Annotated in this window: 57 protein-coding genes (2 of these 57 cut by a window edge); 34 read left to right on the top strand and 23 right to left on the bottom strand. The window is 63.2% G+C overall.

Annotated elements, in window-relative coordinates; translation table 11 throughout:
- On the bottom strand, window positions 1-163 hold the beginning of the coding sequence (locus ACGYLY_RS10810; RefSeq protein WP_395281620.1) for a YihY/virulence factor BrkB family protein. 626 nt of this gene lie to the left of the window's left edge; 163 of the gene's 789 nt are visible here — the first part of the coding sequence; it begins with the start codon at window positions 161-163; the stop codon falls past the left edge of the window.
- Window positions 164-293: 130 nt separating this feature from the next.
- Between ACGYLY_RS10810 and ACGYLY_RS10805 the strand changes: the two genes are divergently transcribed.
- Both ACGYLY_RS10805 and ACGYLY_RS10800 read left to right on the top strand, forming a co-directional pair.
- Window positions 294-878: a flavin reductase family protein gene (locus tag ACGYLY_RS10805; protein ID WP_395281622.1), complete on the top strand. Its 585-nt coding sequence runs from the start codon at window positions 294-296 to the stop codon at window positions 876-878.
- Window positions 875-1,675 carry an aminoglycoside N(3)-acetyltransferase gene (locus ACGYLY_RS10800; protein ID WP_395281623.1) on the top strand — a complete coding sequence of 267 codons (801 nt, stop codon included), beginning with the start codon at window positions 875-877 and terminating at the stop codon, window positions 1,673-1,675. Before ACGYLY_RS10805 ends, ACGYLY_RS10800 begins: the two co-directional genes overlap by 4 nt.
- A gap of 1 nt (window position 1,676) precedes the next feature.
- Here ACGYLY_RS10800 and ACGYLY_RS10795 read toward each other — a convergent pair whose 3' ends face one another.
- Window positions 1,677-2,009, bottom strand: coding sequence for a 2Fe-2S iron-sulfur cluster-binding protein (locus ACGYLY_RS10795; protein WP_395281625.1), 333 nt, complete (start codon window positions 2,007-2,009; stop codon window positions 1,677-1,679).
- Window positions 2,010-2,132: 123 nt separating this feature from the next.
- Between ACGYLY_RS10795 and ACGYLY_RS10790 the strand changes: the two genes are divergently transcribed.
- Entirely contained in the window at window positions 2,133-3,500 is a 1,368-nt protein-coding gene (locus ACGYLY_RS10790; RefSeq protein ID WP_395281626.1) for a geranylgeranyl reductase family protein, read from the top strand.
- A gap of 173 nt (window positions 3,501-3,673) precedes the next feature.
- Here ACGYLY_RS10790 and ACGYLY_RS10785 read toward each other — a convergent pair whose 3' ends face one another.
- Both ACGYLY_RS10785 and ACGYLY_RS10780 read right to left on the bottom strand, forming a co-directional pair.
- Entirely contained in the window at window positions 3,674-3,991 is a 318-nt protein-coding gene (locus tag ACGYLY_RS10785; protein WP_231184530.1) for a HalOD1 output domain-containing protein, read from the bottom strand.
- Window positions 3,992-4,164: 173 nt separating this feature from the next.
- Complete coding sequence (locus ACGYLY_RS10780) at window positions 4,165-5,448, bottom strand: amidohydrolase (protein WP_395281628.1); 1,284 nt, start codon at window positions 5,446-5,448, stop codon at window positions 4,165-4,167.
- A 222-nt stretch (window positions 5,449-5,670) separates the two neighbouring features.
- Between ACGYLY_RS10780 and ACGYLY_RS10775 the strand changes: the two genes are divergently transcribed.
- From ACGYLY_RS10775 to ACGYLY_RS10765, 3 genes are all read left to right on the top strand, one after another.
- Window positions 5,671-7,242, top strand: coding sequence for a Na+/H+ antiporter NhaC family protein (locus ACGYLY_RS10775; protein ID WP_395281630.1), 1,572 nt, complete (start codon window positions 5,671-5,673; stop codon window positions 7,240-7,242).
- Window positions 7,239-7,499, top strand: coding sequence for a hypothetical protein (locus tag ACGYLY_RS10770; protein ID WP_395281631.1), 261 nt, complete (start codon window positions 7,239-7,241; stop codon window positions 7,497-7,499). Before ACGYLY_RS10775 ends, ACGYLY_RS10770 begins: the two co-directional genes overlap by 4 nt.
- Before the next feature lie 102 nt (window positions 7,500-7,601).
- Window positions 7,602-8,048 carry a hypothetical protein gene (locus tag ACGYLY_RS10765; protein WP_395281632.1) on the top strand — a complete coding sequence of 149 codons (447 nt, stop codon included), beginning with the start codon at window positions 7,602-7,604 and terminating at the stop codon, window positions 8,046-8,048.
- A 76-nt stretch (window positions 8,049-8,124) separates the two neighbouring features.
- Here ACGYLY_RS10765 and ACGYLY_RS10760 read toward each other — a convergent pair whose 3' ends face one another.
- Window positions 8,125-8,457: a 30S ribosomal protein S10 gene (locus tag ACGYLY_RS10760; RefSeq protein WP_395281633.1), complete on the bottom strand. Its 333-nt coding sequence runs from the start codon at window positions 8,455-8,457 to the stop codon at window positions 8,125-8,127.
- A gap of 191 nt (window positions 8,458-8,648) precedes the next feature.
- Here ACGYLY_RS10760 and ACGYLY_RS10755 point away from each other — a divergent pair, with 191 nt between their 5' ends.
- Both ACGYLY_RS10755 and ACGYLY_RS10750 read left to right on the top strand, forming a co-directional pair.
- Window positions 8,649-9,077 (top strand): bis(5'-nucleosyl)-tetraphosphatase, encoded by a 429-nt coding sequence (locus tag ACGYLY_RS10755; RefSeq protein ID WP_395281634.1) that lies wholly within the window; start codon window positions 8,649-8,651, stop codon window positions 9,075-9,077.
- A gap of 125 nt (window positions 9,078-9,202) precedes the next feature.
- A complete protein-coding gene (locus tag ACGYLY_RS10750; protein WP_395281635.1) occupies window positions 9,203-9,631 on the top strand; it encodes a hypothetical protein in 429 nt (142 codons plus the stop codon).
- Between the two features lie 78 nt (window positions 9,632-9,709).
- Here the strand turns inward: ACGYLY_RS10750 and ACGYLY_RS10745 are convergent, their stop codons facing one another.
- Complete coding sequence (locus ACGYLY_RS10745) at window positions 9,710-10,411, bottom strand: PGF-CTERM sorting domain-containing protein (protein WP_395281636.1); 702 nt, start codon at window positions 10,409-10,411, stop codon at window positions 9,710-9,712.
- Window positions 10,412-10,548: 137 nt separating this feature from the next.
- Between ACGYLY_RS10745 and ACGYLY_RS10740 the strand changes: the two genes are divergently transcribed.
- Window positions 10,549-11,589: a DUF5787 family protein gene (locus ACGYLY_RS10740; protein WP_395281637.1), complete on the top strand. Its 1,041-nt coding sequence runs from the start codon at window positions 10,549-10,551 to the stop codon at window positions 11,587-11,589.
- A gap of 1 nt (window position 11,590) precedes the next feature.
- Here the strand turns inward: ACGYLY_RS10740 and ACGYLY_RS10735 are convergent, their stop codons facing one another.
- Window positions 11,591-12,091 (bottom strand): DUF5797 family protein, encoded by a 501-nt coding sequence (locus ACGYLY_RS10735; RefSeq protein ID WP_395281638.1) that lies wholly within the window; start codon window positions 12,089-12,091, stop codon window positions 11,591-11,593.
- Between the two features lie 143 nt (window positions 12,092-12,234).
- On the opposite strand from ACGYLY_RS10735, the gene ACGYLY_RS10730 reads away from it, so the two are divergent.
- Entirely contained in the window at window positions 12,235-13,011 is a 777-nt protein-coding gene (locus ACGYLY_RS10730) for an enoyl-CoA hydratase/isomerase family protein (RefSeq protein ID WP_395281639.1), read from the top strand.
- 52 nt (window positions 13,012-13,063) lie between these two features.
- Here the strand turns inward: ACGYLY_RS10730 and ACGYLY_RS10725 are convergent, their stop codons facing one another.
- Window positions 13,064-14,314, bottom strand: a complete 1,251-nt coding sequence (locus ACGYLY_RS10725) for an MFS transporter (RefSeq protein WP_395281640.1) — start codon at window positions 14,312-14,314, stop codon at window positions 13,064-13,066.
- Window positions 14,315-14,468: 154 nt separating this feature from the next.
- On the opposite strand from ACGYLY_RS10725, the gene ACGYLY_RS10720 reads away from it, so the two are divergent.
- From ACGYLY_RS10720 to ACGYLY_RS10710, 3 genes are all read left to right on the top strand, one after another.
- Complete coding sequence (locus ACGYLY_RS10720; protein ID WP_395281641.1) at window positions 14,469-14,726, top strand: hypothetical protein; 258 nt, start codon at window positions 14,469-14,471, stop codon at window positions 14,724-14,726.
- Window positions 14,727-14,784: 58 nt separating this feature from the next.
- A complete protein-coding gene (locus tag ACGYLY_RS10715) occupies window positions 14,785-15,096 on the top strand; it encodes a transcription factor S (protein ID WP_231184495.1) in 312 nt (103 codons plus the stop codon).
- Window positions 15,097-15,777: 681 nt separating this feature from the next.
- Window positions 15,778-17,460, top strand: a complete 1,683-nt coding sequence (locus tag ACGYLY_RS10710; RefSeq protein ID WP_395281642.1) for a methylmalonyl-CoA mutase — start codon at window positions 15,778-15,780, stop codon at window positions 17,458-17,460.
- A gap of 79 nt (window positions 17,461-17,539) precedes the next feature.
- Here the strand turns inward: ACGYLY_RS10710 and ACGYLY_RS10705 are convergent, their stop codons facing one another.
- Window positions 17,540-18,640 carry a hypothetical protein gene (locus tag ACGYLY_RS10705; protein WP_395281643.1) on the bottom strand — a complete coding sequence of 367 codons (1,101 nt, stop codon included), beginning with the start codon at window positions 18,638-18,640 and terminating at the stop codon, window positions 17,540-17,542.
- Between the two features lie 147 nt (window positions 18,641-18,787).
- The gene (locus tag ACGYLY_RS10700; protein ID WP_395281644.1) at window positions 18,788-19,903 is read right to left on the bottom strand and encodes an aminotransferase class V-fold PLP-dependent enzyme; all 1,116 of its coding nucleotides are present in this window, start codon (window positions 19,901-19,903) and stop codon (window positions 18,788-18,790) included.
- Window positions 19,904-19,999: 96 nt separating this feature from the next.
- Here ACGYLY_RS10700 and mce point away from each other — a divergent pair, with 96 nt between their 5' ends.
- On the top strand, window positions 20,000-20,383 hold the full coding sequence (mce, locus tag ACGYLY_RS10695) for a methylmalonyl-CoA epimerase (protein ID WP_395281645.1): 384 nt from the start codon (window positions 20,000-20,002) through the stop codon (window positions 20,381-20,383).
- Window positions 20,384-20,392: 9 nt separating this feature from the next.
- Here mce and ACGYLY_RS10690 read toward each other — a convergent pair whose 3' ends face one another.
- Complete coding sequence (locus ACGYLY_RS10690) at window positions 20,393-20,974, bottom strand: NUDIX domain-containing protein (protein ID WP_395281646.1); 582 nt, start codon at window positions 20,972-20,974, stop codon at window positions 20,393-20,395.
- A gap of 129 nt (window positions 20,975-21,103) precedes the next feature.
- Complete coding sequence (locus tag ACGYLY_RS10685) at window positions 21,104-23,020, bottom strand: beta-CASP ribonuclease aCPSF1 (RefSeq protein ID WP_395281648.1); 1,917 nt, start codon at window positions 23,018-23,020, stop codon at window positions 21,104-21,106.
- Between the two features lie 299 nt (window positions 23,021-23,319).
- On the opposite strand from ACGYLY_RS10685, the gene ACGYLY_RS10680 reads away from it, so the two are divergent.
- The gene (locus ACGYLY_RS10680; RefSeq protein WP_395281649.1) at window positions 23,320-23,796 is read left to right on the top strand and encodes a hypothetical protein; all 477 of its coding nucleotides are present in this window, start codon (window positions 23,320-23,322) and stop codon (window positions 23,794-23,796) included.
- A gap of 14 nt (window positions 23,797-23,810) precedes the next feature.
- Here the strand turns inward: ACGYLY_RS10680 and ACGYLY_RS10675 are convergent, their stop codons facing one another.
- The 3 genes from ACGYLY_RS10675 to ACGYLY_RS10665 are packed head-to-tail and all read right to left on the bottom strand — an operon-like array spanning window position 23,811 to window position 25,242.
- Window positions 23,811-24,215, bottom strand: coding sequence for a hypothetical protein (locus ACGYLY_RS10675; RefSeq protein WP_395281650.1), 405 nt, complete (start codon window positions 24,213-24,215; stop codon window positions 23,811-23,813).
- A gap of 54 nt (window positions 24,216-24,269) precedes the next feature.
- Window positions 24,270-24,566, bottom strand: coding sequence for a hypothetical protein (locus tag ACGYLY_RS10670; RefSeq protein ID WP_395281651.1), 297 nt, complete (start codon window positions 24,564-24,566; stop codon window positions 24,270-24,272).
- A 37-nt stretch (window positions 24,567-24,603) separates the two neighbouring features.
- A complete protein-coding gene (locus ACGYLY_RS10665; RefSeq protein ID WP_395281652.1) occupies window positions 24,604-25,242 on the bottom strand; it encodes a hypothetical protein in 639 nt (212 codons plus the stop codon).
- A 111-nt stretch (window positions 25,243-25,353) separates the two neighbouring features.
- Here ACGYLY_RS10665 and ACGYLY_RS10660 point away from each other — a divergent pair, with 111 nt between their 5' ends.
- The 7 genes from ACGYLY_RS10660 to gltB all read left to right on the top strand — a co-directional run bounded on the left by ACGYLY_RS10660 (window position 25,354) and on the right by gltB (window position 38,229).
- On the top strand, window positions 25,354-25,815 hold the full coding sequence (locus tag ACGYLY_RS10660) for an 8-oxo-dGTP diphosphatase (protein ID WP_395281653.1): 462 nt from the start codon (window positions 25,354-25,356) through the stop codon (window positions 25,813-25,815).
- Between the two features lie 811 nt (window positions 25,816-26,626).
- Window positions 26,627-28,084, top strand: a complete 1,458-nt coding sequence (proS, locus tag ACGYLY_RS10655) for a proline--tRNA ligase (protein ID WP_395281654.1) — start codon at window positions 26,627-26,629, stop codon at window positions 28,082-28,084.
- An 88-nt stretch (window positions 28,085-28,172) separates the two neighbouring features.
- Window positions 28,173-29,825 carry an AMP-binding protein gene (locus tag ACGYLY_RS10650; protein WP_395281655.1) on the top strand — a complete coding sequence of 551 codons (1,653 nt, stop codon included), beginning with the start codon at window positions 28,173-28,175 and terminating at the stop codon, window positions 29,823-29,825.
- A 133-nt stretch (window positions 29,826-29,958) separates the two neighbouring features.
- The gene (locus tag ACGYLY_RS10645) at window positions 29,959-30,648 is read left to right on the top strand and encodes a metallophosphoesterase family protein (protein WP_395281656.1); all 690 of its coding nucleotides are present in this window, start codon (window positions 29,959-29,961) and stop codon (window positions 30,646-30,648) included.
- Window positions 30,649-30,689: 41 nt separating this feature from the next.
- Complete coding sequence (gene ppk1, locus ACGYLY_RS10640; RefSeq protein ID WP_395281657.1) at window positions 30,690-32,813, top strand: polyphosphate kinase 1; 2,124 nt, start codon at window positions 30,690-30,692, stop codon at window positions 32,811-32,813.
- Between the two features lie 234 nt (window positions 32,814-33,047).
- A complete protein-coding gene (locus ACGYLY_RS10635; protein ID WP_395281658.1) occupies window positions 33,048-33,548 on the top strand; it encodes an Lrp/AsnC family transcriptional regulator in 501 nt (166 codons plus the stop codon).
- A gap of 199 nt (window positions 33,549-33,747) precedes the next feature.
- Entirely contained in the window at window positions 33,748-38,229 is a 4,482-nt protein-coding gene (gltB, locus tag ACGYLY_RS10630) for a glutamate synthase large subunit (protein ID WP_395281659.1), read from the top strand.
- A gap of 22 nt (window positions 38,230-38,251) precedes the next feature.
- Here the strand turns inward: gltB and ACGYLY_RS10625 are convergent, their stop codons facing one another.
- A complete protein-coding gene (locus ACGYLY_RS10625) occupies window positions 38,252-38,986 on the bottom strand; it encodes a GNAT family N-acetyltransferase (protein WP_395281660.1) in 735 nt (244 codons plus the stop codon).
- Window positions 38,987-39,019: 33 nt separating this feature from the next.
- Window positions 39,020-39,241, bottom strand: a complete 222-nt coding sequence (locus tag ACGYLY_RS10620) for a hypothetical protein (RefSeq protein ID WP_395281661.1) — start codon at window positions 39,239-39,241, stop codon at window positions 39,020-39,022.
- On the opposite strand from ACGYLY_RS10620, the gene ACGYLY_RS10615 reads away from it, so the two are divergent.
- A complete protein-coding gene (locus tag ACGYLY_RS10615; RefSeq protein WP_395281662.1) occupies window positions 39,240-40,229 on the top strand; it encodes an NAD-dependent epimerase/dehydratase family protein in 990 nt (329 codons plus the stop codon). The genes ACGYLY_RS10620 and ACGYLY_RS10615 overlap by 2 nt on opposite strands.
- Window positions 40,230-40,276: 47 nt before the next feature.
- On the opposite strand, the gene thsA is transcribed toward ACGYLY_RS10615, so the two are convergent.
- Window positions 40,277-41,905: a thermosome subunit alpha gene (thsA, locus tag ACGYLY_RS10610; protein ID WP_395284120.1), complete on the bottom strand. Its 1,629-nt coding sequence runs from the start codon at window positions 41,903-41,905 to the stop codon at window positions 40,277-40,279.
- A 187-nt stretch (window positions 41,906-42,092) separates the two neighbouring features.
- Between thsA and ACGYLY_RS10605 the strand changes: the two genes are divergently transcribed.
- Complete coding sequence (locus ACGYLY_RS10605) at window positions 42,093-43,040, top strand: AIR synthase family protein (RefSeq protein ID WP_395281664.1); 948 nt, start codon at window positions 42,093-42,095, stop codon at window positions 43,038-43,040.
- 8 nt (window positions 43,041-43,048) lie between these two features.
- Here the strand turns inward: ACGYLY_RS10605 and ACGYLY_RS10600 are convergent, their stop codons facing one another.
- The gene (locus ACGYLY_RS10600; RefSeq protein WP_395291142.1) at window positions 43,049-43,180 is read right to left on the bottom strand and encodes a hypothetical protein; all 132 of its coding nucleotides are present in this window, start codon (window positions 43,178-43,180) and stop codon (window positions 43,049-43,051) included.
- Between the two features lie 81 nt (window positions 43,181-43,261).
- On the opposite strand from ACGYLY_RS10600, the gene ACGYLY_RS10595 reads away from it, so the two are divergent.
- From ACGYLY_RS10595 to ACGYLY_RS10555, 9 genes are all read left to right on the top strand, one after another.
- The gene (locus ACGYLY_RS10595) at window positions 43,262-43,843 is read left to right on the top strand and encodes an NADPH-dependent FMN reductase (protein WP_231184463.1); all 582 of its coding nucleotides are present in this window, start codon (window positions 43,262-43,264) and stop codon (window positions 43,841-43,843) included.
- Window positions 43,844-43,849: 6 nt separating this feature from the next.
- Window positions 43,850-44,638, top strand: coding sequence for an arylamine N-acetyltransferase (locus tag ACGYLY_RS10590; RefSeq protein WP_395281666.1), 789 nt, complete (start codon window positions 43,850-43,852; stop codon window positions 44,636-44,638).
- 121 nt (window positions 44,639-44,759) lie between these two features.
- Complete coding sequence (gene gfo6 / locus ACGYLY_RS10585; protein WP_395281667.1) at window positions 44,760-45,836, top strand: D-xylose 1-dehydrogenase Gfo6; 1,077 nt, start codon at window positions 44,760-44,762, stop codon at window positions 45,834-45,836.
- 217 nt (window positions 45,837-46,053) lie between these two features.
- Window positions 46,054-47,127: a glucose 1-dehydrogenase gene (locus ACGYLY_RS10580; RefSeq protein ID WP_395281668.1), complete on the top strand. Its 1,074-nt coding sequence runs from the start codon at window positions 46,054-46,056 to the stop codon at window positions 47,125-47,127.
- On the top strand, window positions 47,114-47,740 hold the full coding sequence (gene gfcR / locus ACGYLY_RS10575; protein WP_395281669.1) for a transcriptional regulator GfcR: 627 nt from the start codon (window positions 47,114-47,116) through the stop codon (window positions 47,738-47,740). The genes ACGYLY_RS10580 and gfcR overlap by 14 nt, the downstream gene beginning before the upstream one ends.
- 110 nt (window positions 47,741-47,850) lie before the next feature.
- Entirely contained in the window at window positions 47,851-48,198 is a 348-nt protein-coding gene (locus tag ACGYLY_RS10570; RefSeq protein ID WP_395281670.1) for a glutaredoxin family protein, read from the top strand.
- 105 nt (window positions 48,199-48,303) lie between these two features.
- Window positions 48,304-48,879, top strand: a complete 576-nt coding sequence (locus ACGYLY_RS10565) for a hypothetical protein (protein ID WP_231184455.1) — start codon at window positions 48,304-48,306, stop codon at window positions 48,877-48,879.
- A 206-nt stretch (window positions 48,880-49,085) separates the two neighbouring features.
- Window positions 49,086-50,057: a phosphoadenosine phosphosulfate reductase family protein gene (locus ACGYLY_RS10560; protein WP_231184453.1), complete on the top strand. Its 972-nt coding sequence runs from the start codon at window positions 49,086-49,088 to the stop codon at window positions 50,055-50,057.
- A 363-nt stretch (window positions 50,058-50,420) separates the two neighbouring features.
- Window positions 50,421-51,269, top strand: coding sequence for a class I SAM-dependent methyltransferase (locus ACGYLY_RS10555; RefSeq protein WP_395281671.1), 849 nt, complete (start codon window positions 50,421-50,423; stop codon window positions 51,267-51,269).
- Window positions 51,270-51,284: 15 nt separating this feature from the next.
- Here the strand turns inward: ACGYLY_RS10555 and ACGYLY_RS10550 are convergent, their stop codons facing one another.
- The 3 genes from ACGYLY_RS10550 to ACGYLY_RS10540 form a co-directional block, all read right to left on the bottom strand.
- Complete coding sequence (locus ACGYLY_RS10550) at window positions 51,285-51,470, bottom strand: hypothetical protein (protein ID WP_395281672.1); 186 nt, start codon at window positions 51,468-51,470, stop codon at window positions 51,285-51,287.
- Between the two features lie 31 nt (window positions 51,471-51,501).
- Window positions 51,502-52,245 (bottom strand): hypothetical protein, encoded by a 744-nt coding sequence (locus ACGYLY_RS10545; RefSeq protein WP_395281673.1) that lies wholly within the window; start codon window positions 52,243-52,245, stop codon window positions 51,502-51,504.
- A gap of 83 nt (window positions 52,246-52,328) precedes the next feature.
- Window positions 52,329-52,976: a helix-turn-helix domain-containing protein gene (locus tag ACGYLY_RS10540; RefSeq protein ID WP_395281674.1), complete on the bottom strand. Its 648-nt coding sequence runs from the start codon at window positions 52,974-52,976 to the stop codon at window positions 52,329-52,331.
- Window positions 52,977-53,068: 92 nt separating this feature from the next.
- On the opposite strand from ACGYLY_RS10540, the gene ACGYLY_RS10535 reads away from it, so the two are divergent.
- Entirely contained in the window at window positions 53,069-53,836 is a 768-nt protein-coding gene (locus ACGYLY_RS10535) for a type II CAAX prenyl endopeptidase Rce1 family protein (RefSeq protein WP_395281675.1), read from the top strand.
- A 4-nt stretch (window positions 53,837-53,840) separates the two neighbouring features.
- Here the strand turns inward: ACGYLY_RS10535 and mutL are convergent, their stop codons facing one another.
- On the bottom strand, window positions 53,841-55,312 hold the 3' portion of the coding sequence (gene mutL, locus ACGYLY_RS10530; protein WP_395281676.1) for a DNA mismatch repair endonuclease MutL. 676 nt of this gene lie beyond the right edge of the window; the window shows 1,472 of its 2,148 coding nt (coding positions 677-2,148); its start codon lies off the right edge, out of view — the gene reads right to left on this strand; its stop codon occupies window positions 53,841-53,843.

Genomic DNA, 55,312 nt, shown 5'->3' with positions numbered 1-55,312 from the left:
TCGCGAACTCGGGTCCGCCGATGAGGGTGCCGACGGTGAGGGCGAGCAACGCGAGCGGAAATATCGAGACGAACGCGTAGTATGCGAAACTGGCCGCGAGAAACGTGATGTTTCTCTCCTGGACGACTGCGACGACTGACCGCACCGGCTCGGGGACGTTCATATGAGGAGATAGGATCCTTACGTAATGGATGATTCGGCTGTATAAATGATGGGTCGGGGTCTTCGAACCGTCTCCCGGCAGAGTCGACCGGACCCGAAATCCGTTTGGTACCGCACGCCAGTTTTCCCGTATGGAAATCGACCCGGAGACAGTCGGTTCGCTGTACCGGACGTTGGCTGGTGCCGTCGTTCCGCGGCCCATCGCGTGGGTGAGTACGCGGAGTCCCGACGGTGTGGACAACCTCGCGCCGTACAGCTTTTTCAACGTCGTGAGTTCCAAGCCGCCGGTCGTGATGTTCTCGCCGGTTGACGTGGAGGACGGCTTGAAGGACACGCCGAAAAACGTGCGCGACACCGAGGAGTTCGTCGTCAACGTCGTCACCGAACCGCTCGCCGAGGCGATGAACGAGACGAGCGCGACGCTTCCGCACGGCGAAAGCGAGTTCGACCGCGCCGGACTGGAGCGCGCGGAATCGACCGTGGTGGACGCGCCACGCGTCGCCGACACGCCGGTCGCCTTCGAGTGTTCGCTGTACGAGATGGTAGATATCGGCGCGTCCACGATGGTGCTCGGCGAAGTCGAGTGGGTTCACGTGGACGACGACGTGACCACGGACGGAAAGCTCGACGTGAACAAAATCGACGCCGTGGGCCGCCTCTCTGGCAGCCTCTACGCCCACACGGACGACCGGTTCTCGATGGAACGACCGCCATGAGCGAAGGGGACGCGGTCGAACGAACGTCGGACCCGATAACGACCGAGCGACTGGTTACCGACCTTCGAGACCTCGGACTCGCGGCGGGCGACACCGTCCTCGTTCACTCGTCGCTCTCCGCGCTCGGATGGGTTTCCGGCGGCGCGCCGGCGGCCGTGGACGCGCTCATGTCCGTCGTCACCGAGGAGGGGACGCTCGCGATGCCGACCCACTCCTCGCAACTATCGGATCCGACGCACTGGGAGAACCCGCCCGTCCCCGACGAGTGGGTGGAGCAAATCAAGGAGACGTCGCCGCCGTTCCGCCCGGAACTCACGCCGACGCGGGGCATGGGCGCAATCGCGGACTGCTTTCGGGACTATCCCGGCGTCATCAGGAGCAAGCACCCGACGTCGTCGTTCGCGGCGTGGGGAGCGGACGCGGAGTTCGTGGTTTCCGACCACGCGTACGATTCGTCGCTCGGCGAGCGGTCCCCGCTCGCGCGCCTCGATGACCTCGATGCGCTGGTGCTTCGCCTCGGCGTGGACGCGAACACGTCGCTTCACTTGGCGGAGTATCGTGCGCAGTACGACGGTAAATCGTTCGACGTGAACGGCGGGCCGATACTGGCGGACGGCGAACGCCGCTGGGTGACGTTCGAGGAACCGGAGAGCGAGGACGACTTCCGGGACATCGAGGCGGCGTTCGAGGAGAATCACGAGGTTCGTCGCGGGCAGGTCGGCGAGGCGGACGCGACGCTCGTCTCACAGCGGGAGCTAGTCGCGTTCGGGACCGAGTGGATGGTAGGGAACAGATAAGTCAGTCGTCCGCCGCGGCGGCGGATTCGTCCATCGCCTCGGCGTCGGCCTCGATGCTCGGCGGGTACTTGCCGCGGTCGAGTTTCAGGTCGCTCTGCGGTCGCGCCATGCAGGTGAGCGCGTAGTTTTCGGCTTCCTCCTCGGTCAGTCCGCGGGCGGCCGGTTGGGTGACGTCCCCCTCGACGATTTCCGCCGAGCAGGCGAGACACATGCCGACGCGACAGGAGTACTCCTGTGCGATGCCCTCCTCGATGCAGGCCTTGAGGATGGTCTGTTTGTCCGAGACCTCGATGGATTCGCCGGTGCCGACGAACTCGACGGTGTAATCGGTCATACCCCGGCGTACGAAACAACTCGGCAAAACTCTTTATGCACGCCGTCGTTCGTTTACCGTCCTCTTCACGAGGACACAATAGGGGATAAAGAGTTTTCTCGCTTCCCTCTCGTAGCGAAACGCATGAGCGAACGATATGATATGGTCGTCGTCGGTGCGGGAACGTCGGGGTGTTACGCCGCGGCGACCGTGGCCCGCGAGGGCTACGACGTGGTGATCGTCGAGCGGAAAACCGAGGAGGAGGCGGGCCACATCGCGTGTGGCGACGCGTTGAAGGGGGCCGACGCCTTCCCCGAGGCGATTCCCAAGGAGAAGCTCGAACCCGCGTTCACCAACACGGGAGTGGACCACGGGCGGTTCGAGATTCCGCGGGAGGACACGGTCCTCGAAATCCCCGTTCCCGGCGAACTCGCCGTCATCGACCGCTGGGAGTACGGACGGCGCATCATTCAGGGCGCGAAGGACGCCGGTGCGGAGTTCCACTACGACACGGTCGTTCAGGACGTGACGCAGGACGACGCCGGACGCGTGACGGGCGTTCGAGCGAAGCACGAGGGCGACGTGGTGGAGTACGAATCGGACCTCCTCATCGACGCCGCGGGCGCGCTCTCCCTGTTGCAGGACAAGACGGACTTCTCGGATTCGACGTTCGACACGAACGTCACCTACTCGCAGTTCTGTTCGGCCTACCGCGAAATAATCCACGTGGACGAACCGGTGGAGTGGGACGACGCCCTCGTGTTCAAGCCCACCGACCGCGCCGCGGGCTATCTCTGGTACTTCCCGCGCACCAGCACCGAAATCAACGCCGGACTGGGCTTCCAGATGAACGAAAAGCCGATGGAACTCGTGGACGACCTGAAGCGCGACCTGCGCACCCGACCCGAGTTCGAGGGGGCGACCGTCGAGGACAAACTCGGCGCGGCGCTGCCGACCCGCCGACCGTACGATTCGGCCGTCGCACCCGGCTTTATCGCCGTCGGCGACGCGGCGGGCCACGTCAACCCGACCACCGGGGGCGGCATCGCGGGCGCGGCCTACGCGGGCAAGTACGCGGGTGAGCAGGCCATCGAAGCCTTCGAAACCGGGGACACGAGCGAACACGCGCTCTGGGAGTACAATCGACGCGTCATGGACCACTTCGGCGCGCGCTACGCCGGCCTCGACATCTACAACATCTTCACGACCGCCGTGGACGTGGACGACCTGATGGGAATGCTCGGCGCGCTTCCCGCCGAAAAACTGTCCGAGGCGCTGTACTCGGGGAGCGCCAACATCGGCCTCAAACTCAAACTCCAGACGGCGCTCGACGCCCGGGACCACTGGCGACTCGTCTACGACCTCTACAAGACGAAGAAGTTGGCCGACCGGGTCATCGACCACTACGACCACTACCCGACCGACCCCCGCGGACTCCCCGCGTGGCAGGACGTCCGTGACGACCTGATGGACGACGTGTACGCGACCACCGGCGCGGTGCCGAAATACTGATTCCGACCACCCGTCGAATCACGCCGACTGTTCTCTACTCGAATCCGGTGAGTTTCATATGACTCGACCGGGAGGGAAACGGAGGCGATCGACAAATGGCATGCTATCTCATAGCACTGTGTTGGGTGTGGAAACCCGACGGAAGCAACAACGAACGGAAAAAGAGCGTCGAGTTATTCTAGCTCTTGGATGACGATTTCACCGTAACTCTGGACGGTTACTTCGTAGTTGAGGATGGTAAACACGACTTTTCCGCCCGTTCGAGGTGAGCCGTCGTGTTTGTCGCTAAATAGATTGTCGAGGGCGTCCGGGTCGATGACGTCGTATAGCGGGACGCCGATATTCCCCGGGTCGCCCCCAGTAATATCGGCGAGTGCCATGACCACCGCCGTGCTGAGTTGCTCCTCGTTCGCGTAGCAAGTGTACCGATTCGACTGTGTCGTGTTCGTCATAACCGCACCGTCGTTACTGTCGTTGATGTTCCCGTTCATAGGTGTGTACCTCTCGAACACTGCAATCTTGTTCGAATCTACTCAGAGGGTTGTGATGGGGGATTATAAAAATTACCGTGTTCAATTGAAACTGTTGGATATCCTGAGACCACTCTTGATGGACAAGATTCGGAGACGATACTATCCGTTCGGCGTCGGTGGACTTTCCCCAACTATGGTCGTTGTCGTGCTATTTCGAGGATAGCTGTCGAGAGGAGGTTCACGCCGATCGGAAGACTGTCCTCGTCCACGTCGAACGTCGCGGTGTGGTGGCCGCCGGGGTGGTCGGTTCCGACGCCGACGTACGCCGCGAGGCCGCCGTTTCCTTGGACTTCCTGCATCAGATACGTGGCGTCCTCGCTGCCGCCGAGCGTGTCGCGGCGAATGGGATTGTCGACGCCGTCCGTGTTCAGCGAGACGTCGTGGACGATTTCGACCAAGCCCTCGTCGCTCTCCGCGCTCGGCGCTTCCCCCTCCGCACTGAGTTCGACGGTGCATCCGTGCATCTCCGCCGCGTTTTCGAGGACGCGCTCCGCGCGTTCTTTCATGTAATCCTTGAGTTCCGTCGTCTCGCCGCGAACCTCGCCGTCGATATACGCGTGTTCCGGGATGATGTTCGTCGCCGTTCCGCCGCCGACCTGTCCCGCGTTGACCCGCGTCGGACCGTCCTCGTGCCGCGGAATGGCGTAGAGGTTCTGAATGGCGGTGGCCATCGCCTGAATGGCGTTCTCGCCGGCGTTCGGTTGGCCGCCGGCGTGGGCCGGGACGCCGGAGAAATCCGCGCGGAAGTGGTCCACCGCGAGGAACCCGTCGACACCCGCGACGACTTCGCCGGTCGGGTGGTCGAGACCGATGTGGACCGCGAGGAGGTAGTCCACGTCGTCCATATGACCGCTCTTCGCCATCGGCTTGCCCCCGGCCACCATCTCCTCTCCGGGTTGGAAGAGGACCTTGAACGTCCCCTCGAAGTCGCTGTCCTTTATCGCTTCGAGCACGCCGATTCCCATCGTGATGTGCGAGTCGTGGCCGCACGCGTGCATCGCGCCCGCGTGTTCGGAACGGAAGCCTTCCGCGGCGGGAACGTGGTCGTCGTCGGTCGATTCTTCCCGAACCAGTCCGTCGATGTCCACGCGAAGGGCGACGGTCGGTCCCTCGCCGCGTTCGAGGACCGCAATCGCGCCCGTGTTGCCGCCGTCGAGCCGTTCGAGGACGTCCTCGCGCTCCCCGGCGGTGCGCGCCTGTTCGTACCACGTTTCGAGTTCGTCGTCGTCCGGGACCGACATGCGCTCTTCCTGTGCGAGAACCTCGGGACCGATGTACAGCTCGTCCACACCGATGGATTCGAGTTCGTCCACGATTCGAGCGGTGGTGTAGAACTCACACCACGCGGGTTCCGGGTGTCGATGAAGGTCGCGGCGGAGTTCTACGAGTCTGTCACGGCTGGCCTGTTGGCTCATGGCAGGGTGGACGGCGGGGTGGGCCTTAAATACTCCAAAAGCGGCCATGCGAGTGACGTGTCGAAACCCGGATCGGATGGCGTCACCACCACTGACGTTCGTGCGTTTGCGGTTCGCACCGTGGTTCGATTTTCCCCCTCGAACTCCCCCTGTCTGTCAATTTTCTCGGACTACTTTTATACTACTTCGATGGCTTGTCACGGAGTGACAGAGGTATTATGAATGAGTTCGCCAGATGACGAACGCGGCGATGAAGTCGAAGAGGAGTTAGCGCAAGCAGAACACGCGCGACACGAGTCCCGTATCGAGTTCTACGGCGGGACGGCGATGAGCGCGCTCCCCATCGGGTTGTTCATCGTGTGGGCCGTGTTTCAGAGCGGTTTCCTCGGCGTCGGAAGCACCTCCGGCCTCGTCGTGGGGATGCTCCTCTCGCTCATCGTCGGGATGTTCTTCGCAAAGGGTAACTGGAAAACCTACGCCAACACCATCTTCGAGGGGATGACCCAGCGCGTGGCGGCGACGGCCATCGTCGCGTGGCTCTGGGCGGGCATGTTCGCCCAAGTGTTACAGGACGGCGGCTTCGTACAGGGCCTCGTCTGGGCCGCGAACGCGTTGCACGTCGGCGCGTCGCTGTTTCCGGCGGCGACGTTCATCCTCGCCGCGCTGTTGGCGACGGGCATCGGCACGGGGTACGGGACCACTATCGCGTTCACCGGCCTGTTCTTCCCTGCCGGACTCGTCGTCGGCGCGAATCCGGTGTTGATGTTCGGCGCGATACTGTCGGGTGCGGTGTTCGGCGACAACCTCGCACCGGTGAGCGACACGACCATCGTCAGTGCGGTGACGCAGGATTCGGACATCGGCGGCGTCGTCGCCTCGCGGTTCAAATACGCGCTCGCGGCGGCGGTATTGGCGTTCGTCGGCTACGTCGTCGCCGGAATGATGATGGACGGGGCGAACATCGCCGCCGACATCTCGCTGGACAGCAACCCCGTCGGCCTCATCCACCTCGTGTCGATGGGCATCGTCATCGTGACGGCCGTCTCGGGGCGACACATCGTCGAGGCGATTTCGTGGGGACTCGTGTTCGCGATCATCGTCAACGTCGTCACCGGCCTCGCGCCGATTCAGAAGATGTTGGTCTTCTACGCGCCGACCAACGGCCCGCTCGCGAGTACCTTCGGCTTCCTGCCGTTCGTGCAGACCGTCGCCGTGAACGCCGACAACGCGGGTACGGTCGGCGGTAGTCTCTACAGCGGCGCGTCGGGCTTCTTCCCGCTCATCGTGTTGACCCTGCTCATCGTCGCGGGAGCACAGATAATGATTCGGGGCGGCGGCTTCGAGGCGCTGCAGAACTTCCTGTTGAAAAGCGTCGCGACCAACGTCCGGCGGGCGGAGACGACCATGGTCCTCGGCACGGCGGGTGTCAACGCGATGATCACCATTAACACCGCCGCCGAAATCGCCATCGCGCCGTACGTCGCTCGCATCGGCAAGCGGTTCAACGTCAACGGCTACCGGCGCGCGAACATCCTCGACGCCAATAGCTCCGCGATGGGCTACATCTTCCCGTGGGGCGGCGGCGTCTTGGTCGGCTACGCGACCATGATCCAACTCGTGGGCAGCGACCAGTTCGGCTGGTTCACCCGGTCGATGGTCGTCAACCCCGCGGAAGTCTGGCCGTTCGTCTTCCACGGATGGTTCCTGTTCGGCGTCTTCCTGTTCTCCGCGCTGACCGGGTTCGGGCTGGAATACGTTTCCGACCGTCGAGCCGAGGAGGTGGCCCGAGTATGAGCCTCCTCGACAAGTATCTGGCCGGGTGGTCGTTCCGGTCGAACAAACCCGTGTTCGAGACCGGCGAGGAGATAGACGTCTATCTTACGGACCAGCGCAACGGTACCGCGACGGCCCGTGTCGGGGACTCCGTCCTTCGAGTGGAAGGCGCACCGCCGGGGAAAGTGGACGACCGGGTACGACTTCGCGTCGAGGAGTTCGACTCGAACGATCACACCGGACAGGCGACGTTCGTCGAAGCCATCGACGGCGAGTGACGGACCCGGTTACGTCGAGGTAACTCCCTAACCGGCCGCTTACGGCCACTTTATCCCGTCGAGAGACCTCCTTTCAACCGCGTACCACGGGGGTGCGGAACGATGGAATCGAACGACTCGATAGAACTCCCGAACCCGCGGGATTCGCGGCGGGAGTTCCTGAAGAAAGGGCTTCTCGCGGCGAGTGCGGTCGGACTCGGACTCGCGGGAGTAGGGACGGTGGCGGCACAGGGAGAACGGGACACGCTGGTGTATTTCGACGACTACGTGGCGGACGCACAGTTCCGCGTCGTCTCGATACTGCCGGCGACGATAACGGTGCGGATGCTCGCACTTCCCGGCGGCGGTGAAGTACCCGAAATCTCGCAACCGGACGACTACAACGGCTATGCGATTCGGTACGACAGGGGAACCGGGAGCGTCGCCGGTGCTTCGTACGTGTTCACCAAGGGGACGCTACGGGAACGGACGAAATACGAGTTCTTGCGGGACGCGACGGTGTTCAGCAGTCGCCTCGGCCTCCTCGAAACGTCAGTTAGACGGTCCTGAACGGGCAGTCGAGACCGAGCGGTCGCTGGGACACTCGCGTTTCGGGATTGTAAGGAGAGAGAAAGATCGAGGACGGTCAGGCTTTCCCCATGCCCTGAATCTGTTCGAGTTCGACCTCGACGCGGATTCCCGGCGGGAAGTCCATCTGTGCGACGCGACGGGACACGTCGTTGTGCCCGACGATTTCCAACCGTCGCGTGTAGACGGTGTAGTCCCAACTTCGGAACTGTCGGCTCTCGTCGCCGGAGAGGGTCTTGTACTGCGGAACGCGATGTCGCTCCGGCGGGTCCGAGTGCGGCCCGCGAAGATCGGCACCTTTTCGCCCGGCTAACGAACGAATGTCCGATACTACGTTGTCGAGAACGGGCCGGTTCCCGCTCTGGAGTAGTACTTTCGTAATGAAGGTCATGGCTAGCTCTGTAGACTGTACACAATCATGCTACGTAAAACATCTGCTTCCGTCTCGCACCTTTGTTACGCCCGTTTCTGGGGGAAATGATGGAGTTCCAGTCGGGAGCCCAATATCGAAGCGCGCTGCTGGCACGAAAACTCGGTATTGGTTCGACATTCCTTTAATGGCCAACCTCGTACCTGAACACAATGGCAGTTAACGCTACGAGCGCGGGTGCGATCCTGTTCAGGGATACCCGCGGTCGACGAGAATACCTCCTCCTCAAAAGCCGACCGGGCGATTGGGAGTTCCCGAAAGGCGGCGTGGAGGGCGACGAAGAGCTACAGCAAACGGCAATACGGGAGGTAAAAGAGGAGGCCGGAATCGAGGATTTTCGGCTCCTCGACGGCTTCCGCGACGATTACAGTTACGTCTTCGAGGCGAACGGGACGACGATTCACAAGACCGTCCACCTGTTCATCGCAAAATCGTACGAGGCCAGCGCGGAACTCTCGACCGAACATCGGGACCTGCAGTGGCGCGACTACGAGCAGGCGATAAACACCATCACGCAGGACGGACCGCGCGACATCCTCCGTGATGCGGACGAGTACCTCGACGAGTACGAAGACACCTGAACGGGAACGAAAACGTGCGAATTTTCGAAGCATATTTCGAGCCGACCACCGAGCGGTCCGTCCCGAGATCGAACCTAAAGTACATCGTCCAGAAAACATTTGTTCCCATAACTGAGTGAAGTGACATGAATCGACGACGGTTTCTGACGACGGTCGGGACGACTGCCGCGATCGGTTCGACGACCGGGTGTGTGATGGGAGACGGCATCCCCGGGCCGAACTATCCGGGCGGAACCCTGTGGCTTCACAATACGGCCGAATCGGACCTCTCGCTGACCGTCACGACGGTCGATCACTCGCCGAAAGCGACGCTGGAGGTGGAGCTTTCGGCGGGCAGCGGTGAGACGTACCGCCAGTTCGTCTCGGCCCCGCCGGGAACCCCTGTCACGCTTCGCGCTCGCGTCGAAACGAGCGAGAAGTGGACGATGTTCGAGTTCCTCCCGAGCGGCGGCGGTGACGGGAGCGACACGCCGCCGCAGTACGCCCGACTGGACGTCCTCGGCGTCGGCGGCGGCCTCGATTGGAGCGCGTGGGAGGGAGTCGCGCCCGAATAGGGAATGAACGCGGCGCTGGTGCTCATCTGTTGTCCCGAAAGAGAAAAAACGGATTCTCTGTCGCCGAATCGGTCGGTTCTACTGTCGCCGTGCGAGCAGCGCGACCGCCGCGAGCGCGACGACCGAAATCCCGACGCCGAAGCCGGGTTGTCCGCCGCTGTCGGTCGTCGTCGTGGAGTCGTTCGACGTGGTCGTCGTGGTCATTCCGGACTCGTCGGACGTCGTGGTGTCCGTCTTCGTGGTCGTCCGCGACGCGTTCGATTCGTCGCCTCGAACGTTCAACCCGCCGTAGCCGATTTTGGGGGCACTGTCCCCGGTTCCGGCGTAGACGGTTATCCCGTACATGTTAGCGGGGAGTTTCCCGTCGATCGTCGTCTCGTTTTTGACGGTGAGTTCGTCGGCGTCGGCCTTCGTCGTCAGGGCCGACCCGTCGCCGCTCCCCGCCTTCGCGGTGTCGAACACGAGGACGACGGTGCCGTCGCCGTCGCCGTCGGTCACGCTCGCGTTGAGTTTGTACTTCATCTCGCCGCCGCCGACTTGGACGGTCACGGCGTCCACGTCCTCCAGCGAGAGGTTCATCGTCGCCGTCTCTCCCCGCTCCACCTCGTAGATGGAACTGTTCAAGGAAACCGAACTGTTCGCATCGTTCGATTGGAAGAGCACAGGGGACTGTACCGCGGGGTTCGTCGTACTCGCCGCGTGTCCGGCCGAACCCACCGTTGCGGTTCCGGCGAGGAGCGAGACGACCAACAGGGTCGTGAGGGTGGTTCGTAGATTCATCGTTTTGTGGGGACCGGTACGGAAAACCGGTTTACTCGTCAGTTGACAAGGAAGTTCACTCTTTCAGCCATACCAACAAATGTTTTTTGATACACCGGAGTCGAATCGCTTACCAGCGTCGGGAGAGAGGGAAGCGTATGGACGAATCGGAGTTCGTCTTCGAACTGCGAACCTGTCGGTGGGCCGAGCGACGCTGGCCGCCCGACGGCGAACGGCCCGTTCTCGTCGCCCGACAACTCGGAACGAAGCGGAGGCGGTGGGACACCGTGGTCATCGAAGTGGACGCCGACGCCTTCGCTCGTCGGGCGAACTTCGGACGGAACCGGTTGGACGGCGACACGCTCGACGTGGTGCAGCACGCGCCCGCGGAATGGGAGTGGTATCGGGACGCCCTCCCCGAACCCGCCTATCCGTGGCGGTACGTCCGCGAGACGATTCACGAGGCGGACGAGCGAGGAATTCTCTCGGTTCGAAAGCGGGGCAATCGCCTCGAAATCAAGCGCCGGTACGCGTATCCGAACTGGGTTCGGCGCATCGTCGCCATCGAGAACAAACCCGATTTGGACGCGGGCGCGGCCCGCGATTTGCGTCCGCAGTTGGAACGGGACGTGGCCCTCTCGTTGGCCGACGAGGTGTGGGTGGCGACGAACCGGACGGGCGAGACGACCGAACCCGCCCTCCTCGAATCCATCCCGGTCGAGGCCGGGATTCTGACGTTCGACGGTCACGACGCCGAGGTGGCGTGGTACCCCCGAACGCTCGATGTCGACGCGCCGGGAACGCGAATCCTCGAACGACCCGGCGGCGGGAAGTACGACCAGTCCGCCGCCCGGTTCGAGTACGTGTCTCCCGACGAGAAGGCACGAAAGCGGCTCGAAATCGCGGAACGGGCCTACGAACGGGGGTGGCGAACGTACACCCGAACGATGCGCCCGGACTGTCGGCACTTCGACCTGCGGCGCGAGGAAGCGTTGGTGTTACCCTACTGTGATGCGAAATCCTGCCATCAGACGGCGCGGGAATGTTCCGGCAGGTGCTCGGCATTCGAACCGGAACCGCCGTCGTGGCGGCAGAAGGGATGGCCCATCGAGGGCGGGCCGGGGAACGCCAGCAAACGACTGCTCGAATCGCGTCGGGAACGCAATCGTCCGGGTGGGTCGGAGTCGGACGACGAGTGACTCAACCGGACTCTTCGACCGTTATGTCGTCGCGTTCGACGGTGAGTTTGAACGTCGGGACGGTCCGATAGACGACTTCGACGACGCCCTTCCGTTTCAGGCTCTGGAGCGCCGAGCGCACGTCGTCGACGTCCGGGTCGACACCGAACTCCTCGCGGACGGCGTGGAGGACGGAGACGACGCTCGCCGAGCGCTCGTTCGGGTCGGGAACGACGTCGAACACCTGTCGCTGGAGCGTCGGCACGCGGACCACGCTCGGAACCTCGTCCCCGTCGTCGGCGACCATGCCGGGTTCAACGTCCACGAGGTCGTTCGCCTCGGTGGTCGCGCGGATGTAGCTGTTGTCGTCCCGGTAGTAGTACTCCTTCAGTTCGTTTTCGAGATACTGATGCACTTCGCTCCCGCTCTCTAACCCCCAGCGATCCTGCAGTTCGCTGTTTTTGGTCGGTTGGAGTTCGACCAGATCTGCCAGTCGGTCGCGGGCCTCCTCGGACAACGTCATTGTCGCGTGTTTATGACGGGGGGTTATTTGCCAGTTCCGAAGCGACACCGGCGTTCGTTTCGGCGACGACGCCCGGTAATAGGAATCGTTGTGGACGGTCGGTCGTCGAAACGATTAACCGAACACCCCGAGACGACATACCCATGCCCGAATCGGACACGGTACGCTACGAGTTTTCCGACGACGTTGCGACGCTGACGGTGGACCGACCCGACCGACTCAACGCGCTCAACGTCGAAACGCTCAACGCGCTCCGCGACGCCATCGACGAGGCGGAGTCGGACGGTGCCCGTGCGCTCGTCCTCACGGGAGCGGGCGAGAAGGCGTTCGTCGCCGGGGCCGACATCGGCTACATGAAGGACCTCTCGGTGGCGGAGGCACAGGCGTACGCCGAGTTGGGCCACGACGTCGCCGACTCGCTCGAATCGTTTCCCGCGCCGGTCATCGCCGCCATCAACGGCTACACCTTCGGCGGCGGTTGTGAACTCGCGCTCGCCTGTGACCTCCGCGTGGCGAGTTCGAACGCCGTTCTCGGCCAGACCGAAATCGACCTCGGAATCATCCCCGGCTGGGGCGGCACACAGCGACTCTCGCGGTTGGTCGGCGACGAACTCGCCCGCCGGCTCATCTTCTTCGGCGAGCGCATCGACGCCCAAGACGCTCACGAGATGGGACTGGTCGGCGAGGTCGTCGCACCCGACGAACTGGACGCCCACGTGGAGGAGATGGCGACCGACCTCGCGGAGCGTCCGGCGTTCGCCCTCCAAGCCGCGAAGGAGGCGCTGAATCAGGTGCAGGAAGGCACCCTGTCGGCGGGGCTTCGCTACGAGCGTCGGCTTTGGAGTTCGATGTTCGGCACCCACGACCAGCGGGAAGGAATGACCGCGTTCGTGGAGGACAGGGAACCGAATTTCGACTGAGCGGAAGGAAAGGAGAAACGCAAACGCGACGGGTTCGTTCTTTTTCGATTTTCTAATCCTGTGGGGACGCACGCGCGTCCGAGGACGGCCCCCTCGTCTCTTCGACCTGCGTGTAGACGAGGATGACACCCAGTGCCGCGAGGAAGCCGCCCACCTCGAACGGCACTTGGAAGCCGAACCGAACGAGGAAGCCGGAGGAGAGCGGACCGATGGCGGTTCCGAGGCCGAACGCCATAGTGAGCAGGGAGAGTTGGGTCCCGGACCGTCCCTTTCGTGCGATGTCGCCCGCCAATGCGAGTGCGGGGGCGAACACCAGCGCACCGGCGACGCCTTGGACGAGTCGGGCGACGAGCATCTGCATGGGGGTGGTGACGAACCCCTGAACCACCGTCGCCGGGATGAGCAGGACGAGTCCGGCGATGATGAACTGCCGTCGCCCGTAGTGGTCCGTCGCACGGCCGATAGGCGCTTGCAGGCCCACCTGCGCGAGGATGAACGCCGCGAATTCGAGGCCGAACCACAGTTCGTTCTGTCCGAGTCGCGTGTTGATGGTCGTCTCCAGCGTCGAAATCAAGGCGATACTGATGGCCATGAACAGCGAGGCGAGTGCGAGCGTGAATATCGGGTCGAGACCGCTCCGCGAGCCGAGAACCGAGATCGAGAAGTCGTCGCCAGCATCGGCCTCCGTTTGCTCGGGGTCGCTCACGAGCAGGGTGACGAGCGCGAAACTGACGAGCGCCCCCAGCGAGGCGATGTAGAACGCGGCTTGGAAACCGGTCATGTGGAGTCCGGCGAGGTCGTAGGGTCCCTGATGGACCAGCGCGCCGGCCGCTATCGGCCCCGCACCGAACCCGAGCAACCGGAAGGTGTTGAACACGCCCATGTTTCCGCCGCGGTTCTCGTCCGACGCGAGGTCGTTGACAAGCGCGATGGTACACGGGATCGTGAACGCGACGCCGATGCCCTGGATCGCCCGGATGGCGATGAGGGCGGGGTAGCTGCCCGCAAAGGAGTACGAGAAGTTCGTCACTGCTAGAATTCCGAGTCCGAGGAGGATGAACACCTTCCGTCGCTCGGACCTGTCGGAGAGGTATCCCGCGAACGGTTGCGTGAAGCTGTTCAGAAGCCCGAAAAGCGAGAGGACGATACCGGTGATGAGCGTCTCGGTGAGGCCGAACGCGTCACCGGATATCGAACCACTGGCGATGTAGAGCGGCAGAACGACGATGAGAAACGAGTTGCCGACGGAGTCGGCCATCCGCGCTATCGCCAGCGCTAGCACTCGTCTGTCTACACTGAACATTCGGTTCGAAATACCGACTGCACGTTGAAGACAGTTGTGATGGTGGCCGTAGTGACAGCTATCGGTATACTTGTCGACAACGCTGTCGGGCGTTTCCGCCCTCGAAACGGCGGCCGCGGCAACAACTAAGCACCACCGCGTCGTCTGTGATACCATGGCACGGAGAGTGAAATACAACCGTCTCGACACGGTCCTTCGGGAACTCTCGTATCCGATTCCACGGGGGGATGCGGCCATCGAGTTGGAGGGAACGACGCTCGTCCTCGCGGACGGTGAGCGGAACCTCGGGGAACTCATCGACGAAACCGACCAAGAGGAGTACGAGTCGGCGCGCGACCTCGAAACGGAGATCAACAACGTCCTGCCGCGAGAGGCCGTCGGCGAACCGTATCAGTCCGAAGGGGAAGGATAAGCGAAAAGCGGGAAAAGCACGCGACTTAAATGGCCGCGTTTGTTAGTCCGGGACAACAATGGAGTTCTGTGACGAGTGCGGTTCCATGATGAAAGCGAACGACGGTTTCTGGGTCTGTGGCAGTTGCGGTCACGAGACCCCGCGAGGCGATTCCTCGGAGTACGTCATCACCGAAGACCAGGAAGCGACCGAGATAATCGAAAGCAGCGGCGGCAGCAACGGCCTCCCGACGACCGGCGTCCAGTGTCCCAACTGTGACAACGACGAGGCCTACTGGTACCTCCAGCAAATTCGCTCGGCCGACGAGAGCGAGACGCGCTTTTTCGTCTGCACCGAATGCGAACACAAGTGGCGCGAAGACGACCACTAAACCCGATTTCTCGCAGTGCTATTTCTCAGAAGTCGAGTAGCCGCCTCGGCGCATGTCGTTTTTGATGAAACGGAGATTGGTATCCGTGAGAGGCAGTTTTCGAAAGTCCCCACCCGGTCGCTACGAATCACATTCGACTTTTATATGAAACCATTCGGTGAGAGGAAGTCCTCGAAAGCCCCCGCCCGGTCGCGGTCGCTCGACGACATATCGCGGACCTCTCCGCATCGCTCGGTCCGCGATAGGGGTCGCCGAGACGACCACGCAAGCGCGACTTTAGTCGGAGCGAAGCTCCGACAGCGTCCCCCTCACTCCGTTCGCGGAACCGGGCGGCCCCTTTCATTCCACCCACGATACCGCCACCGCACAGCATCAGCCACACCCTCCCCAGCCGATTCCTTCGCGTTCGCTCAGTCATCCCTCGCATGATAATCAACGGGCCTTCGGCCGTGTTGGCCTCAGGCCCGTTGATGCACGCGCCGACGTGGTCCGTCCAGTTTCACGTGCCGCTGGTTTTCCGCCGTGACGTACACTGACAAGTGCCTTTGAAATCCCACTCGTCTTACTGCCTTCCCCGTCTCGTCGGAATGATGCCTGCACGTCGCGAACGACGGCACGCTTTTTGTCGCCCTCGAAGTCGTCCGTCAATCCTTAAGACGCATCACGACAACAGTTCAGGCAATGTTTGACGCGGACGACTTGGAGGAGATCCGCCGGGGGAAAGAGGAGTGGGAAGCGGACGCCCTCGACCCGACGCTTGACCGGTTCGGCGAACGAAAGGAGGAGTTCACGACCGACACCGACGGACAGACGGTGGAGCGCCTCTACACGCCGAACGACGTCGCCGACACGGACTACGAGGAGGACCTCGGTTATCCGGGCGAGGATCCTTACACGCGCGGCGTCTACCCCACGATGTACCGGGGACGACTGTGGACGATGCGCCAGTACGCCGGGTTCGGGACGGCCGAGGAGACCAACGAGCGCTATCACTACCTCATCGACAATGGCCAGACGGGGCTGTCGGTGGCGTTCGACCTGCCGACGCAGATGGGGTACACCTCCGACGCCGCGATGTCGGCGGGCGAAGTCGGGAAGTCGGGCGTCGCGATCGACTCGCTGGCGGACATGGAGGCGTTGTTCGACGGGATTCCGCTGGACGAGGTGAGCACGTCGATGACCATCAACGCGCCCGCGTCGGTGCTGTTGGCGATGTACATCGCGGTGGGCGACGAGCAGGGCGTCCCCCGCGGGGAGCTTCGTGGAACGATCCAGAACGACCTGCTGAAGGAGTACATCGCGCGGAACACGTACATCTTCCCGCCCGAACCGTCGATGCGCATCATCACGGACATCTTCGAGTTCTGCGCCGAGGAGGTGCCGAAGTTCAACACCATCTCGATTTCCGGCTACCACGTCCGCGAGGCGGGCGCGACGGCGGCACAGGAACTCGCGTTCACGCTCGGCAACGGCATCGAGTACGTGGAGGCCGCGCTCGACGCCGGGTTGGACGTGGACGAGTTCGCCCCCCAACTCTCGTTTTTCTTCAACGCACACAACGACATTTTAGAGGAAGTGTCGAAGTTCCGCGCCGCCCGGCGGATGTGGGCGAAAATCATGGAGGAACGCTTCGGCGCGGAGAATCCGAAGTCGAAACAGCTCAAGTTCCACACCCAGACCGCTGGCTCGACGCTCGCCGCCCAGCAGATAGAGAACAACGTCGTCCGGGTGGCGTATCAGGCGCTCGCGGCGGTTCTCGGCGGGACACAGAGCCTGCACACCAACGGCAAGGACGAGGCGCTGGCGCTGCCGACGGAGGAGAGCGTGCGGACCGCGCTCCGAACCCAGCAGATTCTCGCACACGAGAGCGGGGCCGCCGACACCATCGACCCGCTGGCGGGCAGTTACTACGTGGAGGCGCTCACGGACGACCTGGAGGAGGAAGCCTTCGGACTCCTCGACACCATCGACGAGAAGGGCGGCATGCGCTCGGCCATCGAGAGCCAGTGGGTCCAGCGCCAGATTCAGGACGTGGCCTACGACCGCCAGCAGGAGATAGAGTCGGGCGAGCGAACCATCGTCGGCGTCAACGAGTTCGAGGTGGACGAGGAGGCGGAGATGGACATCCAAGAGGTCACGGCGGAGGACGAACGCCGCCAGATCGACCGCCTGAACGAGGTTCGAGAGGAGCGGGACGACGGGGAAGTCGAAGCGACGCTGGACGCGCTCCGCACCGCGGCGGAGGGAGAGGACAACCTGCTGCCGTACATCGTGGACGCGGTGAAGGCCTACGCCACGGTGGGCGAAATCTGCAACGTGCTCCGGGACGTGTTCGGCGAGTATCGGCCCGGAACGGCGATTTGAACGTCTCGGGTGCCGATAGAAACCTGCCGACCGTCACTCGTCGAAAACGAAGCGGCTCGATTATCCCGCGTTACCGCGGTCAGTCGATCGGGAATCGAAGGAGCGCCCCGAGACCGTCCCGTAATTCGTCACCGCCGTCGACGTCGCTCGGGACGACGACGAACTCCCCTCCCTGCGCGACCGTTCTCCGTTCGTAGTCCCTGAGTTCCTCGGCCGACAGGGTCTCCGAGGCGAGCATCGTCGCGACCCCTTCGTATTCGAGTGCCTCCTCGACCGCTTCCCGTCCGGAAACGGCCTCGTCGCCGGTTTCGAGTTCGCCGAAGAACTCGTCGAGGTGTTCACGGACGTCTACCCGTCTGGCGTCTTCGAGGTGGTCGCCGGCCTTGTCCGCGAGTTGTTCGAGTCCGTTTCGAGACGCATCGCCGACGGCGAACGCGTCGGCGACGACCCGGTTCCGGAGTCGATGGTCGAGGTAGTCCCCGTCGAGGAACTCCGATGCGGTGACGCTCGACCCACCGACGAACAGTCCGTCGACAGGGTCGATGTCGGACTGCCCGGGATTCGCGTTCGACCGGCGCTGTTCGTCGGCCGTTTCGCCGAGGAATTCTATCATCGCCCTCTCGGCGACGCGCTCGAAGAACTCGCGGTGCGTTTGCTCGCGGTCGCCCAGTTCCCCGCTCGTCGGGTTATCCTCCGTATCGTCGCTCCGGAGCGATTCGATCTGCTCGACGTCGCCGTCGGAGAACCGTCCGAGTATCGCCTTTCCGTGCTCGACGACGAGCAACCCGTAGGTCGACTCGTCGGTCGTGACGTCGAGGGGTTCGGTCTCGAACTCGTTCGATCGTTCGTACCGTTCTCCGGCGACGGGCGACGACAGGTCGTCGAACACGTAGTCGACGGTTTCGGCATCGACGACTCCGGCGTAAACCACGAGACCGTTCTCGGGCGTCTCCTCGTAGTCGCTGACGATTCGTCGCACCCGTTCGAGCGCCTCGGTGACGCGCTCGCTCGTCTCGTCGGCGTCGATGTACTCGGTCCTCGCGTGTTCCTCCTCTATTCGTTCGAGCGCGGCGTCTATCGGTTGCTCCGGCGGAACGGCCAATGTGACGAGGTGAGGTCCGCTGCCGGTTGCGTTCGATACCTCTTCGATTCGGTCCTGAACGTCGTCTGTCGTAGACATGATATTGTGCGCGGAAGGCGTTCCTGCACCGGCCGACGGGAACCGTACGCGGCCGGAGGTGAACTGTGAATCCGATTCGAGTCCGTAGTCAGTTGAAGCTCCTGCCTGCACTTTCAGCGTCCCGAACGACGACGACCCCCGAAACGCTCAGACGTACTCCAGCAGCGCGTCGATGTCGGCTTCCGTGTTGAAGACGTGAACGGAGGCCCGAACCGAGTTCTCGGGGTACGGAAGCGACCTGATTCGGATTCCTTCGCGGGCGAGTCGTTCGACGAACCCGTCAGGGTCGTCCACTCCGAAGGTCACGAGGCCGGACTCGTACTCGCGCGGACTCAGCAACCGCGCGTCGTCGGCCGCGACGAGGCCGTTTTTCAACCGGTCGGTCAGCTCTCCGATTCTGTTCTCGATCGTGTTGTAGCCTACCTCCTCGATGACGTCGATGGCTTCCCCGAGTCCCGCGTACGTCGCGGGCGAGACGGTTCCGACTTCAAGTCGCTGTGCGCCGGGTTCGTATGCGTACGCCTCGGCGTTGGGGTCCTCGACGCTCCGATAGCCGATGTGGGCCGGGTTCAGGTGACGTTCGGCACCGTCTCGGACGTGGAGGAACCCCGCGCCGAACGGACCCAACAGCCACTTGTGGCCCGCTCCGGCGACGAAATCCGCGCCCCACTCGGTCACGTCGGTCGCCATCTGACCCGGACACTGCACCGCGTCCACGAGGACCAGCGCGCCCGCGTCGTGGGCGATGTCGGTGATTTCGGAGACGGGGAGCATCGTCCCGTGGGTCCACGTGAGCGCGCTGAGACAGACGAGTTTCGCGTCCGACGCCGCGTCCTTCACCGAATCGAGGTCGAGACGGCCTTCCTCGCTGGCGAGCACGTCCGTCTCCACGCCGTGCCCGTTCAACCGCTTCCACGGAAGGATGCCCGAGGAGTGTTCGAGGTCGGTTCGAACCACCCGGTCGCCGGACTCCCAGTCGATGGCGGCGGCGATACGGTTGATACCGTCCGTCGTGCTCTGCGTCAACGCGAGCGTCTCGTCGGTCGCACCGAGGTGGTCGGCCACGGTCTCCCGCGTTCGGTCGAGGACGTCGAAGGCGAACGGGTACGACCCCTCCGCCGCCGGTGCCTCGTACTCGTGCCGTTCGAGACAGGTTTCGACCGCCTCGACGACGCGGGTCGGACTGGGGCCGCTGGCACCCGTGTTCATGTACGTCGTCCGTTCGAGCGCGGGCATGTCGTCGCGTAAGGCTGTCGGCTCCATGGGAGACACCCACGTGCGGTGTGCCTAATAATTCCCACCTCGCGGCAACCCGGTGGAATCATCACCGTTATGCCGCGATGCGGCCATCGTTTCCCCATGCACATCGACCACCTCGGCATCGCCACCGACGATGCATCGACCCTCGCGGAGACGTACGAAGCGCTGTTCGACGCACCGGTCGTCCACGAAGAAGAATTCGACGGCCTGCGCGTCGTATTCCTCGATTTCGACGGGAGTTACTTCGAACTGCTCGAACCGCTCGAAGACGGGACGATTTCCCGTTATCTCGACCGAAACGGGGCGGGTATCCACCACGTCGCGCTCGAAACCGACGACATCGAAGGCGCACTCGAAACGGCCCGCGACCACGGCGTTTCACTCATCGACGAGGAACCCCGACCCGGCGCGTGGGGCCACGACGTGGCGTTTCTCCACCCGAAATCGACGGGCGGCGTGTTGGTCGAGTACGTCGAACACTGAAACAGATCATCAGAACCAGTCGTCCGCACGCAGTTCGTTCGCCGGAAGCATCCGTGAGGGGGGCTCTGCGAACCACGCCGCCCCATTCAATTCTCCGCCCTGTATCGCTATCTCTCCACCCAGATAGTCGGCGTCGAAGAAGACGAACAGGAGGTGGAGGCGTTTCTCGTCGTCGTTTTCGGGAACCACGGTTAGCTTGCGGAGCAGGAAGGGTTCCGCAAGTTCACAGCGGATGTCGGTCTCCTCTTCGACCTCTCGAACCGCGGCCTCCTCGGACGTTTCTCCGTCTTCGCGTCCGCCGCCCGGAAGCCCCCACGCATCCGCTCCGCGATTGAGAATCATCAGCGCCCGCAGACGCTCGTCGAACGCTTCGTCCGACATCGAATCGCTGAGCGGGGCGGCATCGTCGGGTCGGCGGACGACCCACGCGTACGCACTCCCGGTGTATCCGTCGCGGGCGTATCCCACCAGTTCCTCGAACTTGGCCGCCGGTTGCTCCTGCGTCCGCTCTTCGACCGGAACGTCGCCGTACTCGTCCAGCAGTCGATTCGTTCGACGTTCGACCGCCGCTCGATTGACTTCTGAAGGCATGATTCCCACGAATAATGGCAGAAATATAACCGAACCGGAAAGCGATACCGCAGCATGACTCGTCGAGTGGACTTCCCATGAGGGACGTAAAACGGACGAGTGAAGTACGTCAGCGCCGAGCGCGGGTGTTCACTTGAATCGGAACGTCTCCAGGTTTTTCGGCGCGAACGTGCGGATGTTGAAGTCGTGGTAGAGCGACGAGGAGAGGTCCTGGGTCGAACTCTCGTCACCGTGAACGCAGAGGACCTTCTCGGGTCGCGGGTTCATCGTCTTGACGAAGTTCATCAGACCGGCGCGGTCGGCGTGGCCGGAGAAGCCGTCGACCGTCTCCACTTCAAGTTTGAGGTTGAGCGTCTTGCTCCGGTTGCCGCGTCCGTTGAGCGGGATTTCGTCCCATCCGCTCTGGATACGGCGTCCGAGTGTCCCCTGTGCCTGGTAGCCGACGAACACCATCCTGCTGTCCGGGTCGGGGCCGATGTGTTCGAGCCACGACATGATGGGGCCGCCGGTGACCATCCCGGACGTCGAGAGGATGATACACTGGTCGCCGTCGGCGACGTCCTGTCGTTCCTCCTCGCCGCCGTCGATGTGGTTGAACTGCGGGGCGAGGAACGGGTTCTCGTTCTCGTGGAAGATGCGGTCCCTGAGGTCGTCACGCAGGTATTCGGGATACGTCGTGTGGATGGCCGTCGCCTCCCAGATCATTCCGTCGAGGTGGACGGGCATCTCCGGGATGTCGCCGTTGCGCATCGCCTCCTCGATGACGAGCATCATCTCCTGCGAGCGACCCACTGCGAACGCGGGGATGACGACCTTGCCGCCCTTCTCGTACGTCTCGTTGATGACCCTCTTAAGTTTCTCCTCCGAATCCTTCTGGTCGGTCTGATAGTCGTTCCGACCGCCGTAGGTCGATTCGAGGATGAGCGTCTCGACGCGCGGGAAGTCGTTCACCGCGCCGTTGAACAGGCGCGTGTCGTCATAGTGAATGTCGCCCGAGAACGCCACGTTGTACAGGCCGTCGCCGATGTGGAAGTGCGTGACCGACGACCCGAGAATGTGACCCGCGTTGTGGAACGTCAGTTTCACGTCCGGGGCGATGTCGGTGACGTCGCCGTACTCCAGCGGGATGGTGTGCTTGAGCGCTTCGCGAACCATCTCGCTCTCGTACGGCGGGACGCGGCCTTCCTTCGCCGCCACGTCGAGATAGTCGAGTTGGAGCAGTCCCATCAGGTCGCGGGTCGGTTCGGTCGTGTAAATCGGACCGTCGTAGCCGTACTTGAACAGGAGCGGGATGAGCGCGCTGTGGTCCAAGTGAGCGTGCGTGAGAACCACCGCGTCGATGGTCGCGGCACCCGCGCCGAGCGCCTCCTCGACTTGGAGGTACGGCACGTCGTCCGACCCCGGTTTGTCGCCGCAGTCGATGAGGATACGGGTTTCGGGCGTCGAGAGGATGAAGCTCGCGCGTCCGACCTCGCGACAGCATCCGAGCGTCGTGATGCGAACCCACTCCTCGTTGCTCATCTCCTCGCGGTGTATCTGTCTGCCGACCCGTTCCAGAATATCGCGCCGGTCCTCGCGTTCCTGTTTCAGGAAGTTCCTGACGTTGGAGACCGTCGAGGACTCGATGGGCGGCGTTCTGACGACTTCCGGCGTCCAGCCGACTTCTTGGGTTATCTCGCGGAGCGTACTGCCGTGTTTACCGATGACCATGCCGGGCTTCTCGGCTTGGATGACGACTTCGCCGGTATCCGCGTGGAAATCGAGGTCCGTCACGCCCGCTTCGTCGGGAATGACTTCGAGGATGTCCTCGCGCGCCGTGTCGGGGCGGGAGAGAACGTCCGGGTCGGGGCGAACCGTGATGCGCTTTCGCAGTTGGCTCGCCAGTTTTCGGATCAGGTCGCCGTTGCGCGCGAACTTCTTCGGGTCGCGCGTGTAGACGACGAGTTCCGGTCCTTCGTATTTGACGTCGGATACCGAAATGTCGCTCGGTAGTTCGCTCGTAATCGTTGCTTTGAGGTCTTCGAGTTGTTGCTCTACTTTACTCATGGTGAAAACAGTCCGCTTCGTCCATTGGGAGAGCGAATGCTGTTGGTCCGGCGTATCTTGGATTGTCGCAGACGGTGGTTTTCAGCACCGTGACCACTACGACGTATACAGCACAGCATAGATTGTCTCGCTTGTTCTGCGGGATTGGAACATACGCGTCAACGCGCATACAGTGGCCCTGGTCTCCGAAAGCAAACTGCTCATGGGTGACACAGGAAAACCCGCTTATCCCCCACTAAACGGTGTGATTATAAAAGCCTTCTCAAAACCCCTAAACCCATTCTGCCCGACGTGTTCCTATGAAGCTCTCACCGGCCACGGTCGCCGACGAACACGAATGGGTCCGCGAGCGAACCGACGTCGTGACCCTCATCAACGACGTTCGGGCAAACCTTGGCGAGGCGTTCGGTACGGAGGTCGATACCGTCTCCGAACCGAAGTACCGAACCGAGGTCGATGCCGTCTTCGCCGACGGCGACGTCGCGGTGAACGTCGCCGCGCTCGTCGCCCTGCTCCGCGACCTCGACGTCGAAAACGACTACCCCGGATTCGTCGTGGACGAACTCCTCGGGCGGGAACTCGCCGGGATGATAGCGGGCAACCAACCCCTCCGCTTGCTCGGCGAGGCCACGTTCCACTACGCGGACATCATGCACCACGTGGACGACGAGGCGGCGGGCGTGGACGACTTGGACGCCGCCCTCGCCGCCGGATTCCAGACGCGACTGCCGGGGTGGAACTGGACGGAAGGCGAGAGTCCGTTTTCGGTGAAGTGACGAGGTGTGACGAATCAGGCGTCGGCGGTGACGTCGACACGGAAATGACGTCCCCCGCGAATCATGTCGAAGCCGAAGAACGCGAGAGAGACCGCGCCGACGAGACTTACCGCGGCCCATCCGAGGCCGTCGTTGGCGAGGATGCTGGAGATGAAGAACGACGTTGCGGAACAGATGATTCCCAGTCCAGCGAGGCGATACCATTCGACGTCCCATGGCAGTTCGACGCCAGCGGAAATCAAGAGGAGGGCACCAGCGATGGCGATGCCGAACTGCAAGAGATACCCCGTATTCGACAACACCGAGGGTCCAAAGGCGACGACCAGCCCCACGTTCGACACGAAGATGAACAGGCCGTACCATTTGAACACCCGCCGACTCAGCCCGCCGGTGGGTGCACGAATAACCGGCGCTTTCATGAGTTCGTGTTGATTGACTGATCGTAAACAGCTTCTTTCGATGTTTCGCGGGGTTCAAAACGACAACCGCAGGAGATACGACGCGAGTATGGACAGGGAGAGACAGAAGAAACCCACATCGGCCAGTCGACGTTTTTCGACGTTCCACCAGCGGTCGGTAGGCGAGAGGATGAGGAGAAGGCCGCCGCCCGCCCCGAGCGTGATTTGGACGAGGAGGCTCGGGTCGCCCAACACGTTAAAATCGAGCGCGACGAGCAGACCGAGGTGGAGAACCAGAACCAAGACGCCGAGCCACCGTATCGCGCGTTGACCGACACTGAGCGTCGGAGCCGAAATCGTTGGCGCTCTCATGAGATCGTGTTGGATAACTGGCGTTAAATAATTTCGCTCACCCGTCCTCGACCCGCAGGTCGAACCCCCAGTCGAATTCCGCCGTCGGATCGCTGAACTTCGACCCTGACGGATGGATAGCAATCGGCACCTCGAACCGGTACGTTCCCGAGTCCATGTACCCCCCGACCTGATGGTCGTCCCAGACGAGATACTCGGTTGCGAGCGATTCACCCGCTTCGTACGTGCGGGGCAGACAGGCGTAGTTCGCAAAGGCCCTCGGTTCGTTCGGATTTCTGTCCCGCGTCCAGCGGTCGCCCTTCCGCTCGATCCACTTCGTGTCCTCCGATTCGTGAAGCCACAACCCCGGCGTCTCACTCTTGCCCTCGTCGCGGTTGAAGGGATTGTACATTCCCTCGCCCGCGGAGAATCGTCGCTTCTCGCCCTCGTTCGTCACCGTCACTCGGAGGTGGGCGGCGTCCGCGGCCGTGACGGTCCCGTTCAGCAATTCCACGTCGATTCGAATGTCGTGTTCTTCGGGAACGGTGTCCACCTTCGCCAGCGACATCTGGCGCTGAACCTCGTCCGGTCCGAACGTCTCGGCCGATTCGGGGCCACCGACATCGAGGGTGGCGCGTCCGAGACACCCGCCGGACAGGGCCGCTCCGCACACCGCGAGGAGCCGTCGCCGTTTCATGTCCCTCGATTATGCCCTTCTGGCATAAGTCTCGTGAAGGGTCAAACGCCCGTTTCACTCTCGCTACTGCGGGTTCGGAACACTGATTGCAATCGGCTGACACCATCAACCATGCAACCCGCGACGCTCTGTTACCTGATTCGGGGGGACGAAATCCTCCTCATCCGCAAGAAACGCGGCCTCGGCGAGGGCAAACTCGTCGGCCCCGGCGGGAAGGTCGAAGATGGCGAAACGCCCCGAAACGCCGCGATTCGGGAGGTACAAGAGGAGGTTCGCGTATCCGTGAAGAACCCGACCAAGGTCGGCGAGTTCGAGTTCGTGTTTGGAACGGAGTCGGAGATGTTCGTCCACGTCTTCCGCGCCGAGGAGTTTTCGGGGAAACCGCAGGAGACGGACGAGGCTGACCCGCGGTGGTTCGACGTCGCGGACATGCCCTACGACGAGATGTGGGAGGACGACCGACTCTGGATGCCATCTCTGCTTTCGGGAGAGCCGTTTTCCGGGTGGTTCCGGTTCGATTCGGACGGCGACGAGATGCTCGAAGAGGAGTTGGAAACCGGCGTGGAATTTTGAGTGCGAATTCGCGTCTATTGACGAATCGTGTTCGGTACCCGTCTGCAATCCGTCCGTTCGCTACGAGTCGTGGCTGTATTGCTGTGATTGCAAATACAGACGTCAATGAAACCGCAACCGCTACCGCCCACACGCCTCCCCAACCGACTCCTTCGCGTGCGCTCAGTCGTCCCTCTCGCTGGCCAGGCGGCCCGCAACCGACCGCAGGTTGCGGGCCTTCTGACGCACGCGCCAGTGTGGCTGGTCCCTATCTCGCGGACGGATTTCCACAGTGGCGCGCGCTGATGGGGTGGTGAGGCCAGCGGTGCGGACGGCCGAACCAACCCCTCGAAGCCGCGCGAGGGATGACGACCGAGGAGCGCCAGCGACGAGCGGAGGAGTCGGTTGGGGAGGCGTGTGGGCGGTAGCGGTTGCGGTCGGGTGGGAATGAAAGGGGCCGCCCGGTCCCGTGAGCCTGCGAACGGGACGTTGTCGGAGCTCTGCTCCGACTGAACTCGCGCTTGTCGTGGTTGTCTCAGTGACCCCTCTCGACGCTGGCGAACGAAGTGAGTCAAGGAGAGATGTCACTGAGCAACCGCGAGCGGGCGGGGGCTTTCGAGGTCTGCTTCTCGGCGGTTGCAATTCGGTCGGTTCCAACTACGACGCGTAGCGAGTGGACGATGATTTTCGAAAATTGCGTCACCGCGGTCGGAGCGATAGCACTTCGAATACAACTCTCGTATCGAAGCGAACGTCCTTCGAACGTCCAAAATCACGACTCCTTGCGGTCGCTTCAGGACATTTAAGAGCGCATCCGGACTGGGTAGGAGTAATGAGTAACGACGATCAGGAACTCGGCATCACCGAGTCCAAATCGTACAGTCCCGGCGACTGGTACGCCGAAGTCGTACTGAAGGCGGGCCTCGCCGACTACGCGCCCATGGGCGGGTTCATCGTGACCCGACCGCGCGGGTACGCCCTCTGGGAGGGCCTGCAGGACTACCTCGACGGTTGGTTCAAGGAGACGGGGTCGCAGAACGCCTACTTCCCCGCGCTCATCCCCGAGAGCTACCTCGAACGCGAGAGCGACATCGTGGAGGGGTTCGACCCTGAAGTCGCGTGGGTGACCCACGGCGGCCACGAGGAACTCGAAGAGCGCCTCGCCTTCCGTCCCACCAGCGAGAGCATCATTACGCCGTTCATGAGCCAGTGGGTGCGGAGCCACCGCGACCTGCCACTGCGACTCAACCAGTGGTGTAGCGTGATTCGGTGGGAGGCGACGGATACCAAGCCGTTCTTCCGCACGAAGGAGTTCCTCTGGCAGGAGGGTCACACCGCCCACGAGACGGAAGAAGAGGCGTGGGACGAGACGATGACCCGCCTGTCGCAGTACCAGCGCGCCTTCGAGGAGGTGCTGGCGATTCCGGTCATGCGCGGCCGCAAGCCCGAACACGACAAGTTCCCCGGCGCGGACACCACGACGACGGTCGAGGCGCTCATGCCCGACGGCAAGTCGGTGCAGGGCGCGACCAGCCACTACCTCGGGCAGGGCTTCGCCGAGGCGTACGACCTCTACTTCACCGACGAGAACGAGGACGAGCGCGTGGCGCACACCACCTCGTGGGGGCTGTCGTGGCGCGCGCTCGGGGCGCTCATCATGACCCACAGCGACGAGCAGGGGTTCGTCTGTCCGCCCACGCTCGCGCCCGAGCAGGTCGTCATCGTCCCCATCTGGCAGGAGGAAAACCGCGAGGAGGTGCTGTCGTACGCCGAGGGCATCGCCGACGAGTTGGAGGACGCGGGCGTCCGCGTCGAACTGGACGACCGCGACGAGCGCAACCCCGGCTTCAAGTTCAACGAGTGGGAGTTGAAGGGCGTGCCCGTCCGCTTCGAAATCGGCCCGCACGAGGTCGAAGACGACGAAATCACGGTCGTTCACCGACCCGACGGCGAGAACGTCGTGGAGGACCGCGCGGGCATCGTGGAGACGGTCGAGGACCACTTCGACGCCGTGTTCGACAAGATGTACGAAGCGGCCGAGGAGACGCTCGAAGATAACATCCGAGAGGCCGACTCCCGTGCGGACATTCTCGGCACCATCGGTCAACACGGCGGCTACGTGAAGACGGCGTGGTGCGGCGACGAGGATTGTGAGGCCGAAATCAAGGAGCAGATTTCGGCGGAGATCGTCATGGTGCCCCTCGACCGAGACGAGGAACCCTGCGGCGACGAGTGTTCCATCTGCGGCGACGAGGCCGAGGAGACGGCCTACTTCGCAAAGTCGTACTGAATCGGACCCCCGTTTTTTCGACCGATCACGGGCCGACCGTGATATGTGAACCTTGGATTAGATAGTCCCCCGCGTGCAACGAGATACCATGCCGCGGTACGTCACGCTCGACGACTCGTACGAAACCGCCCGCGAGGACTTCGCGTGGGGCCTCCCCGAGACGTTCAACGCCGCCCACGACCTCGTCCGAAAGCACGACGACCCGAAAGGGTCCGTGGCCCTCTTCCAGGCCTCCCCCGACGGACGACGGGAAACGTACACGTTTCACGACATCGACGTCCTGTCGAACCGGGTCGCCAACGCCCTGTCGAACCTCGGCGTCGAGTTCGGCGATCGGGTCGCCGTCGCCGTCCCGCAGAAACCCGCGAACCCCATCACCCACCTCGCGTGCTGGAAACTCGGAGCGATATCGATACCGCTGTCGGTGCTGTTCGGGTCCGAGGCGCTCGGCTATCGACTCGACGACAGCGGCGCGAACGTCGCCGTCGTGGACGAGGCCGTTCGGGAGTCGCTGGACGAAGTTCGGGACGACTGCTCCGACCTCGAACACGTGGTGGAAGTGGACGGGGACGCCGAGGGTGATGTGCGGAGGTTCGAGGAACTGCTTCGGGACGGCGGGCGCTCGTTCGACCTCGCGGAGACCACGCCCGAAACGCCCGCCATCGTCATGTACACGAGCGGAAGCACGGGTCCGCCGAAAGGCGTCCTCCACGGACATCACGTGTGGGTGGGCCACTGCCCGACGTACTCGATGGTGTTCGAGCGAAACATCCTGGGGAAGACGGTGGCGTGGACGCCCGCCGACTGGGCGTGGATCGGCGCGCTCGGCGACCTGCTCTTTTCGTCGTGGCACTACGGCCGCCCAGTCGTGGGCTATCCGATGGGAAAGTTCGACGCCGAGGAGGCGTTCGAAATCGCGGAGGAGTTCGGCGTCACGGACGCGTTCATCCCGCCGACGGCCATCCGCATGATGATGGACGTGGCCGACCCCACTGCAACCTACGACCTCGACCTCGACGCCATCAGCACCGGCGGCGAACCGCTGACGCCCGAGATTCTGGCGTGGGCCGAGGAGGAACTGGCGGGCGTCGCGGTGAACGAACTGTACGGGCAGACGGAGGCGAACCTGCTCGTCGCCAACTGTCGGGACTGGTTCGAGGCGAAACCGGGGAGCATGGGAAAACCCGTTCCGGGCCACGACGTCGCCATCGTGGACCCCGAGACGGGCGAGGAAGTTCCGCGCGGCGAGGTCGGCCAAATCGCGGTGCGGAACCCCACCGAACCGGCGATTTTCGAGAAGTACTGGAACGCTCCCGAGAAAACCGAGTCGGTTCGCGTCGGCGACTGGCACCTCACCGGCGACCTCGCAGTGCAGGACGAGGACGACTACATCTGGTTCAAATCGCGCGACGACGACCTCATCATCACGAGCGGTTACCGCGTCGGACCCGGCGAAATCGAGAAAACCATCCTCGAACACGAGTCGGTCGAACAGGTCGGCGTCGTCGGCGTCCCGGACGACACGCGAGGGGAGATAATCGCGGCGTTCGTCCAACCCGTTTCGGGTGTCGAGGGGAGCGACGCGCTCCGCGAGGAGATTCGAACCCTCGTGAATGACCGACTCGCTAAGTACGAGTATCCGCGTCGAATCGAGTTCGTCGCCCGCCTGCCCCAGACGACGACCGGAAAGATTCAGCGCACGGAGTTGCGGGAGCGGGCGGTCGAGGAGTCCGACCCGTGAGCGGTTGGTATAAATTCACACACGTATTGCTCTGATACCTCCTGACGGGTATTATAAATCGTTTATAGCTCAGACTGGCGTTCTTTCCTTGAACGGCCGTTACTCGTTGCGACGAGCGGCCACTACTACAACAATGGTTTCGAGTCCGACGTTCGACGACGGGGTTCCACACGAACGAATCGACGCCGACGACTGGGAGGAGATATACGTCGTCGGCGACGTCCACGGCTGTTTGCTGGAACTCGAATCGCTTCTCGATACGCTCGCGCCGTCTTCCGACGACCTCGTCGTGTTCGTCGGGGACCTGATTCGGAAAGGCCCCGACAGCCTCGGCGTCGTGGAACTGGTCCGGGAACGCGACAACTTCCGCTCGGTGCGGGGCAACAACGAGCAGAAACTCATCGACGGCAGCGTCGAACTCGACGGATTCGGGGAGGAGGAAATCGAGTACGTACGAAGCCTTCCGGCAGCGATTTCGTGGGACGACGCGCTCGTCGTCCACGGCGGCGTGGACCCGCGAAAGCCACTTTCCGACCACTCCGTCGACGACCTCGAAACGACGCGGTCGCTGGCCCCGGACGGAAGCTACGACCGGCCGTTCTGGTTCGAGGAGTACGAGGGGCCGCGGCGGGTGTTCTTCGGCCACACCGTCCTCGAACGGCCGGTCGAGCGGGAGTACGCAGTCGGATTGGATACAGGCTGTGTCTACGGCGGGACGCTCACGGCGTACGAGTATCGGGATGACGAGTTCGTCACCCAACCGTCCCGCAGAACGGGCAAGAGCAGGAGCGACGACTCCATCGTCACCCCTCAACCCCACTGACTCCGGTCACCGTCCCCGTAAATTGCCCTCCCCGACCAACCATGCCACAACACGAGTTACCGGACGACGGCGACGAGGAAACGACGCCCGAAAACGCCGCTATCGACCTGAGCGATCCGCGGTATTACTTGAACCGCGAGTTGAGCCAACTGGAGTTTCAAAAGCGCGTGCTCCACGAAGCGACGGACGAGCGCAACCCGTTGTTGGAGCGCGTGAAGTTCCTCGCCATCTTCACGACGAACATGGACGAGTTCTTCCGCAAGCGGGTCGGCGGCCTGAAACAGCAGATGGCGGCCGACGTGACCGAACTCTCCCCGGATGGTCGGACGCCGCGGGGGCAGTGGGAGGAAATCCTCGACGTGACGCGAGGGATGTTCCGCCAGCAGTCGGCCTGTTACCGGGACGTGATTCACGACGAACTCGCAGCGGCGGGTATCGACATCGTTTCGTACGATTCCCTGTCGACGCCGGAACGTGACGAACTTCGCGGGTATTTCGAGGAGTCCGTCCTTCCCACGCTCACGCCGCTGACCTTCGACCCCGCACATCCGTTCCCGTTCATCTCCAATTTGAGCCTCTCGTTGGCGGTGTTGACCCAGAAGGAGGAGGGGGCGGAGCCGACGTTCTCCCGCGTGAAGATTCCGAAGAACCGCCCCCGTCTCGTTCGAATCGGCGACGGGACGCGATACGTCCTGCTGGAGGACGTCATCCGGGCCAACCTCGACCTCCTCTTTCCGAGTACGGAGATCATCGACCACTCCACGTTCCGCGTCACCCGAAACGCGGAGGTCGGAAAGGACGAGGAGGTGGCCGAGGATCTCATCGACATGATAGAGACGGTGCTACGGGAACGGCGGTTCGCCACCGTCGTCCGTCTCGAAATCGAGGAGGGAATGCCCGACGCGGTGCGGGAGTTGTTGGTCGAACAACTCGACGTGGACGACCGCGAGGTGTTCTGTCTCCCCGAACCGCTCGATTTCCGGGATTTCATGGACCTGACCGACTGTGACCGACCGGACCTGAAATCCACACCGTGGACGCCACGACCACATCCGCGACTGACGGGCGAGACCCTCGACGAGGAGGTGGACGTGTTCGAGGAAATCCGGCGGAACGACCTCCTCGTCCATCACCCCTACCACTCCTTCGAGGAGACGGTCCAGAAGTTCCTGAGTCAGGCCGCGGCGGACCCGGACGTACTCGCCATCAAACTCTCCATCTATCGGACCGCGAGCGATTCGAAGGTCGTCCAAAGCCTCATCGAGGCGGCGAGAAACGGCACGCAGGTCGCGGTGATGGTCGAACTCAAGGCGCGGTTCGACGAGGAGAACAACATCGAGTGGGGCAAGAAGTTGGAGGAGGAGGGCATCCACGTGGCGTACGGGACCATGGGTTACAAAACGCACAGCAAGACCGCGCTCGTCGTCCGCGAGGAGGAGGACGGGGTGCGGTTGTACTCGCACATCGCCACCGGAAACTACCACTCGGAGACGGCGAAGACGTACACCGACCTCGGACTGCTGACCGCCGACCGCGAAATCGGACAGGACCTGAGCGCCCTGTTCAACTACTTCACCGGCCACACGCGCCACGAGGAGTATCGGAAACTCCTCATCGCGCCGGGGAACATGCGCGAGCGCTTCACCGAACGGATTCGCGCCGAGGCGGCGTTGGCACGCGAGGGGAAGGAGGGTCGCATCGTCGCCAAGATGAACTCGCTCGAAGACCCGGACATCGTCGAGGGACTGTACCGGGCGGCGATGGACGGCGTCGATATCGACCTCGTCGTTCGGGACATCTGCCGACTTCGTCCCGGTATCGAAGGCGTGAGCGAAACCGTGAACGTCTACAGCGTCGTCGGGCGGTTCCTCGAACACTCCAGAATCTTCTACTTCGGAAACGATGGCGACCCGCGATACTTCCTCGGGTCCGCCGATTGGATGACGAGAAACCTCGACAAGCGCGTCGAAACCGTCGCGCCGGTGACGGACCCCGCGCTTCGGGAGGAGCTGTCGGCGATTCTCGAAACGATGCTGGCCGACAATCGAAACTGTTGGGAGATGGAATCGGACGGAAGCTATCACCAGCGACGCCCGGGCGACGAACCGTCGGTGGCCACACAGGACGTACTCATGCGGCGAACGAGTCGCTTGACCGACACGTAGCGACGGAAAACGGTCGATCGGATGGACGCTGTCAAATTCAACTTTTAAATGGTCGTCGTATAAAAAGCCACAAAAAACGGATAGATTTGGAGGGGAGAATATCCCATAATCGAAAGTTTATGTCTATTTTGACAATGGTCTCTAACGTCACGTATTGCAATCTGTAGGTCGTTCATTCATCCAAATCACGAATCGTTAGCAAAGTTTTAGAAACATGGCTACAATCGGTTAGATATGGCGGAAGTCAATCTAGACGAAAAGGACTTCAAAATCCTACGATGGCTGGACAGGGAAGGGGATATCGACGTCGACGCAGTGAGCGACGAACTCGGTATCAGTACTTCGACGGTGTACTATCGATTGGACAAGTATCGAAATCAGGGTATTCTGACGGGAACGGTGTCGAAAATCGACGCCAACGAACTCGGACTCGAACTGACGGCCATCTCCGAGATTCGAAGCGAGTACGGTCCGGAGTACGAGGCCATCGGCGAGGAACTGTGTGAGATTTCCGGCGTCCAGACGGTGTACTTCGTGCTCGGGGACAAGACGTTCACGGTGATCGCACACCTCCGCGACCACGACCATCTGCAGGAGTACATCGACGACATCATCCAAACTGACGGCGTGGAACACTCCTCGACGCGGGTGGTCCTCCAAACGTTCAAGGACGAGTCCCGACTTCTCATCAACTACGACGACGAAGACCTCGAAGAACTCATCGAAAGCGAGTAAGGTCCAATTTTCGATACCCACATCAACGGGTGAAAAGTCGCACATAATTCAGCAATGTCCGACGAATTTTACTACGAATATAAATATTCAATCCGTAAAACGACGCGCATATACAATATATAAGGAACACATATTGACAATAGCACTCCCTTTCTCCTTCAGGAGAAACCTCTTATGGTTGTTTGCCATGCGGTCGCACATGACCAGTTTTCTCGCCGATCCAACCGATCAACGGTCGAACTGCGGCGTAGGGGTCGTAATGGACCTCGACGCCGACGCGGACCATGAAATCGTTGCCGATAGCCTCTCGGTGCTCGCCAACCTCGAACATCGCGGCACGACCGGCGCGGAGTCCAACACCGGAGACGGTGCGGGTATCCTCGTCCAACGCCCGGACTCGTTTTTCGCCGCGGAACTCGATACCGACCTCCCGGAGACGTACGCCGTCGGACAGGTGTTCTTCCCGCGCGATGCCGACGTTCGCGCCGAATTGGAGGAGACGGTCGAGGAAGTACTCGGGGCGGAGGGCATCCGCGTGTTCGACTGGCGCTCGGTTCCCACCGAGAACGACGACCTCGGCGAGACAGCACTCGAATCGGAACCCGTCGTCTCCCAGTGTTTCGTCCGGCCCGAGGAAGGGATGTCCGTCGAGGAGTTCGACAGGACGCTCTACGTCGCCCGCCGCGTACTCGAAAAGGAAATCGAGACGCGCGACGACGCGGACCGGTTCTACGTCTGCTCGCTCGACCGGAAAACCCTCGTCTACAAGGGGTTGCTGAAGGGTGACCAACTCGCGGGCTACTACCCGGACCTCCGCGACGAGCGCTTCGAGTCGTCGGTCGCCATGGTTCACGCGCGATTCTCCACGAACACGCTCGGCGCGTGGCACCTCGCACACCCCTACCGACGCGTCGTCCACAACGGCGAAATCAACACGATTCAGGGGAACGGCAACTGGATGGCCGCCCGCGAAACCGACCTCGAAAGCGAGCGCCTCGGCGACGATATCGACCGCATCACGCCGGTGACGACGCTCGACCAGAGCGATACGGCCGTCGTCGACAACGTCCTCGAACTGCTCATGCAGGACGGCCGCGAGTTGCCCCACGCGCTCCGCATGCTCCTTCCCGAGGCGTGGCGCGACCGCACCGACGGTGACCGTCGCGCGTGGTACGATTTCCACGCCTCGTTGATCGAACCGTGGGACGGCCCGGCGCTCGTCGCCGCGACGGACGGTGACCGCGTCGGTGCGGTCCTCGACCGGAACGGTCTGCGTCCCTGCCGGTACGACGTGACCGCGGACAACCGTCTCGTGATGGCCAGCGAAACCGGGGCGCTCGACCTCGACCCGAGCGACGTGGTCGAACGTGGTCGACTCAAGCCGGGACAACTGTTCCTCGCCGACCCCGAACGGGGTGGCATCGTCTCCGACGAGGAGGCGTTCGCCGACCTGACCGACGAGAAGTACGGCGAATGGGTCGAAGAGGAACAGATCCGACTCGAAGAGCAACCGGAAGCCACCTCGGTCCGCGGCGGTACCGGGGATTCGAGTGACTCGTCCGTCCCGCTCCGCGCCCGACAGGCCGCGTGGGGCTACACGCACGACGAACTCAGCGAACTCCTCGAACCGATGGCCAGCGCGGGCAAGGACCCCGTCGGCTCGATGGGCGACGACACGCCGCTGTCGGTTCTCTCCGACTTCGACCGCCCGCTCTTTTCCTACTTTAAACAGCTGTTCGCACAGGTGTCGAATCCCCCCATCGACTACATCCGCGAGGAGTTGGTGACGAGCCTCGAAACCCGACTCGGACGCCAGCACAACCTCCTCGGCGAGTCGCCCGCCCACGCGCGGCAACTCGTCCTCGATTCGCCCGTGCTGACCGACGAGGAGTTGGCCGGCGTGGTCGACGCCGACGTCCCGACCGAAGTCGTGGACATCACCTTCGACACCGACGTCGACCTCGAAGCGGCCGTCGAGCGGGTCCGTGACGACGCCCGAACCGCCGTGGAGTCGGGGGCCGAAATCGTCCTCCTCTCGGACAGAGGGATGGCGGAAGACAGGGTTCCGATTCCCTCGCTTCTCGCAACCGGGGCGGTTCATCACCACCTCGTGCGCGAAGGACTGCGGACCAGAACCGGCCTCATCGTGGAGTCGGGCGAACCCCGAACCGTCCACCATCTTTCCACCCTCGTCGGCTACGGCGCGGGTGCGGTCAACCCGTACCTCGCCTACCGGACCATCGGGGATTTGGTGGCCGGACCCGACGGCGCGGACGCGGAGGAAGCCATCGGCAAGTACGTCACGGCGCTGGAGAAGGGTCTGCTGAAGACGATGGCGAAGATGGGAATCTCGACCGTCGAGAGCTACCGCGGTGCCCAGATATTCGAAGCGGTCGGCCTGAACGGCGGGTTCGTCGACGAATACTTCGCCGGCACTGAGAACCGCACCGAAGGCATCGGTATCGACGACATCGAGGACGACGTACGCGAGCGCCACGAAACCGCGTTCGGCGAGGACCCCACCATCGACCGGAAGGGCGAGTACGAGTTCCGCTCGAACGGCATTCACCACCAGTGGAACCCGAAGACGGTCGGGGCGCTCCAGCGTGCCGTTCGCGGGAACGACGGCGAGGAGTACGAGGCGTTCGCCGAGGGGATCAACGACCAACAGGAGACGCTCCAGACGCTCCGTGGTTTGCTGGACTTCGACACCGACGCCCGCGAGTCGGTTCCCCTCGACGACGTCGAACCGGTCGAGGACATAATCGAACGCTTCTCCACGGCGGCCATGAGCCTCGGATCGCTCTCCCCGGAAATGCACGAGAACAACGCCATCGCCATGAACCGCATCGGCGGCAAGTCGAACACGGGCGAGGGCGGCGAACCGCCGGAACGGTTCGACACCGAGCGGGAATGCTCCGTGAAGCAGGTGGCGAGCGGACGGTTCGGCGTCACCAGTCGTTACATCCAATCCGCCGACGAAGTGCAGATAAAGATGGCCCAAGGGTCGAAGCCCGGAGAGGGCGGACACCTCCCCGGCAAGAAGGTGAACGAGATGATCGCGCACGTCCGGCACGCGACGCCGGGTGTCGGCCTCATCTCGCCGCCGCCGCAGCACGACATCTACAGCATCGAGGACCTGAAACAGCTCATCTACGACCTGAAGGCCGGAAGCGACGGGTCGGAGGTCAACGTAAAACTCGTCTCGGAGGCGGGCGTCGGCACCGTCGCGGCGGGCGTCGCCAAGGCCAAGGCCGACGTCGTACACATCTCCGGCCACTCCGGTGGAACCGGCGCGAGTCCGCGCACGTCCATCAAGAACGCGGGCCTGCCGTGGGAACTCGGCCTCGCCGAGGCGAACCAGATGCTCCACCGGACCGGGCTTCGCTCCCGCATCCGCGTCAGCGTCGACGGTGGCCTGAAGACCGGCCGCGACGTCGCCGTCGCGGCCCTGCTCGGCGCGGAGGAGTACTCGTTCGGGACGGCGAGTCTCGTCACGAGCGGTTGTGTGATGGCGCGTAACTGCCACGCCAACACCTGTCCGGTCGGCATCGCGACACAGAAAGAGGAGCTTCGGGCGCGGTTCCCCGGCGAACCGGAACACGTCATCAATTACATGGCGTTCATCGCGGAGGAACTCCGGGAGATAATGGCCGAACTCGGCTTCCGCACCGTCGAGGAGATGGTCGGCCACGTGGAATTGCTCCACCAGCGCGACACCGACCACCCGAAGGCGCGCAGCCTCGACCTTTCGAGCGTGCTCGCCGACCCCGTGGACGGCGGCAGTCGAACGAAGACGCGGGAACAGGACCACGAGTTGGACGACCACCTCGACCACGACCTGCTCGCCGCCGCACGCGGTGCGCTGGACGGGGAAGGATCGGTCAAAATCGAACGCGAAATCACGAACCGGCACCGTGCCGTGGGCGCGATGCTCTCCGGTCGCATCTCCGCGATTCACGGTGAGTCGGGACTCCCCGACGGAACGATCACCTGCCGATTCGACGGTGCCGCCGGACAGAGCTTCGGCGCGTTCTGCCAATCGGGGGTCGACATGTTCCTGACCGGCGCGGCGAACGACTACGTCGGAAAGGGACTCTCCGGCGGGCGACTCGTCGTCGAAACGCCGGACACCGCGGGATACGGTTCGGACGACGTCGTCGTCGGAAACGTCGCCCTGTACGGCGCGACGGAGGGCGAACTGTACGTCAACGGTGTGGCGGGCGAGCGCTTCGGCGTCCGTAACAGCGGCGCGAAAGCGGTCGTCGAAGGCGTCGGCGACCACGGATGCGAGTACATGACCGGCGGCGTCGCCGTCGTCCTCGGAGAAACCGGCGAGAACTTCGCCGCGGGAATGACGGGCGGCGTGGCCTACGTGCTGGACGAAGGCCAGGAACTCCGCGAGCGTGTGAACGGTGAAACCGTCTCGCTCTCGGCCGATTTGGACGCGCGCGACGAGGCGGTGGTTCGGCGGTTGGTCGAAAACCACGCCGCCGCGACGCGGAGCGAAAAAGCGCAGTCGCTGCTCGACGACTGGGAGTCAGTCTCCTTCGTGAAGGTCATGCCCGACGCGTACCGGCAGGCCATCGAGGAAGGACAGGAGGACGTTCGCACGTCGCCGCCCAGTCAGGTTCCGGCGGCCCGCCAGTCGTCCGGCTTTCGAGTACCGTCCGACGACTGAACGGAGAAGAGTCGGTTCGATTTTATAGGTAGGCCGCGTCCCACCGCGCCGCCTTCCGCTTGTTACCGCATTCGTTGCACTCGATGCGCTCCATGCTGTCCATGGCGTTGTCGAGCGTCTCGCAGTTCGAACAGAAGTACCCGTATCGATCCTCGCCGGCCTCGTCGTTGAACACCGCGAAGAACGGCGCTTTCGACCCGCGACTGCTCTCGGACCGGTTGATGTATCTCGTTTCCCCGCCGATTTCGCGGGATTCCAGTATCGGTTCGTCGCTCTCCGAGTAGATGTTCTCCGTGTACGTCTCGTCGGCGATTTCGGCCGTCCGCTCGCCGACCTTGGTGAAGCCGTGGTCCCGATAGAACTCGTTTCCATCCTCGTTTCCGGCGAGGACGAGTCCGGAGAGGTTTTCGACGTCCTTCTCTTCGAGTTTCTCCTTCGTCTGCCCGAGCAGCGTCGTGCCGGCGCCCTCACCGCGGTAGTCGGGGTGAACGTGCAACCAGAGGATGTTCCCCTCGGGGACGTCGGGAAGCACCTCGCTCTGCGTGAAGCCCACCACGTCTCCCCCGTCGAGCGCGACGAGGAACAGCGTGCCCCGACTCTGGAACTCCTCTTCCAAGTTCTCCTCCGAGTACCACTCCTCGATGGCGTGTTCGATCACGTCTTCGTCGAGAAAGTGGGCGTACGAAGCCGAAAGCGATTCCGCAGCGACGTCTTGAATTCCGGCGATGTCCTCGGTTCGCGCTTCGCGTACTTGCATACTTGGCTTACTCCGGGATGAACAATAAACATTCTACCGGCCGCCGTTTTCCACTTGTCTCTCCGTCCGCCGCCATTGTGTTTGATTTTTTGTATCGATAGCCTCCTTTCGTCCGTTCGAACGTTTCTCGTCGGTTCGTTCCCGACCAACCGTCCAGTTTTTCCGTTTCAACCGGTCATCGCCGGCCGGTCGTTCGGAGTCGCGCTTCTCCGCCTTCGGTAGCGTTTTCCGCCCGCCGCGCAATCGACTCGCCATGAACACGGCACTCGTCATCGGCGGGACGCGATTCATCGGTCGCCACCTCGTGACCGACCTGCTCGACAACGGCTACGACGTGACCATCTTCAACCGCGGGAATCACGACAACCCGTTCGCCGATACGGACGGCGTACGTCACTTCGAAGGCGACCGGACGAACGACAGCGCGCTTGAAGCGGCGCGCGACGAGGCGAACCCGGACATCGTCATCGATTGCGTGGCCTACGAACCCCGCGAGGTCCGCTCGGCTACCGAAATCTTCGCCGACGTGGACGGCTACGTGTACATCTCCAGCGGAAGCGCCTACGGCGTCGAGGAAATCCCCAAACGCGAGGACGACACCGAACTCTGTGACTGCACAGCCGAACAGGCCACGGACGAGTCGATGGCGTCCTACGGCCCGCGAAAGGCGGAGGGCGACCGAGCGATTTTCGAGGCCGCCGAACGCGGCGTCAACGCCACAAGCGTTCGACCCTGCATCGTGTACGGCCCCTACGACTACACCGAGCGACTGGACTTCTGGATAGACCGCGTGAACGAGTACGACCGCCTCGTCGTTCCCGGCGACGGCGACAGCCTCTGGCACCGCGCCTACGCCGAGGACGTGGCGAGCGCGCTCCGAATCGTCGCCGAGGAGGGCGAACCCGGCGAGGCCTACAACGTCGGCGACGAACTGTTGGTCACGTTGGACGAGATGCTCTCGCTCATCGCGGACGCCCTCGACACGGACGTCGAACTCGTCCACGCGGGCGAGCGCGAACTCTCCACGGCCGACCTCTCGACCGACGATTACATCCTCTACCGCGACTACCCGCACGTCCTCGATACGAACAAACTCGAATCGCTCGGCTGGGAGTCCACGCCGCTCGACGTGGCGATGGAACGGACCGTCGAGGAACACCTCGAAAGCGACCGAGACGGGAGCGAACACGACCAGGGCCGGGAGAACGAAGAGCGCGTTCTCGGCGTACTGGACACCATCTGAGGCGGTCGGAGTCGTTCGAAAAACGCACGGTGCCGCGCGCTACCGTTCTACATCATGCCGCCCATACCACCCATGCCGCCCATTTCGGGGGCACCTTCCTCCTCGTCGCTGCCGCCGAGGTCGCCCGCCGAAATCACGTCGTCGATGCGCAACAGGAGTTCGGCCACGTCCGTCGCGCTCTGGATGGCCTGCACCTTGACCCGGAGCGGTTCGACCACGCCCGCGTCGAGCATGTCCTCTATTTCGCCCGTTTCCGCGTCCAACCCGGCGTTTTCCTCTCCGGCGTCGTGACGGCTGCGGAGGTCGGTCATGCCGTCGATGGGACTGATACCCGCGTTCTCCGCTAGGGTACGCGGAACCGTCTCCATCGCGTCGGCGAACGCCTCGACGGCGAGTTGTTCTCGACCACCCACGCCGTCGGCGTACTCGCGGAGGGAGAGCGCGAGCGCGGTTTCGGGTGCGCCGCCGCCCGGTAGCACTCGTCCGTCGAGCAGGGCGACCCGGACGACCCCGAGGCTGTCGTGGACGGCCCGCTCGACCTCCGCGACGACGTGTTCGGTACCACCGCGGAGGAGGAGCGCGACGCTTCGCGGGTTGTCGCACTCCTCGACGAAAATCCGGGTGTCGCCCGCGACGTCCCGTTCCGCCACGAGTCCGGCGTGTCCGAGATCGTCGGGATCGATGTCGCCGAGGCTGGAAACGATACGTCCGCCCGTCGCCCGCGCGAGGTGGTTCATGTCGCTCTTTTTCGCGCGGCGGACGGCGAGAACGCCCTCCTGTGCGAGGAAGTGCTGTGCGAGGTCGTCGATACCCTTCTGACAGAAGACGACGTTCGCGCCGCTGTCCACGATTCGCTCGACCATCTCGCGGAGTTGTGCCTCCTCGCGGTCGAGGAAGCCCTGCAGTTGATCCGGGTCGGTGATGCTGACCGCCGCGTCCGCCTCCGTCTCCTGTACCTCGATGGGCGTGTCCACCAGCGCGATGGTGGCGTCTTCGACCTGCCACGGCATGTCGTCGTTCACGCGTTCCTTGTCCACGACGACGCCCTCCACGAGTTCCGAGTTCGAGATGGCTCCGCCGACGACAGTCTCGACGGTGACGTTCGAGAGGTCGATGTCGCCTTCGTCCTCGTCCCTGACCGCCCGAACCGCCCGCACGACGAGTTCCGAGAGCGCTTGCTTCGCCGCCTCGGCCCCCTTCCCCGTCATCGCCGTCTGTGCGATTTCGGTGAGCAGACCACTCTCCTCGACCGGATGGGCCGCCGATTCGAGCACGTCGGTCGCCTCCTCGCTCGCCAGTCGATAGCCCCGCGCGACCGTGGTCGGATGGACGCCCTGTTCGAGAAGTTCCTCCGCCCGCCGTAACAGGTCGCCCGCGACGATAACCGCCGTGGTCGTCCCGTCGCCGGTTTCCTCCTCCTGCGTCTCGGCGACTTCGACCATCATCGTCGCCGCCGGGTGCTCGATGTCCATCTTCGTGAGGATGGTCACACCGTCATTCGTGACGACGACGTCGCCCATCGAATCGACGAGCATCTTGTCCATTCCGCGCGGGCCGAGCGTGGTGCGGACTGCCTCCGCGACCGCCCGTCCGGCGGTGACGTTCATCTCCCGGGCGTCGCGCCCGCTGGTTCGCTGTGCCTCCTCCCCGAGTATCAGAACCGGTCCGGTCTGCATTCTGTCTGCCATGATACCCCCACACCCGGTACGTCAGCATCAGCAAAAGAACTAGTCCCGGGGACGAGCGGAAATCTTTCGACGCGACGTCGAAAGGACACGGCAACGCGGCAACGCGGCGACACGGTGATACGACGATACGAACGGACGACGAAACGCACATTGGCACGTCGTGTGAAGGGCGACCATGATCGGCAAACTCGACCCCGAAGACCTCGCGCTCGTCGTCTCCCGGACCGGGGCACGCGACGACGCGGTTTCCGTGGGTCCCGGCTACGGCGAGGACGCCGCCGCGATCGAGATCGGCGACGAAACGCTCGTCGTCAGTTCCGACCCGCTCTCGTTGGCCCGCGAACGACTCGGCACGTTGGCGGTCAACGTCGCCAGCAACGACGTGGCCTGCTCGGGGGCCGACCCGCGATGGCTGACGAACGTCGTGTTCCTCCCCGACGACGACCGGGAGACGCTCGACATCGTGACCCGGCAGATAGACGACGCGGCGACCGAACTCGACGTCGCCATCGTCGGCGGCCACTCCGAGTACGCGCCCGATCTCTCGCGGCCGATGGTGACGATGACGTGCATGGGACTCGCCGACGAGTTCGTCCCGACCGGCGGGGCCGAACCCGGCGACAGACTCGTCCTGACGAAGGGTGCCGGAATCGAGGGCACGGCCATCCTCGCCACCGACTTCCGCGCGGAGGTCGGCCCGGCGGCCGAACACGGCGAATCGTTCTTCGAGGAGATAAGCGTCGCCGAGGACGCCCGTCTCCTCCGCGAGTACGCCCACGCCATGCACGACCCGACGGAGGGCGGCGTGGTCACCGGCCTGCTGGAGATGGCGGAGGCCTCCGGCGTCCGCCTCGACGTCGGGCGCGACGACGTTCCGGTGCGGGACGTGACCCGCGAACTCTGTGAGACGATGGACGTGGATCCGCTCCGGATCTTCGGGTCCGGGGCGCTCCTCGCGTCGATTCCGGAGGACTCGGTCGACGACGCCCTCGACGCCGTTCGTGACGCCGGAATCTCAGCAACCGTCATCGGACGGGTCGTCGAAGGCGAGGGAACGCTGGCGCTGGACGGCGAGGAGATTTCCGACCCACCGCGGGACGATTTGTACCACCTCTGGGAGTAGGAGGACGATTACGAAATCGAGCGCTCGCCGACGCGCAGGTCCTCGTCCACGACGAGTTCGAGCGCGTCGCCGTCCAGCGTCACGCGAAGCGCGACTTCCCACGGATCCGTCGAGCGGACGGTGAGGTGGCGGTCGGTCACGGCGAAGTGAGATGACAATTTCGTAACTTTACCCGTCTTCAGCGAGCGCTTTAGTGGCCGTCCGCGGTACTTCCGTTCGAGATGGAACCCGATACTCACGTCGTGGCGCTGTGTGGTAGCCTACGCGACGAAAGCGGAACGCGGGTCGCCCTCGAAACCGCACTCGATGCGGCGAGTGCGGCCGGTGCGACGACCACGCTCGTCGACTTGCGCGCCCACGACCTCCCGTTAGTGGATTCGGACGAGGCTCCTCCCGAAGACGCCGAATCGCTTCGAGAAACGCTCCGGGACGCGGACGCGATTCTCCTCGGCACGCCGTTATACCACGGGTCGTACTCCTCGCCGCTGAAGACGGCGCTCGACTACTGTGGCCCCGAGGAGTTCGCGGACAAGACGGTGGGACTCCTCGCCGTGTCCGCCGACGGCTTTCCGACGCCCGCCCTCGAACACCTGCGCTCCGTCTGCCGCGCGCTGAACGCGTGGACGCTCCCCCTCGAAGTCGGCGTCCCCAACGCACGCTCGTCGTTCGCGGACGGCGAACTGACCGACCCGGCAACGGCGGAGTGCGTCTGCCGACTCGGCGAGCGACTCGTCCTTTTCGCCGGCGTGGAACGATATCCCGAAGTCGCCAGCGCGACTATCGAATCCGTCACCGGTTTCTGATTCGAGATGCACCACGAACGCTACTGCTCCCGAATCGGCCTCGACCCGAACGCGGTTCGGGACACCGACCTCGAAACGCTCACCCGACTTCAACGGGCGCACGTCACGACCGTCCCCTTCGAGAACGTCGCCATCACCGGCGACCCCTTCGGAAATCGGGACGGAAACGGCGTTTCGCTCGTCGCCGAAGACTGCTACGACAAAATCGTGGAGGGGCGACGCGGCGGTTTCTGTTTCGAACTCAACGGTCTCTTCGGGGACTTCCTCGCTGAACTCGGCTTCGACGTGGGTCGACGCGCTGCGATGATGGTCTCGGACGGCGAGGCCCGCCCGCCCGCGAACCACCTCACGAACGTCGTCACGCTCGACCGACCGTACATCGTGGACGTGGGAATGGGAATCCCGACGATGCGACGGCCGCTGCCGCTCGACGGTGAAACGAGGGCGGACGACGTCGGCGTCGAATGGCGAACCGTCGAAAGCACCCGGCCCGATTCGGACTACGCGACCCAGTTTCGACGCTCCTCGGACGACGAGTGGACGACCCGATACGTCTTCCGCGACGTGCCGAGGGAGCGGTCCTACTTCGCGGCGACCTGTGAGTACCTCGCCACCGCGCCCGAGTCGCCGTTTACCGGCGACCCCGTGGTCAGCATCGCGACCGATTCGGGACACGTGAAACTCCGCCCCGACACGCTGACGCGGCACGAAAACGGCGAGGAGCGCGAACGGTCGCTCTCGGAGGACGACTGGTACGCCGCGCTCGACTCGACGTTCGGTATCGCCTACCGCTGATGTGTCGGACTCTCTTACCCGATGACGCGCTTGATGTGTCTTCCGCTGACACGCTTCTCCTTTCTCTCGCTGCTGACGACGCCCCCAAACGCTAACCGACTCAGGACCGTTTCCGTGAGGGATGACGCTCGAAAGCCTCCTTTCTGACTTCCCCCGGCGCGATTGGGAATCCGTCTCCGAACCGGACGAACGCGTTCGATTCGCGCTCGTCGGCCTCGGCTGGTTCACGACCGAGATGGTAGTCCCCGCTCTTCGGGACAGCGACCGCTGTGAAATCGGGGCTCTCGTCAGCGGCTCCTCCGACAAGGCCGCGCGCCTCAGGGACGAAACCGGTGCGACCCGCGCATTGAATTACGAGGAATTTCACGAGGGAGCGGGAAGCGAGGAGTACGATGCGGTGTACGTCGCCACGCCGAACGCGACCCACCTCGAATTCGTGGAAACCGCCGCCGACCTCGGGAAAGCCGTGCTGTGTGAGAAACCGATGGAGGTCTCGGTGACGCGGGCGGAGCGGTTGGTGGCGGTCTGTGACGAGGCCGGGGTCCCGCTGATGGTCGGCTATCGGATGCACACGAATCCCGCCGTGCGTCGGATGCGCGAACTCGTGCGCGAGGGGTTCGTCGGCGAACCCGCGCTGGTCGAGGGGTCGATGTGCCAGAACGTCTTCGAGCAGATATCGCCCGACCCGAACCAGTGGCGACTCGACGCCGACCTCGCGGGCGGGTCCGCGCTCATCGACCTCGGTATCTATCCGCTAAACACCGCTCGGTTCGTCCTCGACGCGGATCCGGTGAGCGCACAGGGGACGACCCGCAGCCCGCACGAGCATTTCGGCGAGGTGGACCAGCACGTCTCGTTCGAAGTCGCGTTCGATAACGGCGTCACCGCGGCCTGCGTCGCCAGCCAGTACGCTCAGATGGGAAGTTCGTTTTCGGTCACGGGAACCGAAGGGAGACTGACCCTCTCGCCGGCGTTCTTCGGCGAGGCGGGATTGACGGCCGAACGCGGCGACGTGGAAGTCGCGTTTTCCGTTACGGCCGTGGACGAGGAACGGGAGGAGTTCGACTACTTCGCGGACCGTCTCCTCTCGGGGCGGGACCCGGAACCCGACGGGAACCACGGACTGATCGATATGCGGGCCGTGGAGGCCATCTACGAGTCGGCGGAGACCGGAGAGCGCGTGGCGGTCGAACGATGACCGCGTAAATGTGGTCACGAAGTGGTCGGGACGACGGAGTGGCGACTCCGGGGGATGTGCGGCGGAAAAACGGTGGACGACAGGAAGCGACGAATCGGATCGGATTCCGGTTCGATGTGGACATAATACCATGGACGCTCACGGCCGTCCACCCGCGGCTGAACTATTTACTCGGCAAAGAATAAATGTTTTGAACTCCGGGGTGCAAGGGGCTGTCATGCACGCAGTCGCACTCAAGCGCGGCGCGAGTGCTCCCGAAGTCATCGACAAACCACGCCCGGAACCGGATTCCGGCGAGGTTCTGGTGCGGACACTCCGAGTAGGCATCGACGGAACCGATTACGAGGTCATCGCCGGGCACCACGGCGGGTTTCCCGCGGACGACGATCACCTCGTCCTCGGTCACGAGGCGGTCGGCGTCGTGGAAGACCCGAACGGCACCGCGTTCAAGGAAGGCGATGTGGTCGTCCCGACCGTTCGTCGCCCGCTTCCCGACGGCCCGACGGAGTACTTCGAGCGCGGCGAACCCGACATGGCACCGCCGGACGACGTCGTCGAGTGCGGCATCACCGGCGGGCACGGCTTCATGAGCGACTACTTCACCCGTTCGGCGGAGTTCCTGTTACCCATCCCGGACGAACTCGCCAACTGGGGCTTTCTGGTCGAACCCATCAGCATCGCCGAGAAGGCTATCGAACACGCCTACGCTTCTCGCTCAGCGTTCGACTGGAACCCACGGAGCGCGCTCGTCCTCGGCAACGGGTCGCTCGGCCTCCTCACGCTGGCGATGCTCGGCGACTCCTTCGATCGACTCTACTGTCTCGGCCGCCGCGACAGACCGGATCGAACCATCGACATCATGGAGGAGTTGGGTGCGACGTACATCGACTCGCGCGAGACGCCCGTCTCGGCGATTCCCGACGCGTACGAGCCGATGGATTTCGTCTTCGAGGCGACGGGCTACGCTCCGCACGCCTTCGAGAGCATCGAGGCGCTCGCCCCGAACGGCGTCGCGGCGCTCCTCGGCGTTCCCGACTCGTGGTCCTTCGAGGTGGACGGCGGGGCGCTCCACCGCGAACTCGTGATGCACAACAAGGCGCTCGTCGCGAGCGTCAACTCCGGTTATCGACACTTCGAGGCCGCCACGGAGACGCTCGCTTCGCTTCCGGAGTGGCTCTTGGACGACCTCGTGACCGGCATCTACGATTCATCGAACCTCACGGACGCATTTGCGGACGACGAAACGACAATAAAGGCCGCGGTGAAATTCTACGAGTATGAAGAACGTTGACGACCTCATCGAGAGCGCGGCCGAGTTAGCCGAGCGCGGTCTCTCGAAGGGTGAAATCGCTGACGAACTGAACGTCTCGCGCGAGACGGCGAGTTGGCTGGTCGAACGGAGCGGGAGCGCGCCGTCCCCCGAACCGGCGAGCGGCACGCAGGACATCCACGTCGATTGGAGCGCCATCGGCCGCGACAGCACCCGCCTCTCACACGTCGGGGCGGCGATGGCGGACATGCTGTCGAAACACGGCGAGGAAGTCGACCTGACCATCGGCATCGAGAAGGCCGGCGCGCCGCTCGCGACGACGGTGGCCCGCGAACTCGAAACCGACCTCGGTACCTACGCGCCGCGGAAACACCAGTGGGAGGAAGGCGATATCGACGAGTACGGCGGCACCTTCTCGCGCAACTTCGCGCAGATTCGGGACCGCGAGTGCTACGTCGTGGACGACACCATCACCAGCGGGACGACGATGACCGAGACCATCGAGGCCATCAAGGACCGCGGCGGCGACCCGGTCGCCTGCATCGTCCTCGCCGACAAGCGCGGCATCGAGGAGTTGGACGGCGTCCCCGTCTACTCGCTGGTGCAGGTCATCGGCGTCGGAAGCGACGAGTAGCGCGGCGGACACCACTCCGCTTTCGACAGACGATAGCCCGATATCGCCCGTCCACGGCACGTCGTGACGCGGGCGCAACTTCTTTGCGGCGTGGGTGCCTACGCAAACGTATGACCTTCACACCCGGCGAGGAGTTATCCGCCGAGGAAGTCGAGGAACGGGTTGATTCGGCAATCGCGGACGAGGACGTGGTACTATTCATGAAGGGAACGCGGATCATGCCGCAGTGTGGGTTCTCCATGCGCGCGGTCGAACTCCTCGACAAACATCGCGGCGAGGACTTCGAGACGGTGAACGTGCTCGATAACTTGGATGCCTACCGCGAGGCGCTGTCGGGCCACAGCGGATGGGAAACCATTCCACAGACGTACGTGGACGGCGAATTCATCGGTGGGAGCGACATCCTCGCGGAGATGGAAGAACGAGATGAACTCGAATCGACACTTCGAGCGGACTGATATCAGTCCGCGGGTTGCACACGCAACGCAAAGAGTAGACCCTATAAGTGCGGGGCGCGTATACAAATACGTACCGCCGACGGGAGACGGAACCCACGACTACAAATGAGCCAGGTATACCGACTACATTCGACGCTCGAATTGCCGCTTGAAACCGTTTACGACTACTTCGAAAGCGACCCAGACCTACCGGATGGAATCGACAGCGTCGATATCACCCGCCGGAACAACACCCTCATAATCAGCGCAGTCTCGACGGACGAAAGCATCAGCAAGTACACGCCGACCGCGCAGCTCAAGGCGAGCGTCTCCGAGACGCGCGTCTTTACCGAGGAGGAAGAGGCACGACGAAACGCGCCTCGTTGGGGAACGCCGGAGGAAGAAGAGGAGGAAGAACCGACGGGTGAACTCATCGAGATGGCCGCGTTCAAGGGTGATCGCGAGACGGTGCTCCAAAACACCGCGGTCCAGTATCCGATGTTCGAGGTGCTCTGCACTATCGCGCGAAAGGCCGAAAAGGGGACGCTGACCGCCATCTCGGAGGTCGGCGGCGACCTCGAAGCCACCCGAATCGTCGACGGCGACGACCGGCCGGCGTCCATCGAAGTCGTCGAAGGGCCGAGCAGTGAAAGCTCGTCGTCCAGCGGCGTGAACTGGCGCGACAACAAGTTCATCAGCTAAATCGTCGCCCTCTCCCCGTTCGGTATCCCTCCATACACGTCCCTGTGGCGTGAAATCGCATGAATCAGCCGTTCGATTTTTATCCGTGTCTCTCCATTGTAGAGCCACCGCTCCAAAACGAGACGTATCAGGGTAATTATTTTAAACGGTTCCTCACGACGAGCCGAAAAGCACTTTAGCGACCTAATTATATGTAATTACACGTCATGGCAAACGACTTCCCCGACTATCTCGACGTGGATTACACGGACGGCGAAGGCGAGAACCCCGAGGATTATCCCTCTCTCGAAGACAAAATCGAGAAGGCGATAGACGTCACCCGCAAGGGTCTCGAAGAGTACGAAAACCCGGCGGTCATGTGGACCGGCGGCAAGGACTCGACGCTCACGCTGTACTTCATCAAGGAAGTCGCGGAGCGCTACGACCTCGAAGTCCCGCCGGCGGTGTTCATCGACCACTACCAGCACTTCCAGGAGATCCACGACTTCGTGGAGTACTGGGCCGACGAGTGGGACCTCGACGTCATCTACGCCCGCAACGAGGACGTGGGTGGCTACGTCGACGAACATGACCTCGAACCCGGCGACGACATCGAAATCGGCGCGCTCTCGGAGCACAACCAGCACCACGTTCGTGACCTCCTCGAATACGAGGACGACACGTTCCCGTTCCTCCTCGACACGTACGTGGGCAACCACCTGCTGAAGACCGTCGCGCTCAACGACGCGCTCGAAGAGTACGACGTGGACGGCGTCATCTCGGGCGTCCGCTGGGACGAACAGGAAGCCCGCGCCGACGAGACGTTCTTCAGCCCGCGCCACGACCCCGAAATCTACCCGCCGCACGACCGGGTTCAACCCATCCTCCACTTCGACGAACCCGCGGTCTGGGACGCGTTCTGGTACTTCGTCGTCCCGGACACCGTGGAGGGCTACCCCGACGACGGCTACGTCCCGCAGGGATTCGACGACCTACCGAACGACCTCTCGCAGGACGACATCCCCGTCTCGCCCAAGTACTTCGAAGGGTTCCGCTCGCTCGGCAGCGAGATCAGCACCGAGAAGAGCGACCAGGAACCGGCGTGGTTGCAGGACATGGAGAACACCACCGAGCGCGCAGGCCGCGCCCAGGACAAAGAGGACCTGATGGAACGCCTGCGTGACCTCGGTTACATGTAAGAACCAGCTTTTTCTGCGGTCGGGAGCCGAAACCGGCGTCACCGCGACGCCGGTTTCGGCCTACCTCCCTGGAAAAAGCTGGACCAAAAACGCTCCTCCCTTATTTCGACGAACGACGCGCGGCGCGCGTCGTTCGTCTCCATTCAGTCGTCGGCCCGGAAAATCGGAGATTTTCCGGAAGTTATGCTAGCGACGGGTGGCTGTTTCGGTTGCTGATTCCGACGATTACGCCACCGGCCTATCGCTTACGGCTCACGTCCGTTTGCCGTTCGCTGGCTCGGATTCGTTTCGACGGAGAGCCGCGTCAAACGATACCGTTTCACAAAAACCGCTTTCCGTCTCCTTCCTCCATCGACGTATCGAATGACGAACGACCCGCGGAACCGCATCGACCCCGCGAACTACTACGACCGACTCGGCGAGGGGGAGTGGGAGCGCCTCGAAGAGTCGTTCAAGAACGCCCTCGAATTCGAGAACACGACCGACTACCTCGACCGGTTCCTACCCGAATCGGGCCATGTCCTCGACGCTGGCGGGGCCGCGGGACGGTACTCGATTTGGCTGGCGGAGAAGGGATACGACGTGACTCTCCTCGACCTCTCGGCCGAACAGGTCGCCATCGCGGAGCGGCGCGTCGCACAACGCGGCCTCGAATCCCGCGTCACCGTCCAACGGGGGGACATCCGAGCGTTGCCGTTTTCGGAAGATTGGTTCGACGCCGCGCTCTGTCTCGGCGGCCCGCTTTCGCACGTCATCGACGCCGAGGAGCGCGACGCGGCGGTTCGAGAACTCCATCGGGTCAGCAACCCCGACGCGCCCGTCTTCGTCTCCGTGATGGGGTTTGTCGCCGTCGTCCAGAACCTCATCAAGAGCGCACCTCACTTCGGGGCGGGAGTCCGACAGCTCCCGGACGTGGTCGAATCGCGGAACTACTCGCCGGAACTGATCGAAAACCACGGCATCGACGACCCGTCCTTCGTCGAGTGTCACTTCTTCCGGAGCGACGAATTCCGCCGTCTCCTCGAAGACCACGGAATCGCCGTCGAAGTCGTTGTCGGACTCGAAGGCCCGGCCTCGAACTTCGGAGCGAACCTCGAAGAAATCGACGAGGAGGCACAGGAAACCGTCGCGGACGTCGTTCGGACGCTTCGGGAGGACCCGACGATTGCCGACCTGTCGAACCACATCCTCGCGGTCGGACGGGTCGAGTGAATCGGTTCGGGTTCGCTATCGCATCGCCCGATACTCGCCGTGTTTCACGCCGAGGAAGAGCGTGAGCACGCCGAACACCGCCAATCCGCCGAGAACCATCATCACCGTGCTGGACGACATCGGACTCATGAACGTTCCGACCGCGATGATCGCGAACAGGACGAGAAATCCGACCGCCGTTGTAGTCGTGTTGAACTCCATGTCGCACAGTTCGCCGAGCGGAGGAAAAGCGTTATGCCGATTTCGGGCGCATGAGATTCGCCAGCGTGACTAAGAACCCGAGGACCCAACCGACCGGCACGGCGATGCCGAACCACATGCCGACGTAGGCGAGTCCCTCGAGGTCGAAGCGCGCCCGCAGTATCTCGTCGATGCCGCGGTAAGTGAGGACGTTGTTCAGCAACCACACCGCGAGATTCGTGCTGTTGGGGAAGATCACGCTCGAGAGCGTCGGCGAGTACAGCGCCGCGACGACCGGCGGCAGGAAGATGGCCGTCATGCCGGACGGGTAGGCGAACAGCACCGTCGTTATTCGGCCGCCGTATCGACTCGTCAGATAGGAAAACGCCGCCGCGACCGTCGCCACGCCACCGGCGGCGGCGACGGCGTAGAACCCTTCCGTCGAGAAACGATACCGCGCCACCGCGGCCAACCCGCCCCACACGACGGCCGAGAGCAAGACGACGCCGAGTACGCCGAGGCTCGCCGCCGTTCGGTCGATTTTGCTCGTGTAGTAGCGCACCGCGAAGCCGAACAGGACGAACGGATAGAGCAGGGCGACGACGAGCGTTCCGACCACGCTCCAGACGCTGTAGGCGACTTTCCCCGTCGTGCTCTGTGGTTTCCACTTTCCGAGGACCGAGTGGGCCTGCTGTCTCTGTCGCGGGAAGAACAGTCCCATCCATCCGGTGTGTAACTGTGCGATGTCGTATCGTACTGCGTCGGTGAGTCCTCCCTGACTCGTCCCGCGTGCCATACTGTGGCTCCATTCGGCGAACCGATATGAACGTTATCCTTATGGGTCCGAAAATAAACCGGTTTTGTGTTTGATATCTTCGATTACAGCGCGAACATCGGGAGAATGGCAGCTTCTATTTTCTGGAAGTGTTCGCTGACTGTTGATTCACTCACGTCGAGTTCGTCGGCGATCTCCTTCTGGGTGGTCCGCCTCGGAACGTCGTAGTACCCTCGTTCGACGGCGAGCGAGAGGATTCGCTCCTGCCGTTTCGTGAGCGCCGAGGCGAACTGCCTCGACCGCGGCTGATACGTTCCCGTCCGCTCCAACTCGACATCGATGACCTCGGAGACGGCGGCGACCACTCGGTGAAGGGAGTCCTCCGCGCCGACGAGCGTCACACGGAGCGACCCGTCACTCGTGTATTCGACCGGCGTGTCGAGGATAACGTCGTTCGCGCGGAGCAGCGTGAGGAGCGTCGTCGCCGGTTCGGCCGGCCGCGAATGGACGTACGCGAACCCACGTTCGCCACCCGAGACGTCCCATCGAAGGACGCTCGAACTCGATTCGAGCACCCCCTTTGCCCTGCCGAGGTCGCCTCGAAGCTCGTAGAGGAGCATCGTCGTTCCGTCGTCCAATTGGTCGAGACGGTGGATTCGGCCGCGCGTTATCGCCGGGTCCATCGCCATCGCACACTCCGCCGGATGGAGGGCAGCATCGTTCGCTTTCGACCGGATGGTGACGAAACGCATGGTGGTTTCTACTCGCGTGTTATTATAAATCGACCTAGGAAATTCGGCAGTGCTCGCTTGCTCACGCCGGTCAACTACTCCGCCGACAACGAATGAACGACGATTCCACACGACACACGACGTTCGATGGCCGACTGTTCGGAACCGCTACCGCAATCGGTGGGTTAGGACTCATCGCGTACGCACCGGCGCTTTCGAGCGGTTCGTCTCCGCTGAAAGCGCTGACTCCCTTCGGTGCCTTGCTCCTATTCGCCTCCTTCCTCGGTGCTCACCTCTCGAACGGGACCGGTTTCGGGGCACCACTCATCGAAAGCGTGTTGGCCGGAGAGGGGGTTCGTTCGCGGGAACGTTCCCGCCTCACCAGAATGGCGGTTCTCGGGGTCGTCGTCGGCGCGTTCCTGTCGATGTACGAACTGTTCGTCGTGCGTCCGATTCAGATGCGAGTGGGCGTCGATGTCGTCGCCGACATGGTGTCGCTTTCGCTCCCCGTTCGATTCGTGGGCATGCCGCTGTACGGCGGGTTGACGGAGGAGGTGTTCTGGCGGTTCGGCCTCATGACGTTCCTCGCGTGGCTCAGCACGTTCGTTTCCCGAACCGAAGACGGCCACCCGACGAACGGGGGAATCTGGGCCGCGAACGTCCTGTCGGCAGTCGGATTCGCGTTCATCCACCTGACTCCGTTGTTCGCGGCCAACGCCGTTACCCCGCTCTCGGTTGGCGTGACGCTCGCCGGTATCTGCGTTTTCGGAGCGCTCCTCGGATGGTGCTACTGTCGGTACGGACTCGAAGCATCGATGACCGTCCATCTCGTCACGAACGTCGTCCTCGTCCTCGTTTTCTCGTGGCGACTCGGACTCTAACCGCTCACTCGGCACGTCGTCCGGCGTGGCCGGGATAGTCCCGCTCGAACCGGTCCTCTACCTCCCCGCGATTGAACTCGATGACCACCGGTCGTCCGTGCGGACAGGCGTAGGGGTTTTCACACTCGTCGAGCGCCGCGAGGAGGCTCACCACGTCCCCCTCCCGAAGCGACGTGTTGCCGGTTATCGACGGATAACACGCCAAATCGGAGATGAGTTCGTCCGCAACCGCCTCCGCGGACGTGGCTTCGGTTTCCGAATCGACCGAGATGAACTCGGAGAGGACGTCTCGCAGGAGGTCCGGCGGGAGCGTCTTCGAGAAGACGGCGGGGACCGTCGTCACCTCGACCGTTCTGTCCCCGACGAGCGCGGCGTGAAACCCCAGTCGCGCCAGCGCCTCTCGATACTCCTCGAACAGCGCCGCCTCGGCTGCTGTCAATTCGAGTTCGACCGACGACGCGAGGACTTGCGTGGTCGTCTCGCCCGCGAACTGTCGACAGAGCCGTTCGTAGTTCACCCGTTCGTCGGCGGCGTGCTGGTCGATGAGCACCAACCCGTCGTCGGTTTCGGCGACGACGTAGGTGTCGTGGAGTTGCCCGAGAACCCGCATGCTCGGCAGTCGCTCGAACGAGCGTTCGTCCGTTCCCCCCGCCTCGTCCGTCTCGGGGAGCGTCGTCGCGGCCGTCGGCGCGCTGAACTTCCGTTCCGGGTTGTCTGATGGAAGGACGTCCGGCGAACGCTCGCCCGTCGATGTTTCCGCCGCGGAACGCTGCTCGTTCGCCGGAGTATCATCCGTCGGAGTCCCCTTCGTCGCTGAATCGCCGGCGGACACCGACTCCGTTCGAGATTCCGTCGCGGCCCCTTCGGTGACTACATCGTCGCTAGCCGACTCCGTTCGGTCCGAGCGTGTCGCGCTTGCGTTTCCGGGTTCGGTACGCTGGGGGCCGGACGAGACGTCCCGCGGCCCCGGTTGTGGGGTCGTCTCCGAATCGGCCGCCTCCGCGTCCATCGTCCCTTCGCTCCCGTCTTTCTCGTCTTTCCCCCCTTCGCTCCCGTCTTCTTCCTCCCCCAGTTCCGACTGGACGGGTTCGGGGATCACGTTCGTTTCGTCGGGCGCGGAGCGACCACGCGGGGCGGACGCCCGGATGAGTCCATCGTCGAGGAGGGCGTCCGTGACGGCGTCGCGAACCGCCGTCTTCACCCGCGTTTCGTCGCCGAACCTGACCTCCATCTTTCGCGGATGGACGTTCACGTCCACGGAGTCGCCGGGCACGTCGAGGAAGAGGACCGCGAACGGGTAGCGGTCCGGTGCGAGTTGGTTGCCGTAGGCGTCGAGGATGGCTTCCCGAACCACCGACGAGCGCACGTACCGACCGTTGATGTAGGTCGCGACGTACTCGCGGGTGCTTCTGGTCGTCTCGGGTTGGCTGACGTAGCCCGAAACGTCCACGACATCCCCGCCGTCCACCGAAATCA

The organism is Haladaptatus sp. CMAA 1909, assembly GCF_043952005.1.
Taxonomy (GTDB): Archaea; Halobacteriota; Halobacteria; order Halobacteriales; family Haladaptataceae; genus Haladaptatus.
The sequence above is the reverse complement of the archived record's forward strand: the minus strand, read 5'-3'. Positions and strand labels throughout refer to the sequence as shown.

Excerpts from the sequence above, each read along its gene's own strand:
- ACGYLY_RS10790 (WP_395281626.1), top strand. The coding sequence starts at position 2,133 with ATGAGCGAACGATATGATATGGTCGTCGTCGGTGCGGGAACGTCGGGG.
- ACGYLY_RS10700 (WP_395281644.1), bottom strand. The coding sequence starts at position 19,903 with ATGGAGCCGACAGCCTTACGCGACGACATGCCCGCGCTCGAACGGACG.
- ACGYLY_RS10550 (WP_395281672.1), bottom strand. The coding sequence starts at position 51,470 with ATGGAGTTCAACACGACTACAACGGCGGTCGGATTTCTCGTCCTGTTC.
- ACGYLY_RS10710 (WP_395281642.1), top strand. The coding sequence starts at position 15,778 with ATGTTTGACGCGGACGACTTGGAGGAGATCCGCCGGGGGAAAGAGGAG.
- ACGYLY_RS10595 (WP_231184463.1), top strand. The coding sequence starts at position 43,262 with ATGGAACCCGATACTCACGTCGTGGCGCTGTGTGGTAGCCTACGCGAC.
- ACGYLY_RS10705 (WP_395281643.1), bottom strand. The coding sequence starts at position 18,640 with ATGTCTACGACAGACGACGTTCAGGACCGAATCGAAGAGGTATCGAAC.
- ACGYLY_RS10775 (WP_395281630.1), top strand. The coding sequence starts at position 5,671 with ATGAGTTCGCCAGATGACGAACGCGGCGATGAAGTCGAAGAGGAGTTA.
- ACGYLY_RS10665 (WP_395281652.1), bottom strand. The coding sequence starts at position 25,242 with ATGAAACGGCGACGGCTCCTCGCGGTGTGCGGAGCGGCCCTGTCCGGC.
- ACGYLY_RS10765 (WP_395281632.1), top strand. The coding sequence starts at position 7,602 with ATGGAATCGAACGACTCGATAGAACTCCCGAACCCGCGGGATTCGCGG.
- ACGYLY_RS10555 (WP_395281671.1), top strand. The coding sequence starts at position 50,421 with ATGACGAACGACCCGCGGAACCGCATCGACCCCGCGAACTACTACGAC.
- ACGYLY_RS10715 (WP_231184495.1), top strand. The coding sequence starts at position 14,785 with ATGGAGTTCTGTGACGAGTGCGGTTCCATGATGAAAGCGAACGACGGT.
- ACGYLY_RS10740 (WP_395281637.1), top strand. The coding sequence starts at position 10,549 with ATGGACGAATCGGAGTTCGTCTTCGAACTGCGAACCTGTCGGTGGGCC.
- ACGYLY_RS10580 (WP_395281668.1), top strand. The coding sequence starts at position 46,054 with ATGCACGCAGTCGCACTCAAGCGCGGCGCGAGTGCTCCCGAAGTCATC.
- ACGYLY_RS10605 (WP_395281664.1), top strand. The coding sequence starts at position 42,093 with ATGATCGGCAAACTCGACCCCGAAGACCTCGCGCTCGTCGTCTCCCGG.
- mce (WP_395281645.1), top strand. The coding sequence starts at position 20,000 with ATGCACATCGACCACCTCGGCATCGCCACCGACGATGCATCGACCCTC.
- ACGYLY_RS10535 (WP_395281675.1), top strand. The coding sequence starts at position 53,069 with ATGAACGACGATTCCACACGACACACGACGTTCGATGGCCGACTGTTC.
- ACGYLY_RS10730 (WP_395281639.1), top strand. The coding sequence starts at position 12,235 with ATGCCCGAATCGGACACGGTACGCTACGAGTTTTCCGACGACGTTGCG.
- ACGYLY_RS10565 (WP_231184455.1), top strand. The coding sequence starts at position 48,304 with ATGAGCCAGGTATACCGACTACATTCGACGCTCGAATTGCCGCTTGAA.
- ACGYLY_RS10650 (WP_395281655.1), top strand. The coding sequence starts at position 28,173 with ATGCCGCGGTACGTCACGCTCGACGACTCGTACGAAACCGCCCGCGAG.
- ACGYLY_RS10645 (WP_395281656.1), top strand. The coding sequence starts at position 29,959 with ATGGTTTCGAGTCCGACGTTCGACGACGGGGTTCCACACGAACGAATC.
- ACGYLY_RS10805 (WP_395281622.1), top strand. The coding sequence starts at position 294 with ATGGAAATCGACCCGGAGACAGTCGGTTCGCTGTACCGGACGTTGGCT.
- ACGYLY_RS10615 (WP_395281662.1), top strand. The coding sequence starts at position 39,240 with ATGAACACGGCACTCGTCATCGGCGGGACGCGATTCATCGGTCGCCAC.
- ACGYLY_RS10795 (WP_395281625.1), bottom strand. The coding sequence starts at position 2,009 with ATGACCGATTACACCGTCGAGTTCGTCGGCACCGGCGAATCCATCGAG.
- gfcR (WP_395281669.1), top strand. The coding sequence starts at position 47,114 with ATGAAGAACGTTGACGACCTCATCGAGAGCGCGGCCGAGTTAGCCGAG.
- ACGYLY_RS10680 (WP_395281649.1), top strand. The coding sequence starts at position 23,320 with ATGAAGCTCTCACCGGCCACGGTCGCCGACGAACACGAATGGGTCCGC.
- ACGYLY_RS10635 (WP_395281658.1), top strand. The coding sequence starts at position 33,048 with ATGGCGGAAGTCAATCTAGACGAAAAGGACTTCAAAATCCTACGATGG.
- ACGYLY_RS10670 (WP_395281651.1), bottom strand. The coding sequence starts at position 24,566 with ATGAGAGCGCCAACGATTTCGGCTCCGACGCTCAGTGTCGGTCAACGC.
- ACGYLY_RS10785 (WP_231184530.1), bottom strand. The coding sequence starts at position 3,991 with ATGAACGGGAACATCAACGACAGTAACGACGGTGCGGTTATGACGAAC.
- ACGYLY_RS10560 (WP_231184453.1), top strand. The coding sequence starts at position 49,086 with ATGGCAAACGACTTCCCCGACTATCTCGACGTGGATTACACGGACGGC.
- ppk1 (WP_395281657.1), top strand. The coding sequence starts at position 30,690 with ATGCCACAACACGAGTTACCGGACGACGGCGACGAGGAAACGACGCCC.
- ACGYLY_RS10725 (WP_395281640.1), bottom strand. The coding sequence starts at position 14,314 with ATGTTCAGTGTAGACAGACGAGTGCTAGCGCTGGCGATAGCGCGGATG.
- ACGYLY_RS10750 (WP_395281635.1), top strand. The coding sequence starts at position 9,203 with ATGAATCGACGACGGTTTCTGACGACGGTCGGGACGACTGCCGCGATC.
- gfo6 (WP_395281667.1), top strand. The coding sequence starts at position 44,760 with ATGACGCTCGAAAGCCTCCTTTCTGACTTCCCCCGGCGCGATTGGGAA.
- ACGYLY_RS10800 (WP_395281623.1), top strand. The coding sequence starts at position 875 with ATGAGCGAAGGGGACGCGGTCGAACGAACGTCGGACCCGATAACGACC.
- ACGYLY_RS10780 (WP_395281628.1), bottom strand. The coding sequence starts at position 5,448 with ATGAGCCAACAGGCCAGCCGTGACAGACTCGTAGAACTCCGCCGCGAC.
- gltB (WP_395281659.1), top strand. The coding sequence starts at position 33,748 with ATGACCAGTTTTCTCGCCGATCCAACCGATCAACGGTCGAACTGCGGC.
- ACGYLY_RS10735 (WP_395281638.1), bottom strand. The coding sequence starts at position 12,091 with ATGACGTTGTCCGAGGAGGCCCGCGACCGACTGGCAGATCTGGTCGAA.
- ACGYLY_RS10570 (WP_395281670.1), top strand. The coding sequence starts at position 47,851 with ATGACCTTCACACCCGGCGAGGAGTTATCCGCCGAGGAAGTCGAGGAA.
- ACGYLY_RS10675 (WP_395281650.1), bottom strand. The coding sequence starts at position 24,215 with ATGAAAGCGCCGGTTATTCGTGCACCCACCGGCGGGCTGAGTCGGCGG.
- ACGYLY_RS10545 (WP_395281673.1), bottom strand. The coding sequence starts at position 52,245 with ATGGCACGCGGGACGAGTCAGGGAGGACTCACCGACGCAGTACGATAC.
- ACGYLY_RS10540 (WP_395281674.1), bottom strand. The coding sequence starts at position 52,976 with ATGCGTTTCGTCACCATCCGGTCGAAAGCGAACGATGCTGCCCTCCAT.
- proS (WP_395281654.1), top strand. The coding sequence starts at position 26,627 with ATGAGTAACGACGATCAGGAACTCGGCATCACCGAGTCCAAATCGTAC.
- ACGYLY_RS10625 (WP_395281660.1), bottom strand. The coding sequence starts at position 38,986 with ATGCAAGTACGCGAAGCGCGAACCGAGGACATCGCCGGAATTCAAGAC.
- ACGYLY_RS10620 (WP_395281661.1), bottom strand. The coding sequence starts at position 39,241 with ATGGCGAGTCGATTGCGCGGCGGGCGGAAAACGCTACCGAAGGCGGAG.
- ACGYLY_RS10755 (WP_395281634.1), top strand. The coding sequence starts at position 8,649 with ATGGCAGTTAACGCTACGAGCGCGGGTGCGATCCTGTTCAGGGATACC.
- ACGYLY_RS10770 (WP_395281631.1), top strand. The coding sequence starts at position 7,239 with ATGAGCCTCCTCGACAAGTATCTGGCCGGGTGGTCGTTCCGGTCGAAC.
- thsA (WP_395284120.1), bottom strand. The coding sequence starts at position 41,905 with ATGCAGACCGGACCGGTTCTGATACTCGGGGAGGAGGCACAGCGAACC.
- ACGYLY_RS10760 (WP_395281633.1), bottom strand. The coding sequence starts at position 8,457 with ATGACCTTCATTACGAAAGTACTACTCCAGAGCGGGAACCGGCCCGTT.
- ACGYLY_RS10660 (WP_395281653.1), top strand. The coding sequence starts at position 25,354 with ATGCAACCCGCGACGCTCTGTTACCTGATTCGGGGGGACGAAATCCTC.
- ACGYLY_RS10590 (WP_395281666.1), top strand. The coding sequence starts at position 43,850 with ATGCACCACGAACGCTACTGCTCCCGAATCGGCCTCGACCCGAACGCG.
- ACGYLY_RS10745 (WP_395281636.1), bottom strand. The coding sequence starts at position 10,411 with ATGAATCTACGAACCACCCTCACGACCCTGTTGGTCGTCTCGCTCCTC.
- ACGYLY_RS10720 (WP_395281641.1), top strand. The coding sequence starts at position 14,469 with ATGGCACGGAGAGTGAAATACAACCGTCTCGACACGGTCCTTCGGGAA.
- ACGYLY_RS10685 (WP_395281648.1), bottom strand. The coding sequence starts at position 23,020 with ATGAGTAAAGTAGAGCAACAACTCGAAGACCTCAAAGCAACGATTACG.
- ACGYLY_RS10690 (WP_395281646.1), bottom strand. The coding sequence starts at position 20,974 with ATGCCTTCAGAAGTCAATCGAGCGGCGGTCGAACGTCGAACGAATCGA.